The following is a 57,671-nucleotide window of genomic DNA, read 5'->3' as shown; positions in this document are numbered from 1 at the left end:
GCCGTGTACCAATCCGAAAATCAGTGATGAATACATAATCGCTTTCCAGGGCTTAACCCCTTTATTCAAAAGGCCTTTCTGGATAATACCCCTGAAGATAATTTCCTCAAATACCGGAGCCATGATAACCGTCATCAGCAACATAGCTGCCGGGTCATCCGTAAGCTGGTCCATCAGCTGGCTGAAAAACTCATAGTATTTCCCGAAAAACGGACCGGTAACCGGAATCTGTGAAGTCACAAATTCTCCGATAAACATCATGCCCAGCATCATCGGGAAGATCAGGAGATAAGTATAAAAGTTGGTCGGTGAAAAATTGAAATTCAGTTTTTTCTTTGTGGATGGCCATACGATAAATAAGTCGAAAAAGGCAATGGCCGTTACGAATCCTGCTGCATTGGTGAGCATCAGAAACCATTCTTTATACTGCAGGCTGGTTTTAAATACGAACATCCAGAACACATTCAGTGAGGAAATGAACATAGTCCCTGCAAAGAACCCTATCAACAAAACCAATCCGCCGATCCATGTAAAAGTAAATTTAGGATATCTGCTGTTTTCCATACTTGGTGCGAAATTTATTGGAAGCAAAGATAAGTAATTTGAGGCTTATGAATTACCGGTAACAGGATTATAAACCGATGGTTTTTCAATTTAAGATAGGATTTAAAGCATAAAATGTAGTGAATTGCGATTAAAATTCCGGTGTGGCGGAAATTGATTTTCAAATTCAATTAAAAATCACGATTTTTGCAAACTCAAAATATGCTATGTCAGACTTAATCAAAGAAATACAGAAAAGAAAAACCTTCGGAATTATTTCCCACCCGGATGCCGGTAAAACCACGCTTACGGAGAAGCTTCTCCTTTTCGGGGGGGCGATCCAGGAGGCGGGTGCCGTAAAATCCAATAAAATAAAAAAGGGTGCTACTTCCGACTTTATGGAGATTGAACGTCAGAGAGGGATCTCCGTAGCTACTTCTGTACTGGCTTTTGAATATAAAGGCCATAAGATCAATATCCTCGATACACCAGGTCACAAGGATTTTGCAGAGGACACCTACAGGACATTGACTGCTGTAGATTCTGTGATTGTAGTAATTGACGTTGCCAAAGGGGTTGAGGAACAGACTGAAAAGCTGGTTCAGGTATGCCGTATGAGGAACATCCCGATGCTGGTTTTCATTAACAAGCTGGACCGTGAAGGTAAGAATGCATTTGACCTTCTGGACGAGGTGGAACAGAAATTAGGGCTGAGTGTAGTCCCATTATCTCTCCCTATCGGTATGGGAAGCGATTTCCAGGGCATCTATAATATCTGGGAAAATAACATCCAGCTGTTCCTGGAAGAAAAAAAACAGAAAGTAGGTGAATCCATCACCTTTGACAATATCAACGATACTTCCATTGACGATGCGATAGGTTCCAAAGCTGCACAGACGCTGCGTGACGAACTGGAACTGGTACAGTCCGTTTATCCGGAATTCAACCGTGACGATTATATGAAAGGAGATCTTCAGCCGGTATTTTTCGGATCAGCGTTGAACAATTTCGGGGTTCGCGAACTTCTGGATGCATTCATTGAAATCGCACCGATGCCACAGCCTAAAGAAAGTGATGTAAGGATTGTGAAACCTGAGGAGAATGTATTTACGGGATTTGTATTCAAAATCCACGCAAATATGGACCCTAAACACCGTGACAGGCTGGCATTTGTAAAAATTGTTTCCGGTACCTTCAAAAGAAATGAAAATTACTTACTGGTACGCGAAGGCAAAAAAATGAAATTTTCTTCCCCGAATGCTTTCTTTGCGGATAAAAAAGAAGTGGTAGACGAAAGTTTCCCGGGTGATATTGTCGGACTTCATGATACCGGAAGTTTCAGGATCGGAGACACCCTTACCAGTGGTGAAAAATTAAGCTTTAAGGGAGTTCCAAGCTTCTCTCCGGAACACTTCAGATACATTAATAATGCAGATCCTTTAAAGGCTAAACAGCTTGCCAAAGGTATTGACCAGCTGATGGACGAAGGGGTAGCCCAGTTGTTTACGCTTGAGATGAACGGCAGGAAGATCATCGGAACTGTAGGAGCGCTTCAGTACGAAGTAATCCAGTACCGTCTTGAACATGAATACGGCGCTAAATGTACCTATGAGCCCCTGTCCATGCATAAAGCCTGCTGGGTGGAAGCGGATGAAAAATCTGAAGAATTCAAAGAGTTTTCAAGGCTTAAGCAAAGGTTCCTGGCCAGGGATAAATACAATCAGCTTGTATTCCTTGCCGACTCCTCTTTTACGATTCATATGACGCAGGAAAAATTCCCGAATGTGAAGCTGCACTTCATCAGTGAGTTTAAAAATACATAATTCATAATGGGCTGCTTACCACAAGGCAGTCCTTTTTTATTCCAGAGCATTGTTGTATTTCTTTTTATTTTCTTCTGCTATTTTCCGGTATTCCGGATTATTGATTTTACCCTGATACGGATCATTCATATATTCTTTTCTTTTTGAAAGGTATTGTTCTTTTGAGATCAGTATTCCTTTTTTCGGCTCTATAGGTACCTTCTTTTTGTGGATGGAGATCAGATCAAAACGGATATAATTATTTGTTTCACTGAGCTGTAAGATCAGGCCCGGAAGCCCCCTGAATTTATAAGGTCCGTCACTGATCGGAATGTCATACGTGAACCAAGCCGAGAAGTTTTTACCTCCTGTGCTTATTGTTGCTTCATGGCACGTATAACCACCGATAACAGCAGTCTTCTGATGATCTATCTCCCACTTCATTTGATCAGGACTTTCAAAGGTGTAATAGTTTTGTCCTAAATAATTTGAAATGTAAGTATGGTCACGATCCTTGTACACATTATGCCTTACTTTAGATCGGGGAAGAGTTCCCGGCTCAACAATATCCCCTTTCTTCACTGCATCCTTCAATTTTCTTCCAAAGCCATCTACAGCCGCCTTATAGTTTTCACTGTAGTATATCGATTGCTTTCCGTTAGTGAGCAATACCATAGGCTCGGATAGTGCGGATGAGCTATCCAGAGTATCTTGTATAAAAGTAAAATTATACCTCACTTCTATATCAGAAGAATCTTTATTGACCTGGGCCTGGATAAAGCTGAAACAGAAAAATGCCATCAATGTGTTCAATAATAGCTTCATAATAATTAAAATATCATCATTAAATAAATACTCACATCAGCTGAGAATATTTAGACATCAGGTTAGCAGAATATAAGACTAAACTCTGCTTCTTTTAAGTTATTGGATTTTCATAGCTGGTATGTCCGCAATCCCGGTTATTATACATTTCCCATTCATTGTAAAGACAGTCATCTGAATCAGATTCAGAATCGAAAACAGTTTGATACATAGTTCCGCAAACAGTTTTTATGGTAACGAGATAGCGAGTTAAACTGAAAATCTGCTGGTTTGCCTCTTCAGATACTGAATGATTAGACATATTATTTTTGGCACTGATAGATCCGGCGAAAATGATCGCTGAAAACAGAATGATTTTTCTCATTGCATTTGTTTTAATGTCAATATAAATCTAATCCCTTATTTGCATAAACCAACATGGAAAAATTGTAAAAATGTTGCATATGTATTGTACATTTTTCACTAGGTGGCCTAAAAAAAGTTGGATCCTACAGCAGAATAAAATCCGATCATGAAATTGGTTATTAATTTGAAATACGGAAAAGAAAAAGGAATAAACACCCATTGATCCGTTCCTGTCCAATTGGATTTTTATATGGTTATTTGAGATTTACGTACATGATTGTAGCATAACGCTTGTAAATTTTTTGTAAAATAAAAATAATACATTGATTGTCTACACAATTACAACTTTACCCGGACAATACATTCCTTTTACAAAACTGCACAAGGCAGCGCAGCTAATTTTACTCCAACAAAAAAATTACGTTATGAAAAAGTTTCTATTATCCGCCGCTGTTGCCTGCACCTGTATCATGTGTAAAAAGGCTGAAGGTACCTCCCAATGGGAAAATACAGCTGCAACCGCAGATAGTACGGTGTCAGATATCAGTCATACCATACAAAATATCCATGATGAAGACCGGACTGTAGCTGACTCTGCCGGAATCCGGATCAAAGAACTGGATGATACCGGCCATGAGATCAGGAAAAAAATCGAAACCCAGTCGAAAAGCATTGATTCCCTTACCGAAAGTATAGCATCTGTAAAACTGGAGTCCGCCCCCGGAAAAAAGGATTCTGCCGAAAATAATAAGGAAGAAAAAATAGTGGTCAATGTTCAGGCTCCGAAAGTGATCCGCGAGACCAAAGTGATTTATAAAAACCAGCCAAAAAAACAACCCATCGAAAAAGCTGCCGTTGCCGACAGGCTGGTAAAAACCGGGACCCTGGAGCTTACGGTGAGTGATCCCGAATCTGCGAAAGAAACGGTGATACAGCAAGTGGAAAAATATGACGGCTTTCTAAAAAGCGAAAATATTTCACTGAATAACAACGAAAAGAAAATTGCTTATCTCAGGATTAAAATCCCGATCCAGAAGTTTGATTACCTGATGGATGACCTAAGCTACAACATCGGTAAGGTGGAAACGCAGAGCATTGAGGTGTCGGGAAAAGATTTCATCCGGAATACCCTCTGCGAAGTAGATATTACCCTGTACGGATCCGAAAACCCTGGTGAAAGCACGCACCCTGAAACTCTGGGCGGTCGTTCACTGGCTGCCATATCTTCAGGATGGGAGGCCGTTGCATCAGTATTTCTTTTCATATTACCCTTATGGCCACTATTCCTGATTGCCGGTGCCGGTTACTATTTTTACAAGAAAAAAAGAAGGACTGAAAGCGGTAAAGATTCAGAAGTATAATTTTAATAATATTTTAAGCCGAAAACCGGGATTCAAATAACGTTTGTGACTAATTTTGTCCTATCAATATATATTAAAGTGTTGTGGTTGTAAATGTAAAGGCTCTCCTTTTTGGAGAGCCTTTACTGTTTTATTGATGAGCTTGTATTTAGAGCTGCTTTTTATTTCGCAATACTTCTGGAGATCACAATTTTCTGGATTTCAGAAGTCCCCTCATAAATCTGGGTGATTTTCGCATCCCTCATCATTCTTTCCACATGGTATTCTTTTACATAACCATATCCGCCGTGGATCTGTACTGCCTCAATAGTAGTATCCATAGCCACCTGAGAAGCATACAACTTTGCCATGGCTCCGCTTTCCGAGATATCTTTACCCTCATCTTTCTCTGCAGCCGCCTTGTAGCAAAGCATTCTTGCTGCTGTAATCTGGGTAGCCATATCTGCCAGTTTAAAAGCGATGGCCTGGTGGTTGATGATTTCTGTTTTAAAAGCTTTTCTTGTCTTGGCATATTTCAAGGCCAACTCATAAGCTCCGGAAGCAATCCCCAATGCCTGTGAAGCGATACCGATCCTTCCGCCGTTCAGTACAGCCATAGCAAAGTTAAACCCGAAACCGTCTTCACCGATCCTGTTTTCTTTCGGTATTTTCACATTGTTAAAAATCAGGGAGTGGGTATCGCTTCCCCTGATTCCCAGTTTGTCTTCTTTAGGCCCGATCTCAAAACCTTCCCAACCTCTCTCTACGATAAAAGCATTGATCCCTTTATGTTTTTTCTCAGGATCTGTCTGGGCAATTACGATATAATAGCTTGCCGTTCCACCATTGGTGATCCAGTTCTTGATCCCGTTCAAAAGGTAATAGTCCCCTTTATCTTCTGCTGTAGTCTTTTGAGAGGTGGCATCGGAACCTGCTTCAGGCTCTGATAAGGCGAAAGCCCCGATCACCTGTCCGCTGGCCAATGGTGTAAGGTATTTCACTTTCTGTTCCTCAGAAGCAAATTTTTCCAGCCCGGCACATACCAATGAGTTGTTTACAGACATTACAACAGCGGCAGAAGCATCTATTTTTGCGATCTCCTCCATTGCCAAAACGTAAGAAACACTATCCATTCCCGCACCTCCGTACTGAGGATCCACCATCATTCCCAGAAGGCCCATTTCTCCCATTTTCTTTACCTGTTCTGCAGGAAACTTCTGATCCCGGTCTCTCTCGATAACGCCCGGTAATAGTTCGTTTTGTGCAAAATCCCGTGCTGCCTGCTGAATCATCAGCTGTTCTTCTGATAAATTAAAGTCCATAAAAATTGAATAATTAGATGGTCGCTAATTTACACTTTTTGGGCAAATCTGAAAAAATAATTGACATTTGAAAATAATAAACGAGATTGGCGGTAGTTTTATAAAAATGCTTATATTTAAAATCCTATAAATGCTAAAAAAGTCATGACGATTAAAAGATTATTTGATATTCCTCATTATGCTCTGGAAAAACTTCCGAAAACGGATATGTTCGTTACGAAATACAATGGAGAATGGAAGAAGACCTCTACACAGCAGTTTGTGAGCGAAGGCAATAAAATATCCCGGGGACTTTTAAAACTGGGCATTAAGCCCGGCGACAAGATCGCATTGATCACAACCAATTCGCGTACCGAATGGGCGATCATGGACCTGGGGCTTTCCCAGATCGGGGTGGTATCGGTTCCCGTATATCCAAATATTTCCCCGGAAGATTATGAATTTATCTTTAACAATGCAGAAATCAAGTACTGTTTTGTTTCTGATAAAGACCTGCTGAAAAAGGTGGTTAAGGTAAAAAACAATATCCCGTCACTTCAGGGGATTTTTACCTTTGACAATATTACGGGAGCGGCCAACTGGAGGGAGGTTTTAGATCTTGGGGAGGACGATTCCACACAAATTGAGGTTGAAGACCTGTCCAATTCCATTCATGCAGAAGACCTGGCAACCATTATTTATACATCGGGAACCACAGGCAGGCCCAAAGGGGTCATGCTTACGCATCATAATATCGTTTCCAATGTCCTGGGTTCCGTACCTCGTATCCCTAAAAAGAAAAGCCTGGATTACAAAGATACCCGTGTGCTCAGCTTCCTTCCGATCTGTCATATTTTTGAAAGGATGCTGTTCTACCTGTTCCAGTACAATGGTTTTTCTATTTATTTTGCCGAAAGCATCGATAAGATGGGTGAAAATGTAAAGGAAGTGAAGCCTCATTACATGAGTGTGGTTCCAAGGCTTGTAGAAAAGGTATATGATAAGATCTATAATACCGGAGCTTCATCGGGAGGCCTTAAATCAAAGATATTTTTCTGGGCCCTTGACCTGCTCAGCAAAAAGAAAGAGATTTCAAAACCTTCCGGCATACAGCAGCTTATTGCAGACAAGCTCGTCTTTTCAAAATGGAGGGAAGGCCTTGGTGGCGAAATTATCACCCTGGTTTCGGGATCCGCTGCCCTATCCACGCGGCTTAATTTACTGTTTCAGAATGCCGGAATTCCTATCCTGGAAGGCTATGGATTAACGGAAACATCACCGGTGATCTCTGTCAACAGTTTTGAGAAGATGAAGATCGGAACCGTAGGGCTGCCCTTAGATAATTTAAGCGTAAAAATACAGGAAGATGGAGAGATTACCGTAAAAGGGCCCTCCGTATTCAAAGGATATTTTAAAAACGAACAAATGACCAAGGAAGCATTTACAGACGATGGGTACTTCAGGACAGGAGATATCGGTAACATAGACAGTGACGGGTTCCTGCAGATCACAGACCGTAAAAAAGAGATGTTTAAAACTTCCGGTGGAAAATATATTGCTCCGCAAACCATCGAAAACCTTGCTAAAGCATCCAAATTCATTGAACAGATCATGGTTGTAGGTGATGGCGAAAAAATGCCTTGCGCACTGATCCAGCCAGATTTTGAATTTGCAAAAACCTGGGCGATGCGCAACAACCTTTCCATTGGTTCCACACCTCAGGAGATTGCCAGCAGTCAGGAATTGAAGGACAGGATTGAAAAGGAAATCCATAAAACCAATGAGCATCTGGGCAATTGGGAGCAGATCAAGAAAATTGAGCTGACTCCGGAGATCTGGACTGTGGAAAGCGGATTGCTGACACCTACACTGAAGCTGAAAAGAAAGGCCGTAAAAGAAAAATTCATAGACCTGTACACTAAAATGTATGGCCACCACGAATAAAACTGAAGCCGTTCCTGATTGGGAACGGCTTTTTTAATGAAAATTTCTATAGGATATAGTCGTAATCACCATAAAAAAAGCTGTTTCAATGATTTGAAACAGCTTTTATAGGGATGAATCTGATCCTTAAAATTTAATCACAGATTTCATTCTTTCGTTTTCTTCCATTACCAACTCGTCGTCTACAAGGATTTTTCCGGAATGCTCATCGATGATGATTTTCTTTCTCTGGGCAATTTCCATTTGTTTCTGTGGCGGGATGGTGAAAAATGATCCTTTTGGAGCTCCTCTTTCCAGTCCTACTACCGCAAGACCGTTTACCGAGCTGGTTCTGATCCTGTTGTATGAAGCCAGAAGACGATCGTCAATCTTACCTGCATATTCTTTAGACTGCTCGATTAGATACTCCTCTTCTTTCTGGGTTTCAGCGATAAGTCCTTCCAGTTCTTCTTTCTTAAACTTAAGGTGGTTCCTAAGCTCATCAATCTTTCTGTTCAGTTCATCAAGAGTTTCGTTTTTGTGAGCGATTTTCGCACCGAATTCTTTGATTCTCTTCTCAGCAAGCTGAATTTCAAGCTCCTGGTATTCCATTTCTTTACCTAAGGCTTCAAATTCCTTGTTGTTTCTTACGTTATCCTGTTGGGATTTGTATTTTTCAATAAGGGATTTTGCATGGTTGATCACTTCATGTTTGGTCTTGATCTGGTCATCCTGATCTTTGATATCTGCATGAAATTTTTCAGCTCTTTTCTCAAGCCCTTCAATTTCAATTTCCAGATCTTCTACTTCGATTGGCAATTCTCCTCTTGTATTTCGGATTTCATCCAATCTTGAATCAATGATCTGTAAATCATATAAAGCTCTTAATTTCTCTTCAACTGAAATATCGTTGGTTTTTGCCATATCTAAAGGAAATAATTTACTGGGTTTGTTTTTTCGCTAGATTTTGAGACTGCAAATGTACTAAATTTTTGTGACAATATTTCAAATAATTGCTGGGCAACCCATTGTTCTGATTCATAATGACCTATATCGCAGATGAGCATGCGTGATTCCGCTTTGAAATAATCATGGTATTTAAGGTCTCCGGTAAGGTAGGCATCACAGTTGGCTGCAAGTGCCGCAGCGATACCGTCTGCCCCCGAACCGCCCAGTACTCCTACTCTCCTGATCTGTTTCCCTGTAAAGTCAGAATGTTTGATAACATGAAGGCCAAACTTTTCCTTTACCATCCTCAGGAAATCAGTTTCTTCCATTGCCTCTTCCAGCTCGCCAAACATTCCCAGACCGGAATATGGATGATCATTATCCAGTTGATACACTTGGTGCGCAACTTCTTCATAAGGATGTGCCTCTTTCATAGCCGTAATGATCCTTCCCTGTTTGTAGGCTTCAAAGATAACCGAAACCATATCCTCATCTGCATTCTCACGGATATTCTGCTGACCTGAAAACGGATTTGCCCCTTCTACAGGCCTGAAAGTCCCATGTCCGTTCACGGTAAAACTGCATTCATCATAGAACCCTATACTGCCTGCACCCGCAGCGAACAGAGCCTCCCTTACTTGTCCACTGTACTCAGATGGAACAAAAACGGTGAGCTGCTTCAGGTTATTCTTTTTTGGCTGAAGAATCCTGGTATTTTTCAGTCCCAGCTTCTCACATATCCCGGCATTGACTCCGAATAAATCATTATCGAAAGCTGTATGGACAGCGTAGATTGCAACTTTATTTTCAATGGCTTTCAGCACAGCCCTTTCTACATAGTTTTTACCCGTTAAAGTTTTGAGGCCGGAAAAAATGATGGGGTGAAAGCATACAATAAGATTGCAATTCCTCTGAACGGCTTCATCAACCACAGATTCCAATGCATCATGACAAACCATGATTCCGCTTACATTACGTTCCGGCAGTCCGCACAGCAAACCTACATTATCAAAATTTTCTGCCTGCTGCAGGGGAAGCCTGCTTTCTATTTTTAAAATTACATCGCGTATTGTCATTTTATTCTGTATGTTTGTTACGAAAATAGGGATAATTTAAATAAGTAAAAAACCGATACATGGAAAGAGAACACAACCTTGTTCCCGAAGATGTGCTGTGGAAGAGGTTCCTCTACAGAATTATTTACCGCTCAGACACCCGGCTCGGAAAATTGTTCGATATTGTCCTGTTATCACTAATCTTTGCCAGCACTGCCATTATCATGACAGAGAGCATTCCTAAGCTGGGAAAGAAATACCATTATACCTTTCTGGTGCTTGAGTGGATCATTTCAATATTATTCACCATTGAATACTGGATGAGAATTGCCGTGGTAAAAAATAAGAAAAGTTATATCTTCAGCTTTTTCGGGATCATAGATTTCCTGGCACTTACCCCATTTTATCTTAGCTTCTTTTTTCCGGTCACCAAATATTTCCTGATTTTCAGGATGCTTAGGATGCTCAGGGTTTTCAGGATCTTCAATCTTCTGGATTTCATGAATGACGGATACCTGATCGTTAGGGCACTGAAGAACAGTTCAAGAAAAATTTACATCTTCCTGCTCTTCCTGATTATCTTCTCCGTTATCGTAGGATCCATGATGTTTATGGTAGAAGGCGGAAGGCAGGGATTTGAAACCATTCCGCAATCTATTTACTGGGCTGTAGTTACCGTGACTACGGTTGGTTATGGGGATGTTTCCCCGATTACGCCACTGGGCAAATTTTTCGCGGTTATCCTGATGCTCGCCGGTTATTCCATTATTGCCGTACCTACCGGAATTGTAACAGCAGAAATGCGCAATAAGCGACAGAACCTGGAAAAGGTATGTGAGAGATGCGGGAATGAAGATATTGATGATGATGCCAGGTATTGTAAGCAATGTGGCAAGAAATTAGCTTAGGTTTCCGCATCAGATATCTATTAACAAAATACCACAGAATCATGGAACCAAAAAAGAAAAATAAGCCCAATACCTTAGTTGTTGTTCTTTTCTCTCTGATCATATTGATGATCGTCATTTATTTTATCCTTGTTACTTTTTTCCCAGCTGTTTTCTCAACACTCAATACAGGAGATCTTCAGCCTGTTCCGGCGGATAAATAGTTATATAGAAAAAACTGCTTTTCAAATAAAGCTGAAAATAAAACAGGGAAGCTTATGCTTCCCTGTTTGTTTGCATGGTATTTATTATACATATCATACCTATGCCTTGTCTGCAGCCCTACCAATTCTTAAATACCTTCTCATTAAAAAATATGACCGTAATCTTTAAATGCTTTTTTTTGACCCATCAATACAGTTAATAAAAAAGCGGCCGTTAGAGGCCGCTTTCAGTACAAGTTATTACTTTTTGATTATTTTCAGCGTCTGTTTAGACCCATCTTTCAATTCAAGCGTAACCACATACATTCCTGAGATAAGCTCTCCGTCATGGATCGCCGTTCCCGGATTGGAAATGGTTTTAACCAGTTTCCCTGACATATCCGAAATAGAAGCAGATAGTACTTTATCCGCATTTGAAATATGGAATGATTCAGTAAAAGGATTAGGATATATCTGGAGATCATTTTTAGATTTCACTGTTTCTGAAGTACCCAGATTATTATTGGTGATGTTGATCGTAAATGCTCCCTCCAGGTTATCTGTAAAGCCACTGTAATCTCCTACATTAACATAATAAACTGTCCCTGCAGTGGTAGTGAATGTTATTGTTTCAGTACCTCCTTCAAATGCATTATCAACTGTACCTTCACAAACAAGATTTCCGCATGTACCGGTATAGACACCGATCTGAGGATCAAAGTTGCTTCCCGCAGGCATATTTACCGAAACAGTAAAGGCATTTCCGTTTCCTGTAAAAGTAAACCATGTTCCGTCGTTCATCGCATTGCTGCATGCTGTGACAAACCCTGAGTTATTTGTAGCACCCGCCCCGTCGGACTGAGTATAAGTATAAGGGAAAGCTGAAGCTACCAAAGCACCTGAGCAGCTGTCATTGGCTGGTGGAGGCGGTAAAGTGCCTACACAGATATTAAAACTCTGGTTACTTCCAGCGCCATAATAACTGTATACCCTTACATAATAGGTGTCTCCTACAGTCAGGTTACTCACAAGTGCTGAAGTATCATCCGAACAAAGAATACTAGAAGGGTTACTACAGCTTCCGCTAAATACCTGGAAATACGTATCCGTATCATTAGAAACTGTTCCTACTGAAACAATATTGCTGAGGGAAATGTAATGCGAAGTCGCCGTTGCCACAAATTTAAACCAAACATCATCGTCCGGTTCTCCGTAACAAGGATCAGGAATTAAACCAGAATCCGTAGCTCCAAGAGTGGATCCCTGTGTAGTACTACTGCAGTTCATATTCGGATTTACCGTTAAAGATATCGCCCCTGAGCAGTCATCGTTTCCGGGTGGAGGAGGCAATGTTTTGAACATGACTTCTGTACAACCCGCTGATTCTCCACCGGGTCCTACTGCTACGACCCTTAGATAATAGTTGGTATTCGGTACAAGAGGGGTTGAAGGTGTAAATCCTGTAGTTGTTACAGATTGCTGGTTTACTACATTTGTGCCTCCGGAGGTAGTTCCTATAGAAACTTTATAGCTCGTGGCATTTGGTGAGGCAATCCATGTAATGTTGGGTGACAAAGGTACTGATACCGCATTATTGGCAGGGTATGTAATGACCGGACACGCAGGCAGGCTGCTGCCTGTTAGCCCATTAATGGTTATTACGGACTTATAAGGCACCAGATTCCCCATAGGCGGTGATGCAGGATCAGGAATAGTGTTGTCATCCTTATAATAAATGGAAGAACCTGATACACCATCATATACATAGAAAACATCATCATAATCATTATCATCATAACCCGGGGTATTCTCTTTTGCAGCGATGACCAGATTATTTGTATTATTATAAGCAAAGGGAGTAGCAAAAGTAACTTCTACCACTCCATTGTTATTGGTTACAGCACCAGAATACACCTGAGTAAGCTGAGACAACGGTACCCAGTCTGTATCCGATGAAAAAGAATTTTTGGAGGTATGGCCAACATACACTGTCCAGTTGGAAGAGTTAGTTAAGGACATCGATGGATCAAGATAAAACTTGAGCCCTGTAATATTTCCCGCAGCATTAGCATTGATTTCCTGTTTCGTATAAATCTGCTGTACATAAGAGTACCCGTAATAGGTACTTACCGGAGCCACACCGACATCCGTACTTCCCGTTCCCAGACTAATCTGGGCAGATAATGATAGGCTTATCATTAGTAAACATGAAAATAAAATTTTTACCATAAGTTTATTTCTTAGCGATTCTTACCTTAAAAGTAACAATAAACTTTTGTATTGAATGCATAAAAATTAAAATTTAAGCAAAAAAAATAGCGGCAGTACTGCCGCTATTCATTTTTTATGGTATCTAAAAAATTATTTCTTGATGACTTTTATAGTCTGTTTAGAACCATCTTTCATATCCAATGTTATCAGATACATTCCTGAATTCAGTTCGCTTAAGTTAAGCGCTTCAGCAGGATTGGCTATGGTTTTTATCAATCTTCCGGCAATATCAGTTACTGAAGCTGACTTCACTTTGGAAATGTCAGAAATATGCAGTACATCTGTGAACGGATTAGGATATACCCTGATATCGTTTCTGTTACCGGCTACTTCAGAAGTTCCCAGTGCAGTATTGATAATGCTGATATCGTCAAGATAAAGGTTATACTGATTAGCATCAGAATAAGCATTAAATCCGAAATAATACGTTCCTGAAGCAGTTGGTGTGAAAGTAATGCTTTCCGTATGAAGTGTATTATCATTGATGGAAGAATAATCTGCCAATGCATTGGTCATTCCTGCAACTGATGGAGAAGTCCCGTAAGCTACTTTCATTTTCTCAGTATAATATATGCTGTTATTTCCATATTTGTAAGAAATAGTATACTGTGTTCCTGCGGTCAGGTTAATTCCTTGTGTAAAGAACCATGCATTGGCTGCATTAGCTGTATCATATCCATATTTCAGAACATTGGAATTAAATCCGGTAATATCGGTAGGCGCCGCTGCAGTTACCCACTGTTTACCAGATCCGGCATTTACTGTAGATCCGCAAACCGGTAATGACGGAACGGTTACGTTGTCAAAATTCAAGGTATACGGAACGGTTGCAGCAACGCAAGCCGTAGTGAAGGATAATGATGAAGACCAGATGCTCTGTGAACCTCCACAGTTGGATCTCACCCATACATAATAGGTAGTACCTGGCGTTAAATTCGTTAGCGGAGTTGTCATACCGCTTACCCCAGTTATAGAAGGAGTTGTTGTAGCTGTAGGAGCTGTAGGTGAAGTACTGTAATACACCTGATATCCTGATGGTGCCGTTGCAGGTGCGGTCCAAGATACGGTAGCACCTGTTGTGGTAACTGCAGAAGCAGTCAATGCAGTTGGTTCCGTACATGAAGGAGACAGCATCAGGCTGAAATCATCAAATCCTAAATAGTAAGGCACATAGGTAGTAGCCAGTGATTTAATACCGAAAGTATAGTTACCTGTAGTGGTTGGAACAAAAGTTACTTTCACTTTGGTGTAATTGGTACTTTCCGAACCTCCGGTTGCAGTTTGCGTAGGGGTAAGGAAATTACTTAATGAAGTAGCTCCTGTTGGGGATTGTGTGCCGTTCACCACTACATCTCCCTGCCATCCTGTAAGACCATCACCTACCCAATAGAAAGTAAAGTCATAAGACTGTCCAGCTGTAAGGGCAAATTTAGGAGTCCAAAGATAAGCTGCATTCGTAGTAGGATAATAAATCGTTACATAATTCGGAGCTGACTTAGGATTATTATAGGTATTTCCCGCACTGGTTGCTGAGGTATAGTTTTCTGTAGAGCTATATCCTCCTGCAGTAGAAGCCCAGCATGCAGGTAGAATATTGGAACCAACATTAGTCATAGCATCGAAGTTTTCAGACCATGGTAATGTAGAAACAGGCAGACATTCAGTGGTAAAGGTTAAAACCGAAGACCATGCACTCTGAGAACTTCCGCAATTGGATCTTACCCATACATAATATTGTGTAGAAGCACTTAATGTAGCTGGTAAATTAGCTGATGTTGAGGTTATACTGGAGATGCTTGGGGTTGTAGAAGCAGTCGGAGCAGTTGAAGATGTACTGTAATACAGCTGATATCCGCTACCAGGAGCAGCAGAAGGAGCTGTCCAGGATATGGTGGCACTGTTTGAAGTTACCGCTGACGCTGCTAATGCAGTCGGTGCATCACATGAAGGAACCAGTTCATAAACAACATCATCAATAAGAACAGAGTATGCAGGGCTTCCTGTATGTCTGAAAGCTAATGTAGTAACTCCTGATGGTGCCGTAATATTGTTTACAATAAAGTTATCTACAGTAGTTATACTCGTTGTGGTAAAAGTAGACAAATTAACAAATGTGGTAGCATCTGCAGGGTTGGTTAAATATCCTACTTCTATCTTACCTCCGGCAGTGGAGTTTCCTCTTGCCTTGAATCTAAGTCTGTAGTTACCGGATTGCAATGTACTCACAGGCGGCATTGAAACTACCGGAAGTGAAGTAGTGGAAGAAGCATAGATGTACATATTATTCGGGGAAGATATAGCTGTACTCGCCTGAGTATAGGCACTACCTGTACTTCCTACTTTACCCCAGCACATTGGCCAGTCTGGTGTGGTTATGCTATCAAAATTCTGAGAGAATGTTGTTGCAGCAGCACATAAAGTAGAGAATGTTCTTTCTGTACATGATGCAGACGTAGAATTTGCATTATATGAATTCAGTGTATAATAATACTTCGTCCCGGCGTTTAGAGCTGAAGAGAAAGTATATGAAGTCACATTACCTAGGTCCTGATTGTTCAATACATTGGTTCCTCCGGAAGTAGTTCCTACAGATAGCTTATAACCTGTAGCCCCTGTTACGGCAGTCCATGTAATAGTTGGTGTTGTAGAAACTCCAAACGCTCCCAATGCAGGCGCCGTCACTACAGGACAAGGAATATTGGCTGTCGTAAAACTGTTCTGGGCACATCCAGCTGATGTTCCTCCAGCACTGTATGCATTTACAGAATAATAGTATTGCTTGGAATACTGTAAAGGTGTTGTAAAAGTGTAAGAGGTCCCACTTGTAATATCCTGATTGTTTAAAACATCTGTACCACCTGCGGTAGTTCCTACAGATAACTTATATCCTGTTGCACTGTTAACGGAACTCCAGGAAATAGTTGGTGTTACAGAAACACCTGTAGCGGCTGCAGCAGGAGCCGTAACAACAGGGCAGGAAGGAGTTGCACTTGCTGTAAGGCCTACCAGAGTAACAAGAGATTTGCTTCCGTACAGCGTTCCTGCAGGAAGCGTTCCTGCAGGATCCGGATTGGTAGTGTCATTTCTGTAATACAAAGTTGAATTAGCAGAAGAAGCATACACATACATGGCTTCAGAAGAGTTATTGGAATCATATCCCGACTGATTTTCTTCTGCCGCAATAACCAGATTATCTACATTATTGTAGGCAAATGGTGTAGTGAAAGTCACTTCCACAACCCCTGCATTGTTGGTTACTGTACCGTCAAATACTTTGGTAAGGTTGGCTACAGGAACCCAATCTGATGTGGAGGTAAAAGACGTCTTACTGGTATGACCGATGTAAACCACCCAGGCATTGGAATTGGTAAGTGTAGCTGTTGAAGATAAGTAAAACTTCAACCCTGTAATATTACCGGCAGCATTGGCATTGATCTCAGATTTTGGAAAAATCTGCTGAACATACGAGTATCCGTAATAGGTACTTACCGGAGCGGGCCCTTTGTTAGTACCAGAGCCCAGGGTAATCTGTGCAGACATACTGGAAGCCAGCCACATCAAGCACATGAGTAGAATTCGTTTCATAAGGGGTAAAAAGATTAAATTAGGCTACAAATGTATAAATATTTTTAAGGTATACACAATAATCCATGATTTATATTATCAATGTAATCTATAAAATTGATATAGTTTATAAAATATTAAACAGACATTTAATAATATTATCTTTATCTCATTATAAGGATTTAAATTAATATTATGATTTTCAAATATTTAATAAAATAACTCTACTTTTTTCGATCAGAATAATATGTTTATTTATATTGAAAAAAAATTAGCTCCTATCCTATTATTATAAATTGAAATTACTTTTTAGACTCTAATTTTAAAGTTAGTAATAAAGAAATTGATGAATTTGATGTAAAATTTTGATTAATGGCTTTAATGAGATTAAAAACAAAAAAAGTGGCTGTTTACAAGCCACTTTTCCATTATGAATATAATACTTTAATTCAGGTAAAATTCATATTTATTCAGCAACTGGATCTCTTTAATCAGGTCTCCATTCAGACTCACAGAATGCCTCATGGACTGCACTTCCAGCTGCGCCTCATCCTCAGTATTCTTAATAAAGAATTTCAGCTTCTGGTCACCTCTGTTTTTTTCCACTATATTCTGAAAAAAGACAAGATCTTCCTGTCTGAAATCCATGACATCCATTACCAGCGAAATACTTTTTGCAAAACGCTCAAACGCTTCCTGCAGCTCAATTACTTCATTGACGTTCACAAATACGCGGCCGTCTTTCACCTGGGCAAATTTAATCTTAAGGATCACAAACCTCTGCACCTCAAGTTTTTCTTTTAGCCGCATATAATCCCGGTCTCCCAGCCTGAACGAATAGGATCCCGAGTAGTCTTCAAGCGTAAGAAAAGCTACCTTCTCACCGCTCCGGAAGCCATCCTGAACGCGGTATTCCGTAATGAGTCCGGCAACAGTATACTCTTTTCCTCCACCACCGTTTTCACGGTCTTTCTGGATCTGTTTCCAGTCTTTCTTTTTCTCTTCAAAAAGCTCTTCCTGTTTATGGGCAAAAGTCTGTTCTTTATATGCATCTAACTCATCCAGGTTCAGAAATCCGAATGTGCCTTTAGGCTCTGCCTTTTTGGTGGTTTCTTCTATGATTTCCTCCTCACCGGCAATAATTTCATCGGGAATGATTTCTGCAACATCTATAGAGTCAAACTGAGTTTCCGGTTCCAGAATGGGTGGCACATCTTGTGTAATCTTTTCTTCTTCATCTTTTTCCAATACTTTTTTCTTGGAAAGCTGTCCCTGCATAAACTGGAAATGATACCTGAATTCATCCAGAGGATGTGCAGATAGGTAAAATCCAATAATTTCTTTTTCCTTATTTAATTTATGCATATTCGGCCATTCCGGGCATGGAGGCAGTTTTGGCTGCTCAATCTGTACTTCTTCAGCAAAATCCGCAAAGAGAGAATGCTCCATTTCGTTTTTGCTTTCCTGGAAACTTTGACCATACCTGATCAGCCTCTCCAGATTGGTTCTGCCAGCTGAATCGATATCAAAATACTGACCTCTGTGGTATATATCCAGTTCATCAAATGCACCGGCCACCACTAAACTTTCCGCCACCCTTTTATTCATCTGTGAAGGAAGGATGCGTTCAAAAAAGTCATATATATTTTTAAATCTTCCTTTTTCACGTTCACGGGTAATAGCCTCACTTGGCCCCTCGCCGATTCCTTTGATTGCACCAAGCCCGAAGCGGATCTGCCCTTTTTCGTTCACAGAGAACTTATACTGAGATTCATTGACATCAGGACCCAAAACATCCACACCCATACTTTTGCAGTCTTCCATGAACATGGTAATCTGGGCGGTATTGTTGATGTTGTTACTCATTACACTGGCCATATATTCCGCAGGATAATTTGCCTTCAGGTAAGCCGTATGATACGCAACTAATGCATAGCAGGTAGAATGGGATTTGTTAAATGCATATTCAGCAAATGCTTTCCAGTCATTCCAGATTTTATTCAGTTTCTCTTCGTCGAGATTGTTTTTCTTTCCGCCTTCAATAAACTTCGGGTACATTTTATTCAGAACGTCAATCTGTTTTTTACCCATAGCTTTTCTCAGCGTATCCGCCTCACCTTTGGTAAAGTTGGCCAGCTTCTGAGACAGCAGCATCACCTGTTCCTGATAAACGGTAATCCCATACGTTTCCTTAAGATATTCTTCGGTTTCAGGTAAATCGTAAACAATTTCTTCAATACCGTGTTTCCTGTTAATGAAGTTCGGGATATACTTGATCGGACCTGGACGGTACAATGCATTCATGGCGATAAGGTCGGCAAAAACAGTTGGCTTAAGCTCTCTCATGTATTTCTGCATTCCCGGACTTTCATATTGGAAAATCCCTATCGTTCTTCCTTCTTTAAAAAGCTGATATGTTTTAGCATCATCCAGAGGAATATCATCAGGATTAATCTCAATACCGTGTTTTTCCTTAACTATTTTTATCGCATCCTTAATAATGGTAAGCGTCCGAAGACCCAGGAAGTCCATCTTAAGAAGACCGGCACTTTCAGCAACCGAGTTATCGAACTGGGAAACCAGGATATCAGCATCTTTTGCAGCAATAGTTACCGGAACCAGGTTGCTCACATCTTCAGGTGTGATAATTACCCCACAGGCATGGATTCCCGTATTCCTGATGCAGCCTTCCATCTTTTTTGCACTTGCCAGCACACTAAAACGCGGGTCGTCTGGATTATCAAGTACCAGCCTCATCTCATCAACAAGCATTTGATCTTCAGGCCTCAACTTGTCATATTTCGACAGTGCTTTGGCAATATTCATCCCCGGTGTGGATGGGATGAGCTTGGCGATATTATTGGTATCCGGAATCGGAAGGTCAAGAACCCTTCCTGCATCCTTAATGGCAGATTTACCCCCCAAAACGGAATAAGTAATGATCTGCGCCACCTGGCTCTGTCCGTACTTTTCAATAACCCACTTAATAATCTTGTCCCGTCCCTCGTCATCGAAGTCAATATCGATATCGGGCATGGAAATCCTTTCCGGGTTCAAAAATCGCTCAAAAAGGAGATCATAGGCGATAGGGTCAACATTGGTAATTCCGATACAGTATGCAACAGCCGAACCTGCAGCCGATCCCCGTCCGGGACCAACCCATACGCCCATGTTGCGGGCTTCATTACAAAAATCCTGTACAATAAGGAAATATCCCGGATATCCTGTGTTGGCAATAACATCCAGCTCAAAATCAAGACGCTCTTTAATTTCCTCTGTAATCTCAGCATACTTTTTCCTTGCCCCTTCATAGGTGAGGTGGGTAAGGTATGCCATCTCTCCTCTTTTTCCTCCGTCCAGCTCATCCTCCGGATGCACAAATTCTTCAGGAATATCAAACTTCGGAAGAAGAACGTCCCTTTTCAGAGTATAAGGACTGAATTTCGCAAGAAATTCTTCATAAGCATCAAAAGCATCAGGATAAGCCAGAAAAGCCTCTTTGATTTCATCGCGGTTCTTGATGTAATATTCATGTGTCGCCAGTCCTCTCCTTTTACCAAAACCTTTGCCTACAGGAGTGGTAAGCTTTTCACCGTCTTTGATGCAGCTTACAATATCCTGAATATTGGCATCATCCTTATTGGTATAGAACGTTTCGTTCTGCGCCAGGATCTTAACATTATATTTATCCGCAAAATAAAGCAGTACTCCGTTCAAATGCTCTTCCTCAGGAAGATTGTGGTTCTGGATCTGGACGTAAAAATCATCTTCAAACGTGTCTTTCCACCATTTGAACAGCTCTTCTCCTTTTTGCTCACCCGTATTAAGGATAGCATCCGGAATGTCCCCGTTAATTCCTGAAGTCAGGGCAATCAATCCTTCTTTGTACTGGGCAATCAGTTCTCTGCTGATTCTGGGTACCCCGAAGTAAAAACCTTTAAGAAAACCGATGCTGGAAAGCTTGGCTAAATTCTTATATCCGTTAAAATCTTTCGCCAGAAGAACTACCTGGGTCCTTCTGTCGGGATCATCTTTTGTAAACTGTTTCTGTTCATATCGGTCGGAGATGTAAAACTCACATCCAACAATAGGAATAAGCGGATCCGCTGATGGCTCTGCTTCATTGAATTCTGTTGCATTTTCTTCTGCTTCCTGTTTTTTAGCGAGATATTCCTTATGTTTTTTACTTCGGTCCGAATTTACCGATTCAACAGCGGAAACAAACTTAAAAGCTCCCATCATATTTCCCAGGTCAACAATTCCAACTGCAGGAAAGTTGTTATCAACAGCTTTCTTTATCAGATCGGAAATTCCGCTGGTAGCGGTTAAGGTTGAGAAAACGCTATGGTTATCAAAATTGAAATATTTACCCAGATCGATATCGTCAATGCTTCCGAAATCGGTCTGTTTCTTTTTATTATGAAAATCGGCGACCTGCCTTCTGATAACGATATCGAAAGGCTGTATAGGTCCCGGATAAATGGTCTGGAAATATTTTAACTGGTCTTCGGAGATTTTCAGCAGCTCAGCAGGAATAATTCCTACACGCATCATTTCGAAAAACACTTGGGCGGTTGCATTAACGTCTGCCGCAGCATTATGCGCTTCATCAAATTTATTCCCGTATAATTTTTCGTAAAGTTCCTCCAGTTTAGGCGGTTTAAACCTTCCTCCCCTTCCTCCGCCGAGCTGACAGAAATCTGTTCCCAGAATCATGGTATCTGCCTTTGGCTTCTCCTGAAGGTTATCCTTCATGTTTTTCCTGAAAAACTCTGCCCCAACGATATTGTAATCAAACTCTACATTGTGTCCGGAGACAATTCTTACCTTATCAAGGACCTTTGAAAATTCCTCAAGAACTTCCTGCAGATCTCTACCTTCATCGTTGGCAATCTTGGTGGTGATACCGTGGATTCTTGCCGCGTTAAACGGAATATCATAACCTTCCGTCTTGATAATATAATCCTGGTTTTCTATAAGCTTCCCGTCGTCATCGTGCAGCTGCCAGGCGATCTGCACCATTCTTGGCCAGTTTTCTGAATCCGAAAGAGGAGCATTGAAATTCTTTGGTAAACCAGTGGTTTCTGTGTCAAAAACTAAATACATGTAATTTTCTGGTTTTTCATTAAAACAGCCTGTAAAGTTACTTTATTTTTTTCTGTTTTGAAACGACCTGAGTCATATTGCCAACTTAAAATTAAGTCAAAACAGAAGGACTAAAGATACGTTTAATTGAATAATTTTCTCAATTTTCACATTTTTACTCAATTCTATTTAAATAATTTAACGAATATTATATATATTTGCTGTGGTACCTTTTATTAAAATTTATGAGCTTATTATGAAAAAACACGTACTTTTGGTCAGCATATTATCAATTACCCTGATTAATGCGCAAAAAAACAGCGAAAACCTTACGCAGGTATTTGAACAGCAAAAAAAAGAAAATAATAAAAAATTTGATGCTTATATAGCAAAAGCCTACAGCAGAGACAGAAGCGCTTCTACGCAAAAAGAGATTGATTCACTCAGGTCACGTTTAGCAGGCTTTAACTTCGGTGTTCCTTATTTCCTACAGGAAGAAGATACAAGACAGCTTCAGAACTCTAATTCTGACCTATTGAATACTTCAGGAAATATTTCCGGATTAACCGGTGCTTTTAATGGAGAAGGAATTAAATACACTATTTTTGATGGCGGAAGAATATATGCAGCACATACGGCATTCAATAATGCCACAGGAAGAATTACCAATAAAGAAGCCAACACCCAGAGCTATTCCGATCATTCAACAGGTGTGGGAAGCTTCGTTGGTGGTAAAGATACCCCGCTGTATAGTAATAATGTACTTGTAGGAAATGCAAAAGGTGTAGCTATCAATTCTACTATGGACAGCTATATGTTTAGCACTACTACATTACCTGGCAATACCTCGACGAGCAATGTATTCCAAAAAATAGTTATTGCGCAACCTAATATTTCAAACCACTCATATGGTGTTAATTCAGGATGGACTGTAAATTATGACAATAGTGGTAATATTACTTCTTACGTATATAACGGTTCAAAAAGTGGTAATACATTTTATGATTATCAGGGTACCTACAATACCAACGATTACAATTACGATGCTCTAGTTTATAATAATCCGTCCTATATTATCGTAAAATCAGCCGGAAATTACTTTGATATGGGTCCTGGGCCTGACACTACAACGCCTAAATATTATAATTCATCAAACGGAGCAGTTGCATTTACTGCGAATGATACAGTACCTCCTAATAACTGTTCTCTTGGATATGACTGTATAGGGACAGGTTCACTCGCCAAAAATATCATTGTTGTTGGAGCGACAGATATTATAGCGACAAATAACTACCGATATACTAGTGCTTCAGATGTTGTGCATTCAAGTTACAGTAGCGCGGGCCCTAGAGATGATGGCGGGATTAAACCGGATATTTCAACTGTGGGTACAGATGTATACTATGCTTCAACAACAGCTACAGGCAGCAATGCGTGGGCAGGAGGTAGCGGAACATCTTTTTCTGCCCCTGTAGTGACCGGTATCATCGGTTTGTGGACTCAAATAAACAAACAATTATTTAACAATGCATTGTTGAGTGCTTCTTCAGCAAAAGTTCTTACCATCCATTCAGCATCAGAAGCGGGGAATGTAGGGCCAGATCCATGGTTCGGATGGGGATTTATCAATGCAAAGAAAGGAGCAGAATTATTAGTAGGCAAATCCAATAATACAGTAATTTTCACTGATGAAACGCTTACCAGTGGCGTAAAAAATAGTAAGACTGTTAAAGCATCTGGGAGCGAGCCGCTAAAAGTTACAATTAGCTGGCTGGATCCTAAATATACTCCGAATTATCAGTTTGTATCTGATGTTTATAACAACAGAACATCGAAGTTAATCAATGATATCGACTTGAGAATCATAGATACAACCAACAATACGATTTACTATCCATGGAAACTGAACGCGGACAGCCCTTTAACCCCTGCTACCAAAGCAGACAACACAGTTGACAATGTAGAGCAGGTAGTCATTGACGCTCCTGTAGCAGGAAGGAATTACAGAATTGAAGTAACCAACAAAGGAACTCTCGTCAATGATTCCGGTACGGCAGCACCTCAGAATTACTCTATCATGGTCACGGGCTACTCTCAACAGGTATTAGGAACTACAGATCTTTCAAAAGACAACGGAATCGTTATAGCACCAACAATAACGAAAGACTTTGTAAAAGTATTGAAAGCTCCGAAACAGTCCACCTTTAATGTGTATGACCTGTCCGGTAAGAAACTACAGAGCGGAAAAATCAACAGCGCTGAAGAAAGCATCAATTTAGCTTCCTATACCAAGGGAATTTACATTGTTGAAGTTAAAAGCGGTACTGATGTGATTTCCAAAAAGGTGATCAAGGAATAAAAAATATTCATATAAAAGATGCAAAACACTAACGATCGTTAGTGTTTTGTTTTTTTATGTATATTTGCTTCCTATGGAAAATACACTTCACGAAAAAGTTTCTCAGGATATATTGCTTAAGGCTTACAACCATATGATGCTTGCCAAAGCAATGGCTGATATCTATGAAGAAAACAGGAATGTCTGTAAATATGTCCACAGTACTTCAAGAGGTCATGAAGCCATACAATTGGCTACCGCCTACCAATTAACAAAAGAGGACTGGGTTTCTCCTTACTACAGGGACGAAAGCATTCTTTTAGGGATCGGGTTTGAACCTTACCAGCTCATGCTTCAGTTACTGGCAAAATCAGATGACCCTTTTTCAGGAGGAAGATCGTATTATTCCCACCCTTCCAGCAGGGCTGAAGACAAACCTAAAATGATACACCAGAGTTCAGCAACCGGAATGCAGACCATCCCAACCACCGGTGTGGCTCAGGGAATCAAATACATCCAGGAATTTGAACTGCAGAACTATGATCATAATCCGGTAGTTGTATGCAGCCTCGGTGATAATTCAGTGACAGAAGGTGAAGTAAGTGAAGCCTTACAGTTTGCGGCTTTACACCAGCTTCCCATTATCTTCCTTGTACAGGATAACGAATGGGGAATTTCCGTAACCAAAGAAGAAGCCAGGACCTGTGATGCCTATGATTTTGTCGCAGGGTTCGTAGGCCTCAACAGAATGCGCGTAGATGGCACCGACTTTATTGAAAGTTTCGAAGTCATGAAAAAAGCATTCGATTTTGTAAGAACAGAGCGTAAGCCTTTGGTGGTTTGCGCCAAAACGGTTTTAATCGGGCACCACACTTCAGGAGTAAGAAGAGAATTTTACCGTGATGAAGATGACCTTACCAAACACAGAGCAAAAGATCCGGGAGAAATTCTGAAGAAACAGCTTTTAGAAGCAGGAATTGAAGAAGAACAATTAAACCATATTATTCAGAAGACCAGACAAAAGGCAGAGGAAGATTTTGAAAAGGCTAAAAATGCAGAAGACCCGAAACCCGAAACGGTCATGCAGCATGTTTTTGCCCCTACTCCGGTTACTGAGGAAACAGGAACCCGTGAACCTGAGGGCGGAGAAAAGATTGTGATGGTTGATGCAGCTATCCATGCCATTCAGGAGCTGATGTGGAAACACCCTGAAGCACTGCTGTACGGGCAGGATGTGGGAGAAAGGATCGGAGGTGTTTTCCGTGAGACTGTTACGTTAGGAAAAAAATTCGGTAAAAGCAGGGTTTTTAACACCCCTATCCAGGAAGCTTATATCATCGGCTCTACGGCAGGAATGAGCGCTGTTGGTCTAAAACCCATTGTTGAAGTACAGTTTGCTGACTATATTTACCCGGGCATCAACCAGCTTATTACAGAAATCTCAAAATCCAATTATCTGAGTAACGGAAAATTCCCGGTAAGCAACATTATCCGTGTACCGATCGGTGCATACGGCGGTGGCGGTCCTTATCACAGCGGAAGCGTGGAAAGCATACTGGCTAATATCAAGGGAATAAAAATCGCGTATCCAAGCAATGCAGCTGATTTCAAAGGCCTTTTAAAAGCTGCATATTATGACCCTAACCCGGTGATCATGCTGGAGCATAAAGGACTCTACTGGAGTAAAGTCCCGGGAACAGAAGATGCTAAGACCATAGAGCCTGCCGAAGATTACATCCTTCCGTTCGGAAAGAGGGAAAGTTGTGGTTAATGCAGACCAGGAGGAAACAGACAAGGGAAGGACAGTATTGGTCGTTACTTACGGGATGGGCGTTTACTGGGCCAAAGAAGCAGCAAAAAACTTTGCTGGCCGTGTAGAAGTCATTGATTTAAGAACCTTACTCCCTCTGGATGAAACACTTGTATTTGAAAGAGTAAAAGAACACGGAAAGTGCATTGTCCTTACAGAAGAACAGCTGAACAATTCATTTGCGGAAGCCTTTGCACACAGAATTGCAAAAAATTGCTTCAGGCACCTGGATGCTCCGGTTGAAACCATGGGAGCACTCGATCTTCCCGCAGTTCCAATCAATCTGATTTTAGAAAAAGAAATGCTGCCCAACGCTGAAAAACTCAGCAGAAAGATTGAAGAAATGCTGCGATATTAGCATTTCTTCAATCTTTCTGCTATTAGTCGTCCCGGGATAGTTTGATATACAATTAAACAATATGTAATCCAGAGAAACTCTTTACTTCGGATTTTTATGGCCTTTATCCTGAATTTCCTTATTAAGACTTAGATGTAGCCTTTTGTATTATAAATACTCCGTAATCTCTCTGAGTCCGTTTTTAAGATAAGTCGCTTAAGTATCAACTTATTTCAAGACAAGACATAATAATAAAAAAGCCTTTCAATTGATTTGAAAGGCTTTTTTATTATTATTTTTTAATCACTTTCTTGATAATAGTTCCTTTTTCTGTTTGAATTTTCAACAGATAAACTCCAGTCATCTGAGGATTAATATCTAATGTTATTTTAGAATTATTGATCTGAGTTTTATTAAGAATCAAATTTCCACTCATATTATAAAGCTCAACACTTTTAATATAATCATTTTTCGCAGCGACCAAATTAACTTCCGATACAGTAGGATTAGGGAAAATCAGAATCGATAGTTCACTATTTTTATTGCTCCCTATCACTTCATTAATTCCTAAAGTAATCTGGCTTACATCCATAACATATAATTCATTTCCGTAAAAATTAAAATTATCCGAATCCATGAAAGGAGCATTTAAAAATAGCTTGTCATTTAATTTCGCAAGACCATTGATAATTACATTATTAGCTATAGTTCCGTTTGCCTGAATATCCACTTCTTTTATTCCAGAAACTCCATTAGTAATCCAAATTTTATTTTCAGTATATTGCTTATTAAGAAAAAATAAATTATCATTTATGCATTGGCTGCTGTCCTGCATAAAAAGAAATACATTGGGTACAGGGTGCGTATAAATATTATTAAACTGATTATTATTGTAAACCCACATGCTGCTATATCCATAATTACTTGGAACCTGCATAAAATAGACCTTATCCGAACAGCTTGCTATAAAACTCGATGAATATGGATATACCGGATAGGAACCATTTGGAAATTCTACATTAGAAATTTTATGCGTTCCGATAACAGTTCCATCAGAAACGTATGGCGCATGCAATGTAAGATTAGATTGATTCTCTGCGCATGCATAAAAATAAAGTTTATTATTGTGCATTGCTACATTAGTATTGAACCCCGGATTTGAATAGTGAGGATTACTGAAAGCTTTTAGCATGACAGTCCCGTTCATCGTTCCATCTGAAATCCACACCTCATAATTACTTGTCCAATAATCTATTTGATTATAAACTAAGCAAAAGAACTTATTGTCCGTACTTCCTAATACTGAAACGATATTTCTTTTAGCACCAAAATCATGAAAAACGCTTGTATTAGCCTGTGTACCATCAGTGCTCATCAAGACAACCTTATTCAAGGTATTATCATAAGACGTGAAAAAAGTAGTATTATTTAATTTAGCATATTTTTCATTAGATGATACATAAGATGATACAACACTTGTTCCAGCGTCTGTTCCATCTGAAACCCAAAGTTTTTCTCCTGTTCCGTCATTGGCTTTAAACAAAAATTTATTCAATCCTAATTTAAAAAAATAAGGGGTATCGTAGGTAAGACCACTCCCGTTAGGATTAATATCTTTCACCTGATGTGTTCCTGCCGTTGTTCCGTCAGAAACACATAATTCAAGATCAGAACCATTTATTGTACAAGGAAAATAAATTTTATCATTTACCTTAATATTTGGAATATTTTTGACGTATGATGATCCTGAGTTAATCTGAACAGTTATATTTTCATTGATCTTTTTTGTTCCTGCCACAGAACCATCAGACAACATGGGACCTACTCCATATTCATCTGATCCAAAATAAAAAAGTTTGTTATTTAGCTCCTGAGGTGAGTAAAAATACGAACCGCCTGAAGAATTTGCATTTTCATAAATACCTGAAGTACCATTTCCAAAATTGAATTTAAAAATCTCCTGGCCATATTTTTTATTCTTTGCATTAATTAATAAATTATTATCCGGTGTATCCACAATATTTATTTCGAAACCGGAATTATAATCAAATTCTAAATTTTGAATCTTTTTTGAAGACTGGCCGTCAAATGCAAAATATTCCTTATTTGAATTATTATATTTCAAAAAAATCAAGTAATTACTTTCTCCATTATAAGCAGTCGATTTTTTTTCCATACTGGCTGTTGCCAACTCCGGAAATAGATTTGAAAACTTAGCTAAGGAATTCCCGTCATATACAAGTTTTGTGTACTCTGAAGAACTTCCTAAATAACAGTCAAAATAAATTTTATTTTTAAATACAATCATATCATTGATTCCTATATTCCCATAATTAGGAAAAGAACTGGAAGTGATGGTATGGGTTCCGGCTGCTGTCCCATCTGATTTCCATAGGACATTATTATTAGCAAAAACAAGAGAACTATTCTGTAAAAATAAATTGGAATTCGTTCCTGGATTTCCTGGAAGGTTCATAACATCTGTAATAGTATTGGTATTATATTCAAAATATGACAGATAAGAATTATTATTTTTTCTTTTTATAAAGTAAATATGACCATTAAAGTTCACTATATTCCCTACGATTGAAAAATCATCCTGTATACCTGTAAAAACAGGTAATGTACCTACCGTGGTTCCATCTGATTTCCATATTTTCTTTTCCCAGTAAGCGTTAGAACTATAATTAGTAAAATAGAGAGAGTTGGCAGCCTGAGTATAATTTCCTGCAGATAGAGTTGAATTATTATTAAGTGTATTTACAATTTCAGTTCCTGCAGTAGTCTCATCCGAAATCCAGAATTCACTTCTACTCGGGTTTCCAAACATATGATAAATATTAAAAAAAAGTTTGCTATTAAATTTCGTAAACGAAGTAATAACAAAATCAGAAGTCATAAAATTAGGATTTGGAAATTCTTTTATAAGTATTGTTCCTGCATTCGTCCCATTTGTTTTCCATAAACTTAATTTTGAATTCTTTTTAATAAAGAAGTAAGCATTATTATCTATTACAGAAATATACAGTGCTTTTGCCGCATCATAAGTATAAACATTATCTTCGTTTACGTAATTTTTATAGGCTGAGCTTATCTTTATTAATAATTTACTCTTTACACCTTCAGAATCTTTTATAGCAACACCATATTTTGAATTAAAAATCAATCTGTTTCCTGTAATAAAATTCAGATGTGTAGGGTTACTATCGTCTTTAAAATTAGTTTCCAGCAGGTTGGCATTCAGAGTTAAGTTTTGAGCTAATAACACATGGTTTCCCAGTATCCCAAAAAGAATGACCGAGCAAACCATCTTAAGTATTTTCATAGTTTTTTTGTGCAAATATAACCAATAAATTGTACTGATAATAGGAGTTGCTCAAATTCCTGAGATATATTTCATTGTAGAAAATCGTGACTTAAGGCCTGGTTTCGAAATAGTTCATGTTGGTATTTACGCTACTGGTAAAACAGATAAAGAAGATGTTTTTCTTAGTTATAAAGACTAAAGAAACCATAAAATAAAACTTCTTGAAAAAATAAGAGTTTTTTTATTACATTTAAATAAGCATTAGGAAACCCTGTTTGGTATTTCTTTTGTTTATATGCACACCAAATTTCGTACGGCATTATGATCACCACAAAATACGTCAATTACAAACAGGTTTTAAACCTTTCCGGAATCCATCTGATCTGGATTTCTGTTTGGTGCACCCTGATTACAGCACTGTTTTATTTTTTCAACTGGCATTGGATGATCATCCCATGGGTACCCGTAGCACTGATCGGTACCGCGGAAGCTTTCCTGGTAGGCTTTAAAAACAACCAGGCGTATGACAGGCTTTGGGAAGCCCGTAAAATATGGGGTGGGATTGTAAATTCCAGCAGGTCTTTTGCCGCAATGGTTTACGCTTTTGATACTGAACATGAACAGATAGGGATATTTGACCTCGAAAAAAGGAGGAAAACAATTGTCTATCGCCATATCGCATGGCTGTATGCTTTACGTGAACAGCTGCTTGTGCCTACGGAGTGGGAACACATCAAGGCTGAGGAAACAGATCATTTTAAAAACATAGACCATAAGCGGAACAGGCTGATTAAAGCAGGATTTCCCGACTACAGCCGGACGTCGATATTTCTCAACAAATACCTTTCCGAAGAAGAAGCCGGTCTTCAGTCTACTTATAAAAATTTTGCAACCTACCTGATTTCCCAGCAGGCAAAAGATATTAATGAACTGAAAAACGACGGAATCATTTCCGAATTCAACCAGATGCAGCTTCAGACCTGCCTGAATGAATTCTATGGTTTCCAAGGACAGGCGGAAAGAATTAAAAAATTTCCTTCTCCCCGGCAGTTTGCCAGTACAGCATTTATCTTTAATATTCTATTCATCACCCTGCTCCCTTTAGGGTTGGTAAGCGAATTTGCCAAGCTTGGCGACTGGGGTATTTGGGTAAGCATTCCTTTCTGTATCATTGTAGGCTGGATTTACATCATCATGGAACTCGTTGGGGATTATTCCGAGAACCCTTTTGCAGGACTTATGTTTGATATTCCGATGCTTTCCATCTGCCGGACTATAGAAATTGACCTGCTTCAGATGACGGGCGAAACCGAACTTCCTGATCCAATTGCTTCAAAAAACGGCGTATTGGTATAATTAAAGGACTATAGCCGTCGTATTTTTGACTTCAGAGATCATAAATGAGCTGTGGGTACTTGCAATATGCTTCAGAGTAGTCAGCTTTGAAAGCATAAAGTTTCGGTAATCCTGCATATCCCTTACTGCAATCTTCAGGATATAATCATAATCACCGCTTACATGGAAGCATTCAGTTACTTCCTGCAGATTCATGATTTCTTTTTCAAATTGCAACACATATTCTTTTCTGTGCTGGGTTAATTTCACATGGCACAACACAATAAAATCCCGGTTGATTTTGTGCCGGTCAAGAATAGCCACGTATTTTGCAATTACTCCCGCATTTTCCAGTTTGCGGATACGTTCATACACTGCCGTCACCGATAGTCCGAGCTTGTAAGACAGTTCTTTGGTGGTCTGTTTGGAATCCTGCTGAAGAAAAAGAAGCAATTGTCTGTCCGTCTCATCAAACTTCATAGATATTTTTTAGGTTAAAATTTACATTATTCAAATATATTAAACATTTTTTCTAAGCTATTCAATTTTATCCGTTTTATTTTCTGTATTATTAAAATTAGATTGGAATATCTATGGGAATACTGCACCTTTGAAATAAAAAAGTATGGAAAATTTCAATGCAGCTAACGAGATACAGGATCTGCAGTACTTCGGGGAATTCGGGGGAGTCAATCCATCCATTTCAGACAGTTCAACCTATACTTTTCTTTCTGCAAAGACGATGTTTGACACCTTTGAAGGCAATGCAGAAGGATGTTACCTCTATTCGAGGCATTCCTCTCCCATGAACCTTTACCTTTCCCAGGCGCTTGCTAAGCTTGAGAATACAGAAGCGGCCAATGTAACGGCTTCCGGCATGGGTGCCATTACTTCTGTTCTTATGCAGGTATGCAAAAACGGAGACCACATTATTTCCAGCAGGACTATCTACGGAGGTACCTACGCATTCCTGAAAAACTTTTTCCCGGCCTATGGCATACAGACTACGTTTGCAGATATCGGTAATTTTGAGGCAATTGAAAACGCAATACAATCCAACACCAAAGTAATATATTGTGAAAGTGTAAGCAATCCCCTGCTGGAAGTAGCAGACCTGAGGACACTTTCAAAAATCTGTAAGAAATACGGATTAAAACTCATTGTAGACAATACGTTTTCACCGCTTTCCATTTCTCCCAAATTGCTGGGAGCCGATATTGTGATCCACAGTCTTACCAAGTTCATTAACGGAAGCAGCGACACTGTAGGCGGCGTGTATTGCGGGACACAGGAGTTCATTGATGACACCAAAAATGTCAACAGCGGAGCTTGCATGCTGCTGGGACCCACCATGGACAGCCTGCGGTCTTCAAGCATTTTAAAAAACCTCAGGACCCTGCACATCAGGATGAAACAGCATAGCTACAATGCACTTTATCTGGCGGAAAGATTTGAACAGGACGGTCTGAAAGTATCTTATCCCGGTCTTGAATCACACCGCAACCACATGCTGATGAAAAGCATGATGCAACCGGAATACGGCTTTGGTGGTTTACTGACCATCGACGCCGGAACAACTGAAAAAGCCAATGAACTGATGGAACTGATGCAGCAGGAAAATCTGGGCTACCTTGCCGTGAGCTTGGGTTTTTATAAGACCTTATTCTCCTGTTCCGGAAGCTCGACATCATCAGAAATTCCTGAAGAAGAGAGAATTGCCATGGGCATTTCAGACGGGCTTATCCGATTCTCCATCGGGTTGGATCACGATATTGAACGGACATACCAGAAAATGAAGGACTGCATGCTCAAAACAGGTGTCCTCAACCATGAAATCATTTCTATATCCTAATTTTATGTTTTAAAGCTGTTGTGAATGCAACAGCTTTATTTTTTCAGAACAGGGACCTGTTTATAAATCATGAAAAATAATCATTTAAAAGAAATCTGATCATTTTTGAACCACTAAGAAGTTTACTGTTTCTTATGGAAATGCGAAGGGAATGCTTCCTCTGGTTTCATTTTTAAGACATTCAGTAACGTCCATGACTTCAGGAAGCCGTAGCCGTATGAAAACATCTGGATATAGGTAGAAATTACCGCCATACCTGCAATACTGATGTTTCTGGTGACGAACAGCGCATGAAATAGGACCATAAATGTATAAAAGCCATACAAGGTAAGGATGATCCCTTTTCCCATGAAAAAATACTCAAGGAAGCCCATCAGATAACCCAGCAAAAATAGTGTGGGAAAGGCAAAAGAAATTTTCACGTAATCCGGGTGTCTCTGATTAAGGATCGGCCTTGCACAGCCGAACTGGTATACCTGCTTGGAAAACTTACCAAAGTCTACTCTTCGCTTGTGGTAAACCGCTATATCATCAAAAAAGGCAGTGGTATACCCATGTTCCCAAAGTGTCATGGAAAGATCCGGATCCTCCCCTATCCGCATTTCCGAAAACCCGCCTACGGCATCAAAGACTTCTTTTCTTACCCCCATATTAAAGCTTCTGGGCTGGAATTTTGAAACCGACTTTTTATTCCCTCTTATTCCTCCGGTAGTAAATACCGAAGTCATGGAATAGGAAATCGCTTTTTGCATCAGATTAAATCCTTTATGTGCTTTATCTGCCCCGCCAAAAGCTTCACACGGAATCCCCTCAATATCTTTCTTAATGTTCGCAATATAATCTTTTTCTACAATGACATCACTGTCCACAAAAACCAGCCATTCATGCTGAGCCCTGTGTGCACCGTAATTCCTGGACAGCCCGGGTCCGGAATTATCTTTCCTGAAATACCTGATATTCAGCATTTCTTCAAAACGCGAAACAGTAGGCTTCAGATCGATAAAAGAACCGTCATCCACGATAATAACTTCAAACTCATGGTCAGTCTGGTGGGATAATGAATTCAGAAGCTCAAAAAGCTCATCTTTACGGTTGAAAATAGCGACAATAACGGAAAGGGTAGGTTTCAAATCTGAAAATTTTTCAAAATTACTTATTCATGAAGGAATGCGCAAACATGCAGGATGATAATTAAACGGGAAGCATGATAAAATAGTACGCAGGAACACGATCATGAGCATTTTGTGTTTAAACATCCCTAAAGAAACCACCCTGATTTAAAGTATAAGCACCACCCTGATGAAATACAAAACAGCATAAACGATCCACTGAAGAGCAGCCACTGGAAAACATTCGTAAAATAATATTTTCCTACCATATAAAGGATAAAAAACAGAATACACGAAATAGCAATGCCTATAAAACTGATGACCGCCAAAGCCCGGATGTAATGTGCTCCCGGCAAAGGATCTTTAAAGACCAGAACAATCAGTACAGCGGAAATCAAAATAAACCGTATGCTGATGATTTCTTTAATGTACCGCGGTTTCTTCTCTACATACTCTTCATCACGAACAGGCCCGGATGATGATGAAGTATTACCCAGCAAATTCAGGAAATCAGAAAAAAAACTTAAAGCGTCGAAAAAATCAAAAGGCATACGATCAGTTTACAGCAAAAATAAAAAATATTCCATGAGGAATTGATATAAACTTCAGTCCATAAAAAGGCCTTCCCGGAGGAAGGCCATATGATCAGTTTTCAAGCTTGTGAACTTTCTTTGTTCCTTCATACATCTCATACTGCAAAAACCTTGTCTCCAGTTTTCCGTTGAAAAGTTTAATCTTCCTGGATGGTCTGAGACCAATCTTTTTCACGGCTTCCAGGTCTGATGAGATAAGCCATGCCAGTGTATTGGGGTAACTGGTTTTAAAAGTATCCCCTATTTTCTTGTAAAAGTCCTCATCATTAATGGAGATCCGCTCATCATAAGGCGGGTTAAAGACCATCAGCAGAGGGAAAAGGTCTTTTTTGGAATCGAAGAAGTTCTGTTTGCGCACCTCAATTACATCTTCCATTTCCGCGGCTTCTATATTCATTCTGGCTGCATTCAGCATTCTGGCATCAATATCGTAACCCACGATTTTCCCGGTAAATTCGCGCACCCTGTTCACCCTGAATTCTTTAATCTTTGCAAATAATTCGGCATCGTAGTTTTTCCAGTTCTGAAATGCGAATCTTTTTCGGAAAATCTGTGCCGGAAGATCCATCGCGATCATCGCGGCCTCAATCAGCAAAGTTCCCGAACCGCACATCGGATCAAGGAAATTACCTTTCCCGTCCCAACCCGCCAGCTGAAGCATTCCGCTTGCCAGGACTTCATTGATCGGAGCCTCTCCCTGCTCTCTCCGATAGCCTCTTTTAAACAGGGCATCGCCGGAAGAATCCATAGAAATGGTTACGAGCTCCCGGTCGATATGAAGATGGAATTTAATATCCGGATGTTTAGTTTCCACATTCGGACGCCTTTTGAATTTTCCCTGGAAATAATCTACGATAGCATCTTTCATTTTCAGCGTCACAAACTGTGAATGTTTGAATGTTTCGGAATTTACCGTTGAATCAATGGCAAATGACTGTTCCACATCCATAAACTGCTCCCAGTTGAATTTAAAGAGCCTGTCATAAAACTGATGCTGGTTAAATGCCTTGAACTCATAGATCGGGACTAAAATTTTTAAGGCCGTCCTCGCAGAATAATTGATTTTATAAAGAAAACCCAAATCGCCTTCACAATTGACTGCCCGGTTTTTCACTTCCACCTTTCTTCCTCCCAGCTTTTTAATTTCCTCAGCTAAAATCTGCTCAAGCCCGAAAAACGTTTTGATCTGAATCTGTAAATTCTCTGTATTCATATATAAACAATTAAAGGATTTAAAGATTTAAAAACTAAAAGATTACATCTTTAACGGCCTTGCAGAAGACTTCCTTCCGCATTCCAATATTTAAATACTTTGCCTTTAACCGCACAAATTTAGTTATTTTTGTATTATGGAATGGTTTGAATCTTGGTTTGATACCCCTTATTATCATTTGTTATACAGCAACAGAGACTATACCGAAGCAGAAAGCTTCATTACGGCACTCACATCGGAGCTGCAGCTTCCACCGGGATCCAGGATTATAGACCTTGCCTGTGGCAAAGGCAGGCATTCCGTATTCCTGAATAAACTGGGCTATGATGTCTTAGGGCTGGACCTTTCCAGACAGAGCATAGAGCATAATAAACAGTTTGAAAACCAGACTTTGTTATTTGATGTTCATGACATGCGCAACCCCATTGAGGCAGATCCTATGGACGCCGTATTCAATCTTTTTACAAGCTTCGGGTATTTTGAATCGGAACGTGATGATAAAAAGGTATTCAAATCAGTTTATGATGTCCTGAAACCCGGAGGGTTCTTCGTTCTGGACTACCTGAACGAAAGTTTCGTTAAAAATAGTCTTGTTCCGGAATCTGTTGTTAAACGTGGCGATATCGACTTTAAAATTTCTAAGAAAATAGAAGGGAGATATATCATTAAAGACATCCGTTTTGAAACAGACGGGAAACCCTATCATTTTTTTGAGAAAGTAAAACTTCATACCCCTGAAACCATTCTTCTGTACGCTGAAGAATGCGGTTTTGAACGGATTAAGATATGGGGAGATTATCAATTGAATGCATTTGACAGCACCAATTCTCCTCGCTGCATTAATTTATTTAGAAAAAAAGCATGATAACAGTTTTTTTACTGGTTATGAGTGTGATTGCCGGCATATTACTGGGCAAATACTTCGGAAAAAGACAGAAACTCGCTAAAAATCTGTTGATTTTGAGTGCTGGGTTCCTGATTACAGTATGCCTGAATGAGGTATTTCCTCAGGTATATGCCTCAGGCGCAGGAGGCGGACTGGGAATATTTGTGATTGCCGGGGTATTGCTTCAAATGATTCTTGAGGCTCTGACGAAAGGCTTCGAGCATGGCCACCTCCATCATCATAGTGAACATAACATCCTTCCGGTGGCACTAATGGTAGGCTTATTTATCCATGCTTTTATCGAGGGGATTCCTTTAGCCAACGAAAGAGAAACCCTGTCACCATATTTACTGGGCATTGTTTTCCACAACCTTCCTATTTCATTTATTCTGGGGGCTTTCCTATTCAACCGGCACGGCGAATCGAGAAGCACTACATCCTATCCTTCTTTACTGATCATCGCATTATTTGCCCTCGCCTCGCCGCTGGGCATGCTGCTGGGAAATTATTTCAATCCTGACCTTCAGCCTTATTTTCTTGCTGTGGTAGGAGGCATATTCCTGCATATTTCATCTGTGATTATTTTTGAAAGCAATAAGAATCATAATATCGACTGGCTCAAAATCGGATTGGTAATCCTGGGCGTTTCCCTGGCACTGGTGATGCATCTGTTTCATCATCATGCACATTAACGTAAGCCATCAAATATATATAATAAAAAAAGTTCCGGATCTTCTGATCCGGAACTTTTTTCTTTTAATAGTTATTCCAATTAAAACTTCCAGCCGAAAGTGATAAAGAAATTATTTTTTACATTCTTGACATCTGAAACGATGTATGAATCACTGGCAATCAGATTGTTTGAAGAATAATATCCGTCTTCATATGTAGCATTGACCAGACCCCTCATAAACGGATTGGTATATTTTGAAGTTATATTCTGGTAGGAAGCATCAATATAAAAAGACCTGAAATCATATCCGAGACCGAATGACAGAGCATTTCTGTTGTTAAGCATCAGGTTATCATAAGACGCATTGGTGTTTACGGAACCGTCAGTTCTGAATGCGTTTACAGTGAGCGCATCAAAAGGATTGGATGTATAGGCGTATCCTCCTCTCAACCTGAACTGCTTTAGCCTGTATTCAGCCCCTGCTCTTACTTCGGAAACATTCTTGTAATTGTCTTTGAAGAAAGCATTCAGGTCCTCTTCTGCCGCACCGTAAGTCTTATACTTCGGAGTGGTAAGCCCCAGGCTGTAATCCACATTCAGAGAGAAACTTTTATTAGCGATGAACGCTGCACTTACAGTAGCTTTAAGCGGAGAAGTAAACTTCCTGTTTTCTACTGCTGAATCATCTCCATACTGGTCGTCATTATAGAAATTGTAGCCCCGGTCAATATCCCAGAACGTAGGTGTTTCAATGGCTGCTCCCAGACGGAAATTCGGACTTACCTTCCCGATAACCCCTACAGAAGCAGAAAATCCGTTTCCTCGTTCCGAGAACGGCGTATTCTGCTTACTGAAATATTCTGAAGATCCGTTCTGCAAAGAATTAAAAATTGCAGTATCCGACTGGTCAATATTAGCATTGAAGAAATTCAGCCCCATCCCCAGGTAAAGGTTATGATTATAATTGGCTCCTACACCAATGCTGGTTTTAGTCAGGTATCCGTAACGGTCATAGGCATGGCCTCCGAACGATGAACTTCTTGTACCGGCCGCATCAAAGTCATAAACGATATTACTGTTTCCGGGAGTCTGTACATAGTTTTCTATGGACTGGCTTGAAAAATTAACACCGAGGTTCACAAACTTCCACGGACTCTCAGGCCTCATCTGGAATGTCATGACAGCACCAACGTTTCCAAGGTCTCCCTTGTTGATCCGGTACTCAAATGATGAACCTGCCAGTGAGGAAGTATTCTTATTGTTGGTTATTGACAAAGTTCCTGAAATTTCTCCTGAGATCGCCACCCCCAAACCTGCAGGGTTGGTAAGCAAGGAATTTGCATCACCTCCAAGGGCTCCGTTGGAACCGGCCATCGCATTAAACTTAGCAGAACCCACATTAGGAGATCCTGAATAAATTTCTGCAGTATTTCTGATCACAGAAACATCCTGAGCCTGCGCAAAAAATGCTGCAGAAACACTCATTATTACTAAAGACTTTTTTAACATTATTTTTTATAATAGTTATTTATAGATTATCTGCCTCCTCGGAATCCGCCGCCACCGCCGCCGGATCTGAAGCCTCCGCCTCCACCTACGGAACCACCTCTGAAGCCTCCGCCTCCGGAGTTGAAGCCGCCTCCGCTGTTAGAACGGAATCCACCATCATTTCTGTAAGAAGGTGCATTATAGGTAGGATTGTTTCTGTATCCTCCGGACTGATTTCTGAAACCGCCGTTCATATTGCCCTGCTGTCTGAAACCACCCATATTATTGGAATTCCTGAAACCGCCATTGGAAGAATTTCTGAATCCACCGTTAGAATTTCTGAATCCGTTATTGGAATTGGAGTTTCTGAAACCTCCGTTGTTACTTCTGAATCCGGAAGCACCGTTGTATTTATTGAATCCTGTTCCGCTATTGGCACTGTTGATAAATCCTCTGCCGCCGGAGCTGCTTCTTCTGTAAAGAGGTGCATTGTAATAGCCTCCCCAATAGCCGTTACCCCATCCCCAATAAGGATATCCGTAACCATAGCCATAGTAGCCTCCGCCCCAGTAAGGGTCATATCCCCAAAATGGAGAATATCCGAAGCTCCAGTACGGGTTGTATCCCCATGAACCTCCCCAGCCCCAAGGACAGACCTAAGCCCATACCCCAGCCCCAGCCTCTGTTCATGCCCCAGTAAGGGCTGTAACCACCGTACCATCCCCAAGGATAGCCCCAGCCGCCCCATGAATTATCATAATAATTCATTTCTGTTCCGGCAAATGACCCCCAGTCTGAATCAGTGGCAGTTCCATTCCAGGAATTGCCGCTCCAGGCGTTGTACTTTTGGTCCTGAGCTTTGGAATTCATCTCTGCATTCTGGATAACATTGGAATCATCTTCATAGTAATCGTAGTATTCACCTACCCTGTTGCCTTCGCTGTTTATAATTACACCTTCTGGCAATGTATCTTTATTAGGGTCATAATATACCCCGTCTGTCTCACTGTAGCCTCCCATCTGTGCTCCGCAGGAAACCAGCAACAGTGCGCCCGAAACAGCCAAAACACCTTTGGATTTCAGCATGCCAAGCAATTTTTTATGTATATTTCCTTTCATGATAACGAAAAAATTTTCAATTTAAATTATATTTGCAAATGGTACCAAAAATATACCAAACAACGGCAATAAAATCCATCAAAAATAGATTTTTATTTTTAGATAACAATAACATAAAAAAGTTAAAAAATTAAAAAAAATAATGGCAAAATTAACCTCAAGAAGCGAAGATTACAGCAAGTGGTATAATGAGTTGGTTGTAAAAGCCGACCTGGCTGAAAATTCAGGTGTGCGGGGATGCATGGTAATTAAACCATACGGATATGCAATCTGGGAAAAAATGCGTGACGAAATGGACAGAAGGTTCAAGGAAACCGGTCACGTTAATGCTTATTTTCCGCTTTTCGTACCCAAAAGCTTGTTTGAGGCAGAAGAAAAAAATGCTGAAGGATTCGCTAAGGAATGCGCCGTAGTAACACACTACAGGCTGAAGACCGACCCGAACAATCCGCATAAACTGATCGTAGATCCGGATGCCAAGCTTGAAGAAGAACTGATCGTACGTCCGACTTCCGAAGCCATCATCTGGAATACGTATAAAAACTGGATCCAGTCTTACCGTGATCTGCCGATTCTGATTAACCAGTGGGCCAATGTCGTGCGCTGGGAAATGAGGACACGCCTTTTCCTCAGGACCGCAGAGTTCCTCTGGCAGGAAGGCCATACCGCTCACGCTACCAAAGAAGAGGCTGTTGAAGAAACGGAAAAGATGATTGATGTATATGCAGATTTTGCAGAAAACTTCATGGCAATACCGGTAGTGAAAGGATTAAAAACGCCTTCTGAAAGGTTTGCCGGTGCAGACGAAACCTACTGTATTGAAGCTCTGATGCAGGACGGGAAAGCACTTCAGGCAGGAACTTCCCATTTCCTGGGACAGAATTTCGCCAAGGCATTTGACGTAAAATTCACGAATAAGGAAGGAAAAATAGAACATGCATGGGCGACATCATGGGGAACTTCCACCCGTCTGATGGGGGCACTTATCATGACCCACTCAGATGATTTAGGATTGGTACTTCCTCCTACACTGGCACCGATCCAGGTAGTGATTGTTCCTATTTTCAAAGGTGAGGAACAGCTGAACCAGATCAGTGAAGTAGCATTGGACATCCAGGCAAAACTGAGAGCCAAGGGTATTTCTGTGAAATTTGATAATGATACCCAAAATAAGCCGGGATGGAAATTTGCAGAATATGAACTGAAAGGCGTTCCGGTAAGAATTGCCATGGGGCCTAGGGATCTTGAAAACAAATCGGTGGAAATTGCCAGAAGGGATAACCTGACGAAAGAAGTACGTGCCATCGAGGGAATTGATGTTTACATAGAAGAATTGCTGAAGACCATTCAGAAAGACATCTACGACAAAGCGTTCAATTTCAGGAAAGAGCATGTGACCCGGGTAGATACTTATGAGGAATTCAAAACGGTACTGGAAGGAAAAACAGGCTTCATTTATGCCCATTGGGATGGTACCGCAGAAGAAGAGGAACAGATCAAGGAGGAAACCAAAGCGACTATCCGATGCATACCTTTGGATGATGATGTGGAAGAAGGAATTTCCCTTATTTCCGGAAAACCTTCTAAAAGGCGTGTATTATTCGCAAAAGCATACTAATTTCCGCCAGTTTTATACCCCTAGTTTATCGGAGTAGGTATAAATAATCGGAAAAAAAATGACATTTAGAGATTTTTTTATTTAAATTTATATAACATTAATCTCAAAAATAATTATTATGTCTCTAAATGTCATTGATCTAATCAAAGGGCAACTCGGTCCTGCATTAGTCTCCCAGGCAGCTTCCCAATATGGGGAAAGCGAATCCGGAATCTCAAAAGCCATTGGCGGTTTTCTGCCCGTAGTGGTAGGCGGACTGGCCAATCACTCTGATGATCCCAAGGTACTCGATCACTTATCCGATCCTGCTTCAGGCAGCATATTGAGCAACCTGTCCGGAGAAGCTTCCGGCCATTCTGCACTGTCAGATATTTTATCTTCAATTTTCGGGGATAAAGTAAACGGGCTGGTTAATACCATTGCAACCTATTCCGGCGTAAGCAACAATACTTCTCACTCTATTATGAATGTTGTCGCTGCAGCTGCCGTAGGAGCTATTGCCAAATATGCAGCTGACCAGAACCTTGACCGTTCAGGCATCACAACTTTACTGAATGACCAGAAAAATACGGTTTCCAGCCTGATGCCTGCAGGATTATCCCTGGCATCATTGGGAATGGACAACTGGAACATCAGATATAAGTTTGATAACGATGGCGATCAGATCAAGACTCCTCATCATGAGCCCAAAATAGAAGTGACCAAAAGTGTGTCGTCTGAAGGAACAAATCCGGACAGGAATACACATGACGGCGGAGGATCAATCTGGAAATGGCTTCTTCCGCTTCTGCTTTTGATCGCAGCCGCCTATTTCATCTGGAAGCAATGTGAAAAGAAAGAAACAACTGTTACCACATCGGTATCTGATTCCGGTACTGTAAAAACAGACACCACTACTGCCTCTTCCGGAGCTAGCAGTATAAATGCAGCAGCAACTTCCAAAACCGATGAAGATATTGATTTAAACGGAACCGCATTAAAAGGATACAAAGGAGGAATGGAGGACAGAATGATTGCCTTCCTGAAATCCGGAGGTTATAAAAACGCTAAAGATGATGCAGCATTAAAGGATACCTGGTATGATTTTGACCACGTTAATTTCAAACTGGGAACATCTGACCAGCTTGAGGCAGGATCGGAAGGCCAGCTGCAAAACCTTGTTGCAATTCTGAAAGCATATCCGGAAGCTAAAATCAAAATCGGAGGTTATACCGATAAGACCGGAAATGAGGCTTCAAACCTTAAACTTTCCCAAGCGAGGGCTGTCTTTATTAAAGACTGGCTGTCCAAGCAGGGGGTTTCTTCTCAGGTAATTGGTGCAGAAGGCTATGGAAGCAAATTTGCCAAGGTAGATGCAAGTGCATCAGATGCTGAAAGAGCATCAGACCGAAGGATGTCGGTTAGATTTGCCAAATAATTAAATATCACTTACTAATACTTGTCCCGGAAGCATATTCCGGGATTTTTTTGGCTTAAGTTTTGTATTTACATTTATTTAATTAAATTTGTTAGCCATTTCTAACAATTATGAATCTGAAACTGAAAAATGCCTGGAGGAAAGATAAGACGCTCCACTCCTTGCCTGAAGTATATTCGTCTGTAAAAATACCTGAAAACGCAGGATTCTGGAAGAAGTATCTTGCTTTTGCAGGGCCCGGACTAATGGTAGCCGTAGGTTATATGGATCCAGGAAACTGGGCTACCGACATTGCCGGAGGGGCTCAGTTCGGGTATACCCTGCTCTCTGTGATCCTGATATCCAATATTTTTGCTATGGTGCTGCAGCACCTCTCCGTCAAACTGGGCGTAGTAGCGGAACGTGATCTTGCACAGGCATGCCGCGACCATTTCAGCCCTGCCACCAATTTTATTCTTTGGATTTTCTGTGAAATTGCCATTGCCGCCTGCGATCTTGCAGAAGTCATAGGATCTGCTATAGCGCTGAATCTGCTCTTTCATATTCCGCTCACATGGGGTATCGTCATCACAACGGTTGATGTTTTATTCATTCTTCTGCTGCAGGCTAAAGGTTTCAGGTGGATAGAAAGCATCGTTGGGGGGCTTATTTTCATTATCCTGGCGTGTTTTCTTTATGAGATTATTATTTCGAGACCAGACATTAATGAAATTTTAGGCGGCCTTGTTCCTCAAAAGGAAATCATCCGGAATCCTTCCATGCTCTATATTGCGATCGGAATCCTGGGTGCAACGGTAATGCCGCATAATCTTTACCTACACAGCAGCATAGTACAGACCCGGGATTATAAACGGACCAGAGAAGGAAAAAAGGAAGCCATAAAATTTGCCACACTGGACAGTACGGTTTCGCTGATGCTGGCATTTTTCATTAACGGTGCCATACTGATCCTTGCTGCAGCCACTTTCCATGTTTCGGGAAACAAGGATGTTGCAGATATCCATGATGCGTATAAAATGCTTACTCCTATATTGGGTGCGTCAATGGCCAGTATAGCCTTTGCCATTGCTTTGCTGGCTTCCGGGCAGAACTCTACCCTTACAGGAACATTAGCGGGGCAGATTGTTATGGAAGGCTTTCTGAATATCCGCCTGAAACCATGGCTGAGAAGGCTGATCACCCGTCTTATCGCCGTTATACCCGCTTTGATCGTGACGATTATTTCGGGAGAGAAAGGAACAACAGACCTTTTGGTACTGAGCCAGGTAATCTTATCCATGCAGCTCAGCTTTGCCGTGGTGCCTCTCATTATGTTTACGAGTGATAAAGCCAAAATGGGTGAGTTCGTAAACAAACCGTGGATGAAGATCTGCGTATGGATCATTTCCTTTATTATTATCATCCTTAACCTGTATCTTCTGTACCAGACTTTTTCCGGCCATTAAACTTAATCCTGATTCTTACTTTTATTCCTGTTAAAGTATTTCCTTTCTGACTTAATGTCCATATTTTTTCCTTTGGCAGAATGTTTGTCAAAACCTATGGAAAATAAATATTGAATTATGGAAAATCAGGATATCAACGAAGAAAGCATCAATAATCAGGAAGAAACCAATACCCAGAACCCATCTCCTGCAGAAGACAATGTGACAGCTAAACCTACGGCCGAGGAACTTTTGGCAGAGGAGAAAGACCGTTACATCAGGTTGTATGCAGAGTTTGAAAATTACAAGAAAAGAACTGCCAAGGAAAAGATGGAGTATTTCCAGTTTGCCAACCAGGAAATGATGGTTTCCATGTTGGGCATCCTGGATGATTTTGAAAGAGCACTGAAGGAAATTGCTAAAAACGGTAACCCTTCGGATGTACAGGGTGTGGAACTTATCTATCAGAAATTCAAGAATAAACTGAGTGAAAAAGGGCTTAAAGCGATGGATGTAAAACCTGGAGACAGTTTTAATGTGGATTTTCACGAGGCCATTACGCAGATCCCTGCTCCGTCCGAAGACCTGAAAGGTAAAATTGTGGATGTGGTGGAGACAGGTTATACCCTGAATGATAAAGTAATCCGCTTTGCTAAAGTAGTTACAGGAAATTAAAATATAAGCAATAAATAATGGGTAATAGTCAATTTTGATATTACTCATTGTTCATTACTAATTACTCATATATTAAATATGTCAAAAAGAGATTATTACGAGGTTCTTGAGATAAGCAAATCTGCTTCAGCCGACGAAATAAAAAAGGCCTACCGTAAAATGGCAATCAAATACCATCCGGATAAAAATCCGGGTGACAAGGAGGCCGAAGAAAAGTTCAAAGAAGCTGCAGAGGCGTATGAGGTGCTGAGCGATGATCAGAAACGTTCCAGATATGACCAGTTCGGTCATGCCGGTGTAGGCGGAAACGGAGGTTTCGGCGGCGGATTTGGCGGCGGAATGAATATGGAAGATATATTCAGCCAGTTCGGAGACATTTTCGGCGGCGGATTTGGTGGTTTCGGAGGTGGCGGCGGAGGACGTCAGCAGGTAAAAGGCTCCAACCTGAGAATCAGGATCAAGCTGAATCTCGATGAAATGGTGAACGGGACCCAGAAGACCATTAAAGTAAAAAAGATGAAGACGGCTGAAGGAGCCACTTCAAAAACCTGTCCTACCTGTGGCGGCTCAGGGGTACAGCTGAAGGTAATGAACACCATGTTCGGCCAGATGCAGACCCAGACTACCTGCGGAACCTGCCAGGGAATCGGTAAAGTAGCAGATAAAATCCCTGCCGGTGCTAATGCGCAGGGTCTCATCAAAGACGAGGAAGAAGTAACCATCAATATTCCTGCGGGAGCAAGAGATGGTATCCAACTGAATGTAAGAGGCAAAGGGAATGATGCACCTTTCGGAGGAATTCCGGGAGATCTGCTGGTGATTATTGAAGAGGAAGTGGACCAGACCATCAAAAGAGAAGGAGATAATCTTCACCAGGAACTGTACATTTCTTTTGCAGAAGCCGCTTTGGGTACCAAGAGAGAAGTGGCTACCGTAGGCGGAAAGGTGAAAATCACCATAGATCCGGGTACACAGTCGGGAAAAATCCTCAGACTTGCAGGTAAAGGCCTTCCAAGCATCGACAGCTATGGAAAAGGCGATATGTTCATCCATATTAATGTCTGGACGCCTCAGAAGCTGACCAAGGACCAGAAGGATTTCTTCGAAAAGCAGATGAGCAGCGGAGAAATGGTGGCGGAACCTTCCGGAAAAGAGAAAACATTTTTTGACAAGGTGAAAGACCTGTTCAATTAATCATAAAAAAAGGATTCTTACGGGAATCCTTTTTTCATGTATATCATCAGGGTTTAATTTAGCTTTAATTAAAACCCATATGAAAAACCTTTTTATTCTCCTTGTCTTGTTGATCATCTCCTGTCAAAAAAAAAGCAGGAAATTCCATTAAAGATGATCTGGCTACCCTCAAACAGGCCCGCTTATCCACTGATGAATTCAGGACTAAGGCTTTGAGCTTTTTGAAATCTGAAGATCAAGAAAAATATTCAGCCATCCTGGATGTATTGGATAAGCAGCATTTAAGTTTCTGTGACTTTATGAAAAGGGAATACGAAATTGATGATTCCTGTTATGCCATTGCCAGATCAAAATATCCTGAACCCGAAATGCAGATGCAGTTTGTACAATGTCATGACCAGGCATTCGGCCTATTACACACGCGGTTTCTGAAACAAATTCATCTTACCGAGCATCAGGCCAATTACTTATCGGCACTATATTATTTTAATCAAGATATCAGAAACATCTGCGGCAGTTATTGATCATTTAATGACGAATGAGTCTCACAACCCAATAATGTGATTGAGAATCGATTGTATGAAAACCATTCTCCGACAGTAGGTCGAGAGAAATTATAAAAAAAGTCCGTCTTCACTAGTGATGAGACGGCCTTTTCTCTTTCATAAAGCTGAATAATTTGTTTATTGGTCATTATTTATGAAAGTTGATTTCACATAGTACACTCCAGCCCAGCTGAAAATGACCCCTATCAGGATGGATAAAAAGCTATACCATACGGTTCCTTCTTTTACCGCCATCCACCCCCAGGTCCACGGAAAAAATGGCCAGATTCCCTGCCCAAGCCCGGTACCGCCTATGATCAGCGCTAAAAGTGTAAAAACTGCTCCGGCTCCCAATGTCATGCCTACGTTAAATCTGACTGCCATCCATAGATTAAAAGCCAACAGTGCAAAACTTAACGCACAATAGATCAGGTAAAAACTGCCCAAGATCACCAACGAAACTTTCGATGACAGCAAAAATAGCAGGAATATGAGAGTTCCGGCATTAGCCAAACCCCATACTACCATAAGTTTGGTAAGGTACAGTTTTGAAATAGACACTGGTCGTGTACAGAGTATTCGCCAGGCACCGGATTCCGGCATCCAGACGAGTGCAGAAAGAAGTGCGGCTCCGAAAGGCAGAACCAGAATAGACCATAACTGCAATATATTCATCGGAGCACTTCTCCATAATGCAATTGCTCCAAATAGCAACGGAATTCCGAAACACAGCCAGTATAAAATGGTCTTCTTGGTTTTCACCAGTTCAGCTGCAATATAGCCGGTTATTGTAAAGTTGCTTTTGTAAACCACATCCTTTTTTTCAGGTTTTGTCCGAGCCCGCTGCTTTCTTTTCTGAAGGGTAAAATACGGAAGAGAAAGCATGACGACTGCCATCAACACTGAAGGCACAACAGTGAGCCATGGCGAAATAGTCCAACCCGGATCATTAGGCTCCATAGGAATGCCATTGGCATGAGTTCCGGTAAATACCAACGAAGAACGTATCGGCCAGGACCATGGATTCATCCACCATAATCTGTGCTCTGCCATCACCACACCAGATATGGTTCCTGCAAGTGACAGTAATAAACTTGCAATAAGTCCTGCTGCATAAGCAAGCTTCTGCTGAATTGCCATGATGGCGAGGCCGCTCACTGTTAAGAAGAAGCAAAGCTTTAACAGCTGTAGTAAAGGTACAGGACCCGGCAGTGCGGCAATGATTCCGAAAGGTATACTGGCGAGAAGAACAAATGCTGTGGTAACAGCAATAATAATAACAAGCCAGAAATACTCTGCAGCACGGAGCTCCCTGAGTGAATAAGGCCTCCACCAGGTTCCCCCTCCGCGTGCAGATTTTTCTCTTTTAGCGGTAAGGCCGGCCATAAGTGCTATAACAATTGGATACAGAAAGGTAGTCCATAAGGTATGCCAGGCATTGATGCCTTCCCATGACTGTTTGGATTGTTTACTGATCATAAAAAGGGTTCCGCTGATCAGTCCCATGCAAAGCCCGATCCATGCAATTTTTACTACGCTAGATCTACGCAGTTTAATTGATTCTGACTGAATAAGTACAACTTTCATGACACTTTTCTTGTTAATTCCATATATTTTTCTTCCAGCCGGTTTTCATCAGGCGACAGGTTTTTAAGTGTACCCTGATAAACGAGTTCACCATCTGAAATCACGCCCACATAATCTGCAAGTTTTGCCACTTCTCCTAACTGATGGCTTGAAATAAGAACGGTTTTTCCTTCTTTTGTATATGTTTTCAAAAGATCTCTCAGCTCTCTGATCCCTTCCGGGTCAAGCCCGTTCTGAGGCTCATCCAAAATAAGGAGTTCAGGATTATCCAGCAGGGCAATAGCAAGTGCCAGACGGCTCTTCATCCCCATAGAAAAACTCTTTACCGGTTTATTGCAGGTATCGGTAAGATTGACACTGGATAAGGCAGTTTTTATATGCTCCAGTTTCAGATGAAGCATCTTAGCATGCACTTCCAGATTCTCATAGGCATTAAGGTGATTATAGAGCGCAGGGCCGTTGATACTGGCTCCGATTCTTCCCAGCAGACTCCTCTGCCAGTTTTCTCCGAACAGGGTAATTTGTCCCGAACTGGGCTTCATCAGTCCCAGGATTAAGGAAAGGGTTGTGCTTTTACCTGCTCCGTTAGGGCCTAACAAAGCATAAATGTATCCTTTGGGTACAGAAAGGTTAATGCCTTTAACAGCAGTGAATGCGCCATAGTTTTTAACAAGCGCATTGGTGATGACAATATTTTCCATAATATATTATTTTGATGATTCATTATATTAGTAATCAGATCATTAAATTTGTTACGCATAGCATAGCATAAAATATAATATTTATCACATCACAATATAGCTGGCCAGAAAGCTAATGCCTTGAGAAAGACGCCTGCCGGATCCCTGTCCTGTTCCGAACTGCAATGATTTTTTCATATGTAATATTCCACTGTAAATGAATATAACTACCCACTCCATAACCAATTAGCTAATCTTCAGAATATTCCACCCGCTACTAATATCGAAGAAATTAAACTTTGCTGACACTGACCCAGACAGGTTTTGCCAGCGAACAAGCACAGCAACATTCACAAACAGCGTGGACAAACGTTTTGCAACAAATAAAAAAAATGACTGAATAAGAAACCGGTACTGCTGAAGTCAGTTGTCAACATGGCGGCTGATGTATTAATTCAAGGCAGTTTTAATGCTGAATACTTTATTGTGATCCTAAAACTTGTGTCTTGATAATTTTTAAGAATTCAATTTACCGTTGCTCATTTACAAAACCGTCTTATACCAATTTTGATTTTATGGTATGCTACATTTAATCAAGGAATAAGGGCATCTGATAAGCTGAAGTTTTTACAACGGCATGATCAGGAATTCGATAAATTACACGGACGATTTCTCAAACAGATCAACCTTACTGAAGATCAGGCCGATTATCTATCGGTATTATACTATTTCGGCCAGAATATAAGCACTTTTGCGGCAGTGATTAATTTTTGAATGGTAAAAAAAATCCTGCAAACTAAGTTGCAGGATCTGAATTTTTATGCTGAAATACCTATTTCTTAGCAACCAGGGAATATGCCCATTTACCCGCCGTGAAAACAGCAACAGCAATAAGTCCACCTGCTATCCCGAAAGTCATTTCCTTAAGAACTTTCGGCCACGTAGGCAGCAGATGGTGAAAATAATCTATCCTATGGGCAAAAATTCCACCCGCTACCATAATCAGTGCAATGGTGCCTATGACACCCAGGGCCTTGATCACAATAGGTAATGCTTTTACCAATACATGCCCTAGCTTTCCGAAGAATCCTTTATCGTTGCTTTTTTTGATGAGTTTAAATCCGGCATCGTCCATTCTTACAATCAGGGCAACAATTCCGTATACGCCTACTGTGGCAATAAAAGCGACCAGGCTGGTTACCAGAATCTGAGTGATAAAAGGATGGCTTTCTTCCAGAACTGTTCCCAGAGCAATGATAACGATTTCTATAGATAAGATAAAATCTGTGGTAATGGCCGATTTCACTTTCGCTTTTTCTGTTTCTTCAGGACTCTTATCTTCTGCTTCCTCAATTTCTGCTTCTGCTTCATGTCCTTTCTTATTGCGGTGAAAAAGGAATTCTATGATTTTTTCCATGCCTTCATAAGACAGGTAAAGACCTCCAAGGATCAGTACATAATTGATTGCCGGAGCATAGAGCCAGTTAAGTAAAAACACAATGGGAAGGATGATCAGCTTATTGAGGAATGACCCTTTCGTGATAGCCCATAAAACCGGCAATTCCCTTGAAGAAAGGAACCCGGTAGCCTTTTCAGCATTTACTGCAAGGTCATCTCCCAGAATTCCCGCAGTTTTCTGCGTTGCTATTTTACTTGTAACAGCTACATCGTCCATTAAGGCGGCGATATCATCCAGGACTGCAAAAAAACCAGATGCCATAGTATTTTAATATTTTTTTAATGTTTGTTAAATGAAGAGCAAAAATAATTATTTAATTCCGTTTTTGGATTTATAATCTGACAATAATTTGAAAATTGTAAGAATGAATAAGCAATGCCCAGCTTTAATATTTTATATCTTTGTTTAAAATCTATCCAATGGATGAAAACCGGGAAATCCAATTACAAAATATTTGGCTGAAGCTTGGAACAATACCCGATGAAGAGTTTGTTCACCAAATTAAAAACTATATAGACTTATTAACGGATTCCCAGACTTTTGCTGACATTGAAGACCATTGCAAAAATGATTCCCAGAAATAGCAATTCCCTGACCTTCTGCGCTTCAAACCTGTAATTTTACAAACATTTTACCTTCTAAAATCTGATACTATGCAACGTCAATTTCTTATTTTTATTTTTGGATGTTGGTTCTGTCTGTTCAGCACATTCGGTTTTACTGTACAAGCTCAGACAAAGGCTAATCTCCATACTATTAATCTGAAAGAGAAAAAGGAGGAAATAGACCGTATTATAAAAGCCTATGCCGCTATTAATAAGTTTAATGGAACAGCTTTGGTTCATTATCAGAATGAAAATATTTTCGAAAGGTCATACGGCTGGCAAAACGCAGAAAAAAAAATCCCTAATCAGGACAAAAGTGTTTATCAAATCGCATCTTTAACGAAATCTTTTACTGCCTTAATCATTGTAAAACTAAGTGAGGAAGGTAAACTTTCTGTAAAAGATCCTATTTCAAAGTATATTGCCGATTATCCAAGGGGAAATGAAATTACTGTTGAGCATCTTCTCACCCATACTTCAGGAATCTATGAAGTACTGCAAAATAAAGAGTATTTCAGTATGCTCCACACCGGAAAAAGCATTACCAAAGATAAAGAGCTTTCTTTTTTTAAAAACGAGCCGCTGGCTTTTGAACCCGGTACCCAATTCTCATATACCAATTCAGGATATATTTTATTGGGTATCATCATTGAAAAAATTACAGGACTTTCTTATGAGGATACGGTAAGAAAAATCATTTTAAATCCTTTAAAGATGACTCATACCGGATTTAACTATATGGCTCTGAAAAGTACGCACAAAACGGTTCCCTATTCTTATATTTCAAATACGAGACAGGAAAAAACAGAAGTGTGGAATTCTACATTAACCGGTCCTGCAGGACAGATTTACAGTACTGTTGAGGACCTGTACCGTTACTATGTGGGATTGAGGGATTATAAAATTGTTTCCAGAGAAACATTCAAAAAAGCAACCACACCTTATTTGAGCGGCTATGGCTATGGGTGGTTCATTGATGATTTTTATGGTAAAAAATTAATTAACCATGGAGGAAATATAGAAGGTTCAACAAGTTATTTTGCCATGCTTCCTGAAGATGACCTCTGCATCATCCTTCTAAACAATATAACAAGTAAAAAACTGGAGACAGCGGGAAATACTATTTTAGCAGCTATTCTGGAACAACCTTATACTCTTCCCCAACCGAACAAAGAAACAGCTTTGAGTGAAGATGTACTTAAAAAATATGTAGGTGACTATGAACTTTCTGATCATACTGTGATTCATATTATTTACGAAAACGGACAGCTTTTTATTCAGAACAATAAAGCTCCCAAGGTAAGAATGCGGGCTAAAAAAGAAGATGTATTTTTTCTTCAGGATGACGATACCGAAATTTCGTTCATCTTCAAAAAAGGAGAAAAGGATGTTATCAGCATCAAGAAAGGACTTTCATCAAAGACAGCAGAAAAGCTTTAGCAAGCATTGACTATTTTTACAATCAACAGAATTCTTCATACATTTAATGAATGAAAAAACTCATTCTCAGGTATCATTTTTTTGTCATGGGATGCATCGGTTTTATCCTGCAGTCCTGCAATACTAAATTCAGGGTTTGGGTTGGTCCGGGAGGTCAGCAGAAAATTTATAATTTAAAATACGGAGAAGATAAACGGCAGAAAATGGATGTATTCCTGCCATCAGATTATCCTGAAGATTCCCCGGTGGTCCTAATTGTTCACGGAGGTGCCTGGAAATACGGGCGTAAGGAACATATGATACAGATCCAGAAGATGCTGTTCAGAAATAAAATACCCAGTATCAATATAAACTACAGGCTGGTATCTAAAACCATCACTTACCGGCAACAGCTTGAAGACATTGGACTTGCGATAGAAAAGTTCAATGCACTGGCCGAAAAAGCTGAGCTTCGGCCCAACAATTATATCCTTCTGGGAGAAAGTGCAGGTGGCCATCTGGCTCTGTTGTATGGGTACCGGCATCCTGAGCAGATAAAAAAAATCATTTCCCTGAGCGGTCCCACAGATTTTTATTCCCCAGAATATATACATTCATTTTATTCCAAATATTCTTCGCCCACCATCCAGAAAGTAGTAGGTACAAAATTCCACCGCCAAGATCTATCTGATGAATTCAGGAAAGCCAGCCCGATAGCCAATGTGGCTGATATTCCTACACTCCTTTTTCAGGGGAATCAGGATATTCTGGTGAGCCAGAAACAAGCTAAAGCCCTGGACTCTGTCTTAAGTGCAAGGCAGATCCTGCATAAGCTGATTTTTATGAAAAACACAGGGCATGCACCAAGATTTTTCAGCAAGACCAAAAGGGACAGTATTATTTACCCCAATATCCTGGAATGGATCAAAAAATAGAACCGTTTGAATGGGGAACCAGGTAATGCAATTTCCCAAAGACGTAAGAGATTTCATTGCATTTGAATCGGCATAATCTGCAAGTGTATATTTAAATAAGATTACATCGGCTGGAACCTTTTAAACATGCTATGGTATATGCCAAACATATACTCATAAAAAGATAAACCCGCCTGAGTAGCGGGTTTATCTTTTTATGAGTTCAAATTGAATTTCTTATTTTTCTTCATCGAAATTATGGTTTTCATACTTTGAAAAATCCTGTTTTTTCCCGAATATGAATTTAAAAATGATCGGCAATGTTGTGATCAGAACAATAACGATAATGATCAGCTCCAGTTTTTTCTTTAAATCGATTCCGAACTGGTCGATGAACAGTTTATCAAGATAATGCCCTGCAAAAATCAGCAGGAACGACCAAAGAACCGCCCCAATGACATTGTCTCTGAGAAAATCTCTTTTATCCATCTTTACGATACCGGCAACAATCGGGGTAAAAGTTCTTACGACCGGTAAAAACCTGGCCATGATGATTGCCAATGCACCGTTTTTTTCAAAGAAATCATGGGCCTGGTACAGGTATTTTTTCTTGAAAAGCATGGTATCCTGTTTTTTATATAATGCTGAGCCTGTTTTTCTTCCAAAATAATACCCTACTTCATTCCCAATAATAGCAGCCACGGCAACGGAAGTAGCCAGGATAAGCGTATCCAGGAAGTCACTTCCCGTAGATCCGAATGTTTGTTGAATTATTTCAACGGCATATATTCCCGAAACAAATAGCAACGAATCACCCGGTAAAAAAAAGCCTACAAAAAGCCCTGTTTCAGCAAAAATGATAAACAAAATGAGCCAAAAGCCACCTAACTTTATATAAAATTCGGGGTTCAGCAAATCTCTCCAGCTATTGAAATCTTCCATATATATCGTTGAATAACAAAAATAGGCTTTAAAACCCTGATAAGAAAATTAATTATCAATTTTTAACTAAAAATTCTTGCAGGATCAAAGCTCAAGATCATCATCCGAAACAGCTGTTCCATCAGCCATCAGAAAGGCTTTCAGAAAAGGAGTGATATTCCCGTTCATCACGGCATCCACATCTGAAGTTTCATAGCCGGAACGCACATCTTTCACCAGTTTGTACGGATGCATCACATAATTCCGGATCTGGCTTCCCCATTCGATCTTCATCTTATTGGCTTCGATCTCATTCCGCGCCCTCATCCGCTCTTCGAGTTCCATTTCGTATAACCTGGAACGGAGCAACTGCATGGCTTTTTCTTTGTTCTGAAGCTGTGAACGGGATTCTGAGTTTTCAATGATGATTCCGGTAGGTGCATGGCGAAGACGTACAGCCGTTTCCACTTTGTTCACGTTCTGACCTCCGGCTCCTGAAGACCGCATGGTTTCAAAGGAAATATCTGCCGGGTTGATGTTGATCTCAATGGTATCATCCACCAATGGATACACATAAACCGACACAAAGCTCGTATGTCGCTTCGCATTGGAGTCAAAAGGGGAAATCCTGACAAGCCTGTGTACCCCGTTCTCCCCTCTCAGATATCCGAAGGCAAATTCACCTTCGATCTCAAGGGTAACGGTTTTCACTCCGGCAACATCGCCTTCCTGGTAATTCAGTTCACGGATTTTATAGCCCTGCTTTTCTGCCCACATCGTATACATCCTCATCAGCATGGATGCCCAGTCACAGCTTTCCGTACCGCCTGCTCCCGCTGTAATCTGCAAAACTGCTGAAAGCTCGTCGCCTTCATTGGAAAGCATATTCTTGAATTCAAGGTCCTCTATTTTTTCTACCAGTTTCGGAAAAGTTTCATCCAGCTCCTTTTCAGAATCCGGATCTTCTTTGGCAAATTCAGCCAATACCTGCAGATCCTCAAACTGGCTGCTGATCTCATCATAGGCTTCCACCCATTTTTTCTTTGAACGCAGCTGCTTCAGGAAAGCTTCCGCTTCTTTTGGGTTTCCCCAAAACTCAGGAGCCGCCGTTTTTTCATCATCATTGGCAATTTCTATCTTCTTCTTTTCAATCTGAAGGTATTTGTGTAAGTCTTCGATCCTTGACTGGACCTCTTTTATATGGTCATTATTGATCACGAATGTCTATTTTATGCAAAAATACGGATAAATGTGGATTTTGAAGATAAGATTTAGATATCAGATTTCAGATACTAGATACTAGATATCAGACATCAGAAGATAGATACATAGATACCAGATAATTGATAATTGATAATTGATAATTGATAATCGATTAATGATTAATGATAATTGATTACTTATTTTAAATTTTAGATTATAGATTTTTAATACGAGGCTTGATGATGAAAAGAAGTTTGATCAATTTATATTGTTCCTCACGCCCAGATTCAAAATTCAAAATCTAAAATTTATAATTTAAAATTTATAATTCCCCGCCTCACTCATCCTTCTGTTCGTCATTATGCTGAAAACCGATCGCCCTTCTCGGTTCTTCCACTACCCTGTAGGCATCGAGTTCTGTTTTCAGGCTTTGGATCCTGTACTGGAACTGGTCTGAGCTGTTGATGATAACGTCCTTAAGAAACATGGCAATCTGATCCAGGTATTCTTCGGTAAGCTTACCTGCGGCGTCTCTTAATGCGCCATCAAGAACATTTTTATCAATTTTAAGATTTTCATTCTTGGTCTTATAGTAGAGGTATTTGATGCGTTTTTTAAGGCTTTGGGTAAAATCGATCAGCATGGTGTTGCTGAACACTTTCATTTTTGATGAAACCTCATCCCAGAAAGGAATCTTGTCGGCTTTATTATTTTTAAGGATTTTATACAGGAGTGAGCTTTTGTCCAGGTTCCTGGTCATCGAATACAGGATAATTTCCGAACGTTCTGCCTTATTCGGCGGAAAGACGGGAATCAGAACATCAAATCTTCCCGGAGCCAGAATTTCTTCATCAATCTCTGAAACTGTGGTGGCAGAACCAACCATCAGTACATTTTCCTGTTCAAACTTCGAAATATGGTGCAGAATGACTTCCTGGGTTTCCAGGTTGCATGCCGCTACGTTATTTTCAGGTTTCCTGGCCATCATGATGCTGTCAAAATCATCCAGGAACAGCAATACTTTGTCCTGTTTCATCGCCGTGACGAGGAAATCATTGAAATGGGTTTTGCTTCCGTCTACAAATGAGGTTCCCAAATAATGCTTCTTTACCTCCCTGAATTCATATCCGATGATTTCGGCTATTTTTTTGGCCCAGAAAATCTTCCCGCTCCCCGGAGGGCCGTACAGAATGACTCCCGCAGGTTTATTGATCCCCCAGTCTTTGATTTGCTGCGGATTCAGAAAAGGTTCCAGGACACTGGAAATATAGAAGAACAAATCCCTGTATCCAATGAAATCCCTTTTCTGGAGGCTTGTAATGTTTCCAAAATAATTATAGACAAACTGGTAATTTCCGCCCAGCTTATTATCAATCCCATAGCTTGAAACCGATGATTTGAAGAAGCCATTGTCAAAAATATTCGGGTTGATTTCTTTCATCGCTTCTTCCACCTTCTCCTGCGGCTGGTTGATCTTTTCAGCAATCTGTCCGGGAGTTTTGGCTTTATCGAGGTCTTTTTCGTACCGCCGCAGAAAATCAATGTTTTCACGGGCAAATTTTTCAAAATCCTCTTTCACTTCAAAGTTGGTGCTGATGCAGTTGGCCAGTTCCAGATCGAAATCCTGGATAAACTGTTTGATCGCTTCTGCTGATACGTCAAGCTCCTGGGCAAGTTCAATCAATTTCATAACTCAATCTAATAATTACATTCTGTATTCAACGCATCGAATTTTAAGCCAACTGAAGGATACGGCCGGCGAAAGATGCTTTATCTTATAAATATACAGATTTCCCCACAACTTCAATAGCGGCTGCCGCTCATCATTTTGAATCTTTTTTTTGCTTAATGCTTGCTA

Annotated in this window: 43 protein-coding genes and 1 pseudogene (1 of these 44 cut by a window edge); 20 read left to right on the top strand and 24 right to left on the bottom strand. The window is 40.4% G+C overall.

Annotated elements, in window-relative coordinates:
• Window positions 1-564, bottom strand: partial view of a CPBP family intramembrane glutamic endopeptidase gene (locus QE404_RS03140; protein WP_307446357.1) — the 5' portion only. 267 nt of this gene lie to the left of the window's left edge; only the first 564 of its 831 coding nucleotides appear in the window; it begins with the start codon at window positions 562-564; its stop codon lies off the left edge, out of view.
• A gap of 206 nt (window positions 565-770) precedes the next feature.
• Here QE404_RS03140 and QE404_RS03135 point away from each other — a divergent pair, with 206 nt between their 5' ends.
• The gene (locus QE404_RS03135) at window positions 771-2,366 is read left to right on the top strand and encodes a peptide chain release factor 3 (RefSeq protein ID WP_307446356.1); all 1,596 of its coding nucleotides are present in this window, start codon (window positions 771-773) and stop codon (window positions 2,364-2,366) included.
• Between the two features lie 36 nt (window positions 2,367-2,402).
• On the opposite strand, the gene QE404_RS03130 is transcribed toward QE404_RS03135, so the two are convergent.
• Both QE404_RS03130 and QE404_RS03125 read right to left on the bottom strand, forming a co-directional pair.
• Entirely contained in the window at window positions 2,403-3,170 is a 768-nt protein-coding gene (locus QE404_RS03130) for a GLPGLI family protein (RefSeq protein ID WP_307446354.1), read from the bottom strand.
• A 94-nt stretch (window positions 3,171-3,264) separates the two neighbouring features.
• Window positions 3,265-3,534 (bottom strand): hypothetical protein, encoded by a 270-nt coding sequence (locus QE404_RS03125; protein WP_307446352.1) that lies wholly within the window; start codon window positions 3,532-3,534, stop codon window positions 3,265-3,267.
• A gap of 406 nt (window positions 3,535-3,940) precedes the next feature.
• On the opposite strand from QE404_RS03125, the gene QE404_RS03120 reads away from it, so the two are divergent.
• Window positions 3,941-4,876 (top strand): DUF4349 domain-containing protein, encoded by a 936-nt coding sequence (locus tag QE404_RS03120; protein WP_307446350.1) that lies wholly within the window; start codon window positions 3,941-3,943, stop codon window positions 4,874-4,876.
• Between the two features lie 161 nt (window positions 4,877-5,037).
• Here the strand turns inward: QE404_RS03120 and QE404_RS03115 are convergent, their stop codons facing one another.
• Window positions 5,038-6,177: an acyl-CoA dehydrogenase gene (locus tag QE404_RS03115; RefSeq protein WP_307446348.1), complete on the bottom strand. Its 1,140-nt coding sequence runs from the start codon at window positions 6,175-6,177 to the stop codon at window positions 5,038-5,040.
• A 144-nt stretch (window positions 6,178-6,321) separates the two neighbouring features.
• Between QE404_RS03115 and QE404_RS03110 the strand changes: the two genes are divergently transcribed.
• Complete coding sequence (locus QE404_RS03110) at window positions 6,322-8,100, top strand: AMP-dependent synthetase/ligase (RefSeq protein WP_307446345.1); 1,779 nt, start codon at window positions 6,322-6,324, stop codon at window positions 8,098-8,100.
• Window positions 8,101-8,226: 126 nt separating this feature from the next.
• Here the strand turns inward: QE404_RS03110 and QE404_RS03105 are convergent, their stop codons facing one another.
• Both QE404_RS03105 and QE404_RS03100 read right to left on the bottom strand, forming a co-directional pair.
• Entirely contained in the window at window positions 8,227-9,003 is a 777-nt protein-coding gene (locus QE404_RS03105) for a zinc ribbon domain-containing protein (RefSeq protein ID WP_307446342.1), read from the bottom strand.
• A gap of 2 nt (window positions 9,004-9,005) precedes the next feature.
• A complete protein-coding gene (locus tag QE404_RS03100) occupies window positions 9,006-10,103 on the bottom strand; it encodes a Nif3-like dinuclear metal center hexameric protein (protein WP_307446339.1) in 1,098 nt (365 codons plus the stop codon).
• Window positions 10,104-10,162: 59 nt separating this feature from the next.
• Here QE404_RS03100 and QE404_RS03095 point away from each other — a divergent pair, with 59 nt between their 5' ends.
• Both QE404_RS03095 and QE404_RS03090 read left to right on the top strand, forming a co-directional pair.
• Window positions 10,163-10,990: an ion transporter gene (locus QE404_RS03095; RefSeq protein WP_307446336.1), complete on the top strand. Its 828-nt coding sequence runs from the start codon at window positions 10,163-10,165 to the stop codon at window positions 10,988-10,990.
• A 41-nt stretch (window positions 10,991-11,031) separates the two neighbouring features.
• Complete coding sequence (locus tag QE404_RS03090; RefSeq protein WP_307446333.1) at window positions 11,032-11,193, top strand: hypothetical protein; 162 nt, start codon at window positions 11,032-11,034, stop codon at window positions 11,191-11,193.
• Between the two features lie 240 nt (window positions 11,194-11,433).
• On the opposite strand, the gene QE404_RS03085 is transcribed toward QE404_RS03090, so the two are convergent.
• The 3 genes from QE404_RS03085 to dnaE form a co-directional block, all read right to left on the bottom strand.
• Window positions 11,434-13,371 carry a T9SS type A sorting domain-containing protein gene (locus tag QE404_RS03085; protein ID WP_307446332.1) on the bottom strand — a complete coding sequence of 646 codons (1,938 nt, stop codon included), beginning with the start codon at window positions 13,369-13,371 and terminating at the stop codon, window positions 11,434-11,436.
• Between the two features lie 162 nt (window positions 13,372-13,533).
• Window positions 13,534-17,028, bottom strand: a complete 3,495-nt coding sequence (locus tag QE404_RS03080; RefSeq protein WP_307446329.1) for a fibronectin type III domain-containing protein — start codon at window positions 17,026-17,028, stop codon at window positions 13,534-13,536.
• Between the two features lie 423 nt (window positions 17,029-17,451).
• Window positions 17,452-22,113 (bottom strand): DNA polymerase III subunit alpha, encoded by a 4,662-nt coding sequence (gene dnaE, locus QE404_RS03075; protein ID WP_307446327.1) that lies wholly within the window; start codon window positions 22,111-22,113, stop codon window positions 17,452-17,454.
• 235 nt (window positions 22,114-22,348) lie between these two features.
• Here dnaE and QE404_RS03070 point away from each other — a divergent pair, with 235 nt between their 5' ends.
• Together QE404_RS03070 and QE404_RS03065 are read left to right on the top strand one after the other, a co-directional pair.
• Window positions 22,349-24,451, top strand: a complete 2,103-nt coding sequence (locus tag QE404_RS03070) for a S8 family peptidase (RefSeq protein WP_307446326.1) — start codon at window positions 22,349-22,351, stop codon at window positions 24,449-24,451.
• A 73-nt stretch (window positions 24,452-24,524) separates the two neighbouring features.
• Window positions 24,525-26,598, top strand: a pseudogene (locus tag QE404_RS03065) (alpha-ketoacid dehydrogenase subunit alpha/beta).
• A gap of 271 nt (window positions 26,599-26,869) precedes the next feature.
• On the opposite strand, the gene QE404_RS03060 reads toward QE404_RS03065, so the two are convergent.
• Complete coding sequence (locus tag QE404_RS03060; RefSeq protein ID WP_307446321.1) at window positions 26,870-29,902, bottom strand: T9SS type A sorting domain-containing protein; 3,033 nt, start codon at window positions 29,900-29,902, stop codon at window positions 26,870-26,872.
• Between the two features lie 303 nt (window positions 29,903-30,205).
• Between QE404_RS03060 and QE404_RS03055 the strand changes: the two genes are divergently transcribed.
• Window positions 30,206-31,240, top strand: a complete 1,035-nt coding sequence (locus QE404_RS03055) for a bestrophin family protein (protein WP_307446318.1) — start codon at window positions 30,206-30,208, stop codon at window positions 31,238-31,240.
• Here QE404_RS03055 and QE404_RS03050 read toward each other — a convergent pair whose 3' ends face one another.
• The gene (locus QE404_RS03050) at window positions 31,241-31,699 is read right to left on the bottom strand and encodes an Lrp/AsnC family transcriptional regulator (protein ID WP_307446315.1); all 459 of its coding nucleotides are present in this window, start codon (window positions 31,697-31,699) and stop codon (window positions 31,241-31,243) included.
• A gap of 145 nt (window positions 31,700-31,844) precedes the next feature.
• Between QE404_RS03050 and QE404_RS03045 the strand changes: the two genes are divergently transcribed.
• Window positions 31,845-33,071, top strand: coding sequence for an aminotransferase class I/II-fold pyridoxal phosphate-dependent enzyme (locus QE404_RS03045; RefSeq protein ID WP_307446312.1), 1,227 nt, complete (start codon window positions 31,845-31,847; stop codon window positions 33,069-33,071).
• A gap of 122 nt (window positions 33,072-33,193) precedes the next feature.
• Here the strand turns inward: QE404_RS03045 and QE404_RS03040 are convergent, their stop codons facing one another.
• The 3 genes from QE404_RS03040 to QE404_RS03030 form a co-directional block, all read right to left on the bottom strand.
• Window positions 33,194-34,201, bottom strand: a complete 1,008-nt coding sequence (locus QE404_RS03040; RefSeq protein WP_307446309.1) for a glycosyltransferase — start codon at window positions 34,199-34,201, stop codon at window positions 33,194-33,196.
• 128 nt (window positions 34,202-34,329) lie between these two features.
• The gene (locus QE404_RS03035) at window positions 34,330-34,731 is read right to left on the bottom strand and encodes a branched-chain amino acid ABC transporter substrate-binding protein (protein WP_307446306.1); all 402 of its coding nucleotides are present in this window, start codon (window positions 34,729-34,731) and stop codon (window positions 34,330-34,332) included.
• 94 nt (window positions 34,732-34,825) lie between these two features.
• Window positions 34,826-35,986: a THUMP domain-containing class I SAM-dependent RNA methyltransferase gene (locus QE404_RS03030; protein ID WP_307446302.1), complete on the bottom strand. Its 1,161-nt coding sequence runs from the start codon at window positions 35,984-35,986 to the stop codon at window positions 34,826-34,828.
• A gap of 136 nt (window positions 35,987-36,122) precedes the next feature.
• Here QE404_RS03030 and QE404_RS03025 point away from each other — a divergent pair, with 136 nt between their 5' ends.
• The gene (locus QE404_RS03025; RefSeq protein WP_307446300.1) at window positions 36,123-36,851 is read left to right on the top strand and encodes an SAM-dependent methyltransferase; all 729 of its coding nucleotides are present in this window, start codon (window positions 36,123-36,125) and stop codon (window positions 36,849-36,851) included.
• On the top strand, window positions 36,851-37,564 hold the full coding sequence (locus QE404_RS03020; protein WP_307453332.1) for a ZIP family metal transporter: 714 nt from the start codon (window positions 36,851-36,853) through the stop codon (window positions 37,562-37,564). The genes QE404_RS03025 and QE404_RS03020 overlap by 1 nt, the downstream gene beginning before the upstream one ends.
• Window positions 37,565-37,644: 80 nt before the next feature.
• Here the strand turns inward: QE404_RS03020 and QE404_RS03015 are convergent, their stop codons facing one another.
• From QE404_RS03015 to QE404_RS03000, 4 genes are read right to left on the bottom strand one after another with little or no spacing between them, the layout of a single operon-like run.
• The gene (locus QE404_RS03015) at window positions 37,645-39,030 is read right to left on the bottom strand and encodes an OmpP1/FadL family transporter (RefSeq protein ID WP_307446297.1); all 1,386 of its coding nucleotides are present in this window, start codon (window positions 39,028-39,030) and stop codon (window positions 37,645-37,647) included.
• Window positions 39,031-39,080: 50 nt separating this feature from the next.
• Entirely contained in the window at window positions 39,081-39,314 is a 234-nt protein-coding gene (locus QE404_RS03010) for a hypothetical protein (RefSeq protein ID WP_307453706.1), read from the bottom strand.
• The gene (locus tag QE404_RS03005) at window positions 39,284-39,613 is read right to left on the bottom strand and encodes a hypothetical protein (RefSeq protein ID WP_307453704.1); all 330 of its coding nucleotides are present in this window, start codon (window positions 39,611-39,613) and stop codon (window positions 39,284-39,286) included. Before QE404_RS03005 ends, QE404_RS03010 begins: the two co-directional genes overlap by 31 nt.
• The gene (locus tag QE404_RS03000) at window positions 39,610-40,119 is read right to left on the bottom strand and encodes a hypothetical protein (RefSeq protein ID WP_307453702.1); all 510 of its coding nucleotides are present in this window, start codon (window positions 40,117-40,119) and stop codon (window positions 39,610-39,612) included. The genes QE404_RS03005 and QE404_RS03000 overlap by 4 nt, the downstream gene beginning before the upstream one ends.
• A gap of 175 nt (window positions 40,120-40,294) precedes the next feature.
• On the opposite strand from QE404_RS03000, the gene proS reads away from it, so the two are divergent.
• From proS to QE404_RS02970, 6 genes are all read left to right on the top strand, one after another.
• Complete coding sequence (gene proS, locus QE404_RS02995) at window positions 40,295-41,770, top strand: proline--tRNA ligase (RefSeq protein WP_307446294.1); 1,476 nt, start codon at window positions 40,295-40,297, stop codon at window positions 41,768-41,770.
• Between the two features lie 118 nt (window positions 41,771-41,888).
• Window positions 41,889-43,187: an OmpA family protein gene (locus QE404_RS02990; protein ID WP_307446291.1), complete on the top strand. Its 1,299-nt coding sequence runs from the start codon at window positions 41,889-41,891 to the stop codon at window positions 43,185-43,187.
• 110 nt (window positions 43,188-43,297) lie between these two features.
• Window positions 43,298-44,632, top strand: coding sequence for an Nramp family divalent metal transporter (locus tag QE404_RS02985; protein WP_307446288.1), 1,335 nt, complete (start codon window positions 43,298-43,300; stop codon window positions 44,630-44,632).
• 117 nt (window positions 44,633-44,749) lie between these two features.
• Entirely contained in the window at window positions 44,750-45,286 is a 537-nt protein-coding gene (locus tag QE404_RS02980) for a nucleotide exchange factor GrpE (protein WP_371935105.1), read from the top strand.
• Window positions 45,287-45,364: 78 nt separating this feature from the next.
• The gene (dnaJ, locus tag QE404_RS02975; protein ID WP_307446283.1) at window positions 45,365-46,480 is read left to right on the top strand and encodes a molecular chaperone DnaJ; all 1,116 of its coding nucleotides are present in this window, start codon (window positions 45,365-45,367) and stop codon (window positions 46,478-46,480) included.
• A 212-nt stretch (window positions 46,481-46,692) separates the two neighbouring features.
• Window positions 46,693-47,004 carry a hypothetical protein gene (locus tag QE404_RS02970; RefSeq protein ID WP_307453700.1) on the top strand — a complete coding sequence of 104 codons (312 nt, stop codon included), beginning with the start codon at window positions 46,693-46,695 and terminating at the stop codon, window positions 47,002-47,004.
• Window positions 47,005-47,163: 159 nt separating this feature from the next.
• On the opposite strand, the gene QE404_RS02965 is transcribed toward QE404_RS02970, so the two are convergent.
• From QE404_RS02965 to QE404_RS02955, 3 genes are all read right to left on the bottom strand, one after another.
• Window positions 47,164-48,612 carry an ABC transporter permease gene (locus QE404_RS02965; RefSeq protein WP_307446277.1) on the bottom strand — a complete coding sequence of 483 codons (1,449 nt, stop codon included), beginning with the start codon at window positions 48,610-48,612 and terminating at the stop codon, window positions 47,164-47,166.
• Window positions 48,609-49,313: an ABC transporter ATP-binding protein gene (locus QE404_RS02960; protein ID WP_307446274.1), complete on the bottom strand. Its 705-nt coding sequence runs from the start codon at window positions 49,311-49,313 to the stop codon at window positions 48,609-48,611. The genes QE404_RS02965 and QE404_RS02960 overlap by 4 nt, the downstream gene beginning before the upstream one ends.
• Before the next feature lie 811 nt (window positions 49,314-50,124).
• Entirely contained in the window at window positions 50,125-51,012 is an 888-nt protein-coding gene (locus QE404_RS02955; RefSeq protein ID WP_307446272.1) for a DUF808 domain-containing protein, read from the bottom strand.
• A 158-nt stretch (window positions 51,013-51,170) separates the two neighbouring features.
• Between QE404_RS02955 and QE404_RS02950 the strand changes: the two genes are divergently transcribed.
• The 3 genes from QE404_RS02950 (at window position 51,171) to QE404_RS02940 (ending at window position 53,710) form a co-directional block, all read left to right on the top strand.
• Window positions 51,171-51,335: a hypothetical protein gene (locus QE404_RS02950; protein ID WP_307446268.1), complete on the top strand. Its 165-nt coding sequence runs from the start codon at window positions 51,171-51,173 to the stop codon at window positions 51,333-51,335.
• Window positions 51,336-51,404: 69 nt separating this feature from the next.
• Window positions 51,405-52,796 carry a serine hydrolase domain-containing protein gene (locus tag QE404_RS02945; RefSeq protein ID WP_307446265.1) on the top strand — a complete coding sequence of 464 codons (1,392 nt, stop codon included), beginning with the start codon at window positions 51,405-51,407 and terminating at the stop codon, window positions 52,794-52,796.
• A 50-nt stretch (window positions 52,797-52,846) separates the two neighbouring features.
• The gene (locus tag QE404_RS02940) at window positions 52,847-53,710 is read left to right on the top strand and encodes an alpha/beta hydrolase (RefSeq protein WP_307446261.1); all 864 of its coding nucleotides are present in this window, start codon (window positions 52,847-52,849) and stop codon (window positions 53,708-53,710) included.
• Window positions 53,711-53,926: 216 nt separating this feature from the next.
• On the opposite strand, the gene QE404_RS02935 is transcribed toward QE404_RS02940, so the two are convergent.
• The 3 genes from QE404_RS02935 to QE404_RS02925 all read right to left on the bottom strand — a co-directional run bounded on the left by QE404_RS02935 (window position 53,927) and on the right by QE404_RS02925 (window position 57,503).
• Window positions 53,927-54,631, bottom strand: a complete 705-nt coding sequence (locus QE404_RS02935; protein WP_307446258.1) for a DedA family protein — start codon at window positions 54,629-54,631, stop codon at window positions 53,927-53,929.
• Between the two features lie 84 nt (window positions 54,632-54,715).
• On the bottom strand, window positions 54,716-55,828 hold the full coding sequence (prfB, locus tag QE404_RS02930; protein WP_307446256.1) for a peptide chain release factor 2: 1,113 nt from the start codon (window positions 55,826-55,828) through the stop codon (window positions 54,716-54,718).
• A gap of 322 nt (window positions 55,829-56,150) precedes the next feature.
• Window positions 56,151-57,503 (bottom strand): AAA family ATPase, encoded by a 1,353-nt coding sequence (locus tag QE404_RS02925; protein WP_307446253.1) that lies wholly within the window; start codon window positions 57,501-57,503, stop codon window positions 56,151-56,153.
• Window positions 57,504-57,671: the final 168 nt, after the last annotated feature.

The organism is Chryseobacterium camelliae, assembly GCF_030818575.1.
In the GTDB taxonomy this organism is placed as follows: domain Bacteria; phylum Bacteroidota; class Bacteroidia; order Flavobacteriales; family Weeksellaceae; genus Chryseobacterium; species Chryseobacterium camelliae_A.
Note: the sequence above shows the minus strand (reverse complement) of the source record. Positions and strands in the feature narration are given on the sequence as shown.

What these genes read in the sequence shown, in the direction of transcription:
- QE404_RS02955 (WP_307446272.1), bottom strand. Translation starts at nt 51,012, where the DNA reads ATGGCATCTGGTTTTTTTGCAGTCCTGGATGATATCGCCGCCTTAATG.
- QE404_RS03100 (WP_307446339.1), bottom strand. Translation starts at nt 10,103, where the DNA reads ATGACAATACGCGATGTAATTTTAAAAATAGAAAGCAGGCTTCCCCTG.
- QE404_RS03005 (WP_307453704.1), bottom strand. Translation starts at nt 39,613, where the DNA reads ATGACCCTTACTGGGGCGGAGGCTACTATGGCTATGGTTACGGATATC.
- QE404_RS02980 (WP_371935105.1), top strand. Translation starts at nt 44,750, where the DNA reads ATGGAAAATCAGGATATCAACGAAGAAAGCATCAATAATCAGGAAGAA.
- QE404_RS03095 (WP_307446336.1), top strand. Translation starts at nt 10,163, where the DNA reads ATGGAAAGAGAACACAACCTTGTTCCCGAAGATGTGCTGTGGAAGAGG.
- QE404_RS03025 (WP_307446300.1), top strand. Translation starts at nt 36,123, where the DNA reads ATGGAATGGTTTGAATCTTGGTTTGATACCCCTTATTATCATTTGTTA.
- QE404_RS03110 (WP_307446345.1), top strand. Translation starts at nt 6,322, where the DNA reads ATGACGATTAAAAGATTATTTGATATTCCTCATTATGCTCTGGAAAAA.
- QE404_RS02985 (WP_307446288.1), top strand. Translation starts at nt 43,298, where the DNA reads ATGAATCTGAAACTGAAAAATGCCTGGAGGAAAGATAAGACGCTCCAC.
- QE404_RS03105 (WP_307446342.1), bottom strand. Translation starts at nt 9,003, where the DNA reads ATGGCAAAAACCAACGATATTTCAGTTGAAGAGAAATTAAGAGCTTTA.
- QE404_RS03125 (WP_307446352.1), bottom strand. Translation starts at nt 3,534, where the DNA reads ATGAGAAAAATCATTCTGTTTTCAGCGATCATTTTCGCCGGATCTATC.
- dnaJ (WP_307446283.1), top strand. Translation starts at nt 45,365, where the DNA reads ATGTCAAAAAGAGATTATTACGAGGTTCTTGAGATAAGCAAATCTGCT.
- QE404_RS02990 (WP_307446291.1), top strand. Translation starts at nt 41,889, where the DNA reads ATGTCTCTAAATGTCATTGATCTAATCAAAGGGCAACTCGGTCCTGCA.
- QE404_RS03130 (WP_307446354.1), bottom strand. Translation starts at nt 3,170, where the DNA reads ATGAAGCTATTATTGAACACATTGATGGCATTTTTCTGTTTCAGCTTT.
- QE404_RS02960 (WP_307446274.1), bottom strand. Translation starts at nt 49,313, where the DNA reads ATGGAAAATATTGTCATCACCAATGCGCTTGTTAAAAACTATGGCGCA.
- QE404_RS03090 (WP_307446333.1), top strand. Translation starts at nt 11,032, where the DNA reads ATGGAACCAAAAAAGAAAAATAAGCCCAATACCTTAGTTGTTGTTCTT.
- dnaE (WP_307446327.1), bottom strand. Translation starts at nt 22,113, where the DNA reads ATGTATTTAGTTTTTGACACAGAAACCACTGGTTTACCAAAGAATTTC.
- QE404_RS03010 (WP_307453706.1), bottom strand. Translation starts at nt 39,314, where the DNA reads ATGGGTGGTTTCAGACAGCAGGGCAATATGAACGGCGGTTTCAGAAAT.
- QE404_RS03060 (WP_307446321.1), bottom strand. Translation starts at nt 29,902, where the DNA reads ATGAAAATACTTAAGATGGTTTGCTCGGTCATTCTTTTTGGGATACTG.
- proS (WP_307446294.1), top strand. Translation starts at nt 40,295, where the DNA reads ATGGCAAAATTAACCTCAAGAAGCGAAGATTACAGCAAGTGGTATAAT.
- QE404_RS03055 (WP_307446318.1), top strand. Translation starts at nt 30,206, where the DNA reads ATGATCACCACAAAATACGTCAATTACAAACAGGTTTTAAACCTTTCC.
- QE404_RS03045 (WP_307446312.1), top strand. Translation starts at nt 31,845, where the DNA reads ATGGAAAATTTCAATGCAGCTAACGAGATACAGGATCTGCAGTACTTC.
- QE404_RS02950 (WP_307446268.1), top strand. Translation starts at nt 51,171, where the DNA reads ATGGATGAAAACCGGGAAATCCAATTACAAAATATTTGGCTGAAGCTT.
- QE404_RS02925 (WP_307446253.1), bottom strand. Translation starts at nt 57,503, where the DNA reads ATGAAATTGATTGAACTTGCCCAGGAGCTTGACGTATCAGCAGAAGCG.
- QE404_RS03070 (WP_307446326.1), top strand. Translation starts at nt 22,349, where the DNA reads ATGAAAAAACACGTACTTTTGGTCAGCATATTATCAATTACCCTGATT.
- QE404_RS03135 (WP_307446356.1), top strand. Translation starts at nt 771, where the DNA reads ATGTCAGACTTAATCAAAGAAATACAGAAAAGAAAAACCTTCGGAATT.
- QE404_RS02965 (WP_307446277.1), bottom strand. Translation starts at nt 48,612, where the DNA reads ATGAAAGTTGTACTTATTCAGTCAGAATCAATTAAACTGCGTAGATCT.
- QE404_RS03030 (WP_307446302.1), bottom strand. Translation starts at nt 35,986, where the DNA reads ATGAATACAGAGAATTTACAGATTCAGATCAAAACGTTTTTCGGGCTT.
- QE404_RS02935 (WP_307446258.1), bottom strand. Translation starts at nt 54,631, where the DNA reads ATGGAAGATTTCAATAGCTGGAGAGATTTGCTGAACCCCGAATTTTAT.
- QE404_RS03115 (WP_307446348.1), bottom strand. Translation starts at nt 6,177, where the DNA reads ATGGACTTTAATTTATCAGAAGAACAGCTGATGATTCAGCAGGCAGCA.
- QE404_RS03050 (WP_307446315.1), bottom strand. Translation starts at nt 31,699, where the DNA reads ATGAAGTTTGATGAGACGGACAGACAATTGCTTCTTTTTCTTCAGCAG.
- QE404_RS03035 (WP_307446306.1), bottom strand. Translation starts at nt 34,731, where the DNA reads ATGCCTTTTGATTTTTTCGACGCTTTAAGTTTTTTTTCTGATTTCCTG.
- QE404_RS03000 (WP_307453702.1), bottom strand. Translation starts at nt 40,119, where the DNA reads ATGCTGAAATCCAAAGGTGTTTTGGCTGTTTCGGGCGCACTGTTGCTG.
- QE404_RS03120 (WP_307446350.1), top strand. Translation starts at nt 3,941, where the DNA reads ATGAAAAAGTTTCTATTATCCGCCGCTGTTGCCTGCACCTGTATCATG.
- QE404_RS02940 (WP_307446261.1), top strand. Translation starts at nt 52,847, where the DNA reads ATGAAAAAACTCATTCTCAGGTATCATTTTTTTGTCATGGGATGCATC.
- QE404_RS02945 (WP_307446265.1), top strand. Translation starts at nt 51,405, where the DNA reads ATGCAACGTCAATTTCTTATTTTTATTTTTGGATGTTGGTTCTGTCTG.
- QE404_RS03085 (WP_307446332.1), bottom strand. Translation starts at nt 13,371, where the DNA reads ATGATAAGCCTATCATTATCTGCCCAGATTAGTCTGGGAACGGGAAGT.
- QE404_RS03015 (WP_307446297.1), bottom strand. Translation starts at nt 39,030, where the DNA reads ATGAGTGTTTCTGCAGCATTTTTTGCGCAGGCTCAGGATGTTTCTGTG.
- QE404_RS03080 (WP_307446329.1), bottom strand. Translation starts at nt 17,028, where the DNA reads ATGAAACGAATTCTACTCATGTGCTTGATGTGGCTGGCTTCCAGTATG.